This window comes from Novosphingobium sp. TK71, assembly GCF_055361505.1.
Map to the genome: position 1 here is coordinate 2,690,001 of NZ_CM143962.1, position 54,802 is coordinate 2,744,802.

Consider the following 54,802-nt stretch of genomic DNA (forward strand, 5'->3'; position numbering starts at 1 on the left):
ATGCCGGCCTCGTAGTTATGAACCGATTCCGGCTTCACCGTGGCCGAGGCGAGAATCGGGTTGTTCTGAAGGTCGACCGGCACGCCGTTCTGGTTGATACCGCCCGACTTGAAGCTCTTTGCGTAAGTTGCATAGAACAGCACGTCCGGCGTGATCTTGTAGCTTGCGTTGAAATCGTAGCTGAAGTTCCAGTCGCTGAATTCGGGCGAGATTTCCTGCGGGGTGTAGATCGCCAACTGCGCGGTCTGGCGCGGCGTATAGGACGCCTGACCGAGCAGCAGTTCATTGCCCTGCCCATCGAAGACGCGGCGCTGGTAGTAGCCTTCCTTCTTGTCATAGTTCAGGCGCACGCCGGGCTGGAGCGTCAGTTCCGGCGTGAGATGCCAGCTCAACTGGCCAAACAGCGCAGCGCTGGTGTTCTTGAGATACTGCGTGTTGTAGGCAACCAGGCCGTTCAGCACCGAAGGATCGCAGGCGAGCTGGTTCGACGTCGTGGGGCCGCAGCCCGATGAGCCCGGCGGGACGACGGAGTCGTTGCCCGGATTGATGCTCCAGCGGCTGGCGGCGGCGCCTTGCGCTTCGGTGCCCTGCGTATCGATGCGCTGGTAGAAGCCGAAGGCACCGACGACGAAGTCGATCTTGTCACTGCTGTAGTTGTAGCGCAGTTCCTGCGTATACTGGTCCTGCTGCGAGGGGTTCTGCGACAGGGAGACGATCGGCAGGCCGGTGAAGTCACGGTCGTTGGACGGATCCCAGTCCCAGAAACGCCAGGCGGTGACCGAGGTCAGTTCGCCCGCGCCGAGATTCCACTTCACGCGCAGCGAAGCGCCGCCGATCTTGTTCTTCGCCTTCAGCGGCGTGTCGAGATCGGTAAGACGGTCGAAAGGATCGGTGCTGGGCGGTGCATAGCCCTGCGCTGCGGCAAGCGCGGCGAACTGGCGGTTGAGCGCACGCTGGGTCGTACCGGTGCGGACGTAGACCGAACCGCAGCAGTTCGCATCCTGCGTGCTGAAATCCCCTGCAAGCGTGATCGCCAGCGTGTCGGTCGGCTTCCAGAGCAACTGGCCGCGCAGGCCGAGGTTGTCCTGGCTCTGAATCCACTGGTTGGTCGTCACATTGTAGATCGTGCCGCGACGGTCAGTCGAGGAGATGGCAATGCGTGCCGCCAGCTTGTCTGTCAGCGGGCCGGAAACAGCGGCCTTGGCCTGCTTGAAGTTGTAGTTGCCGATCGAGACTTCGGCCTTGCCTTCGAAGTCGAAGGTGGGCTGGTTCGTCGTGATGTTGATCGCGCCGGCCGTGGTGTTCTTGCCGTAGAGCGTGCCTTGCGGTCCGCGCAGCACTTCGATCTGGGCGACGTCGAGGAAATCGAACGTGGCCGAGGCGACGCGCGAGTTGTAGACGTCGTCGATGTAGATACCGACGCCCTGTTCGATACCGTCATTGGTAAGGCCGAACGGCACTCCGAGACCGCGAATGTTGACCGCCGTGTTGCGCGGGTTCGAGGAATAGAACTGCAGTGTAGGCGTGAGCTGCTGGAGGCGGCCGACGTTGAACGAGCCGGTGGAGTCGATATGCTCGCCGCCCACCACGGAGATCGCCAAAGGCACTTCCTGGCTCGATTCCTGACGGCGACGTGCCGTCACGAGGATCTCACCACCGCGATCGTGGGCGCCCGTGCCCACCGAGGTCGGCGGTCCCTCTTCGGTGCCGTCGGCATTGACCGATGTCGTCGTCGCCACCGGTTCCGCGGCTTCCTCGGCCAATGCGGGCGTCGCGGCCAGCATGAGCGTGAACGATAGGCAAGCGAGTGGAAGCGGGGCCGGAAGCGGCCCGCGAATAAACTTTCTCATGAAGTCCCCCTTATGTTTTTCGAAGGGCCTCACATCCGGCGGTCCGGTCTGCGCGGCAGGCTGTCAGGTTCCGGTGAAGCGCACGCCTACGAGGCGAAGCGCCGCCGTTCAGTGATGTCCAGCTGAACGAGCTTTCCATCGTGGACTGTCAGTTGGATGACGCCGTAGCGCATCTGATCCAGGGCATCGGCGACTACCTGAAGAGGTGCCGCCTTGGGATTTGTGCCCTCTGAATCCCTGGAGAGGTGCAGTCCCGATCGCTGGTTGTCCGATGACGGTTGAGACATTGCGAATCTTCCTCCGAGCGCGGCTTTATCCTGCCGCCGTCCGCACTCGTATTCTCAACTTAATAAGTTGACAATACGCCTACCCGAAAGTTTCTCGTTTTCACGCCAAAGCAAAATCTATTTACGCCGAAGCGATGAATGGCTCCCCCCTTTGAACAGGATGGCAAATAGGGATCGCAGCCATCGACCGCCCGGCTATCCGGACGGCATCGCTTCGCGAAAAATATAAATAAAATGGATACTTACTTGCCGCGCGGGGCGGCGCTTCCGCGCTTAGACGTCTTCGTCGATCTGCGCGGGAACGGGGTCGATCCGGTCAGAAAGACGCACGCCGTCAAGCAGTTCAGCGGTGCGATCACGCACTTCCAGCATCAAGGCACGAGTGCGACATTCACCTTCTTCAAGGCAATTCTTGCACTTTTCGTGCGCGAAACGACTGGCGCAGGGCACGAGTGCGAGCGATCCGCGCATCAGGCGAATGAGATCGCCATAAGTGATGTCGATCGGGGAGACCGCAAGCCGGTAGCCGCCATCCTTGCCTCGCTGGGAATCGACAATGCCGAACCGGGTCAGTTCGGACAGGATCGTCGTCAGGAATTTGGCGGGAATGTTCTGTGCTTCGGCGATCTGCGCGAGTTGAATCGGACCTTGCCCGTAGTTGTCGGCAAGATGCTGCATGGCGCGGATGGCGTATCGGGTTTTCTGCGAAAGCACGTTCCCGTCATGCAGCAGCGCAAGAGCCGATGGCAAGGCCGTTAAGCCGTGATTTCACAGATTGTCAGCCTTTTTGGTTGGCAAGGCAAAATGGCGCCTCCGCCGGAGGCCGGTTCAGGCGGAGGCAGGTGTCGAAACAGGGGTCAGGCGGCTGTCCGGCGGGCGACCGAGAAAGTACGGATGCCCAGTGCGATCATGGCGGCGAGCGTCGCGAGTTGTGCCGCGAGAAATGGAGTCTCGGTCCCTTGGGGAGCGAGAGCATGAAGCGACGGCACTTTCAGGAAGGCCTGTGTCACGAAGGCCAGCAGGTTGAGGTAAAGCGCCAGGCTCGCGCTCACAGCATAAATAGCCCTCGCGCGGCCCTTCAGCCCGTAACGGTAGACCGCAATGAAGGCGACTGCGAGAACCGGGGTCGAGACGATTCCGGTAATGAGCGCCGGCGTAATCGCGCGGATCGGAAACAGGAAACCGGTGAGCGTCGTCGCCGCCGTAGTGACGAGAAAGAGCCCTGTGAGGAACCGCACTCTCACGCGGCCCGATGCGAAGGCCAGCATGACCACGATCCCGGTCGCGATCGCTACCAAGCTGATCGCGACATGGAGTGCGGTGAACTGGGCGATATCGAGACCAAGGATCATGACACGCTCCCTCAGTTGGCCGCCACCGCGCCGTAGCGCAGCGCGGGTGTTGAAAGCGAAAGGTTGGGACGCATCGCGAGGCGCGCCGCCAGATAGGCTTCATACTGCGCCATGTCGGGCAGCGCCGGGATGGTCACCGCTTCTCCCATGTCGAGACCGGCGAGCGCGGCATCGACCATGTCTTGCGCTTCCATGACCATGTGCGCGGGAAGCGTCGCCATCTTCTCATCGGTCCAGATCGCGGTGCGAGTGATCCCCGGCAGAACCGCCTGGACGCGAACGCCCTTGGGGCCGAGTTCGGCGGCGAGCGCTTCGCTAAATGCCAGCACATAGGCCTTCGTGGCGGGATAGACCGCCGTGAAGGCATCCGGCATCAGCGCCGTGACGGAAGTGATGTTGACGATGGTCCCCTCTCCCGCAGCAGCCAACCGGGGCGCGATCGCCGCCGAAAGGCGGGTTACGGCGCGGATGTTGAGGTCGATCATGCCCGAAAGATAGTCGGGGTCGGCTTCGACGATCGAGCCTTCGTTGGCGATGCCCGCATTATTGACGAGGCCCACGATCGCATCGTCGGCGCGCAGCCGCTGTTCCACGTGCAACAGATCCTCGGCCACCGCGAGATCGGCAGCGATCACTTCCACCGCGACGCCGGTTTCCGCCTCGAGCCGCGCGGCGAGATCGGCCAGCCTGTCCTTGCGGCGAGCGACGAGGATCAGGTCATGCCCGCGACGGGCCAGACGGTCGGCATAGAGCGCGCCGATGCCATCGGAAGCGCCGGTAACGAGGTAGGTGTTCTTGCTCATCGTACTTCTCCTGGGCTTCTATTGCTTTCGGGGTCGGTGTCTTTGCGCCGGGCACGATTGGAGATAGGCTTTGCCGTCCCGTTCGGGGCGCGGCGCTTGCGACATTGAGCAGGCCAAAACCGACAAAGGATGTTCGCGACGATGAAACCGACTTCGCGGCCTGAACTGGAAGTTGGCCTCTTACTCTACCACGGCTGCCAGATGGCGATGATCCATGGAATTACGGACCTCTTCGCCATAGCTTCCCACTTCTCCACCGGGCGCGGCGGGCCGGCCCTTCGCGTCAGTCACTGGATGCGCAGCGAAGAGGGCCAGTTCGCGCGATGCCACGACACCGCGGCGGACCGGCCGGGAGAACCTTCGGTGCTGATAGTCCCCGGCCGCCTTTCCGGACCTGCCGGCCTGGAAGAAGCCGCCCCTTATGCCCGATGGCTGCGCGAGCACCATGCACGCGGCGCCACGCTGGCCTCCAGCTGCGGCGGCGCCTTCATCCTCGCCGCAACCGGGCTTCTCGACGGCCGTCCGGCAACCACGCACTGGCTTTTCGCGCAGGACTTCCGGGAGCGGTTTCCCAAGGTTCTCGTAGAACCTGACAAGATCGTGATCGAGGACGGTGACATCATCACCGGAGGCGGACTCATGGCCTGGACCGATCTGGGCGTGCGGCTGGTTGACCGCCTGCTTGGCCCGACCGTCATGATCGAAACCGCGAAGTTCCTGCTCGTCGATCCCGCCGGGCGCGAACAGCGGCACTATTCCAGCTTCGCGCCGAAACTCACGCATGGCGACGAGGCGATCCTGAAGGTGCAGCACTGGTTGCAGTCACGCGGCGGCCGACCGGCCAGCGTGGCCGAAATGGCGGATATGGCCGGGCTTGAGGAACGCACGCTCCAGCGCCGGTTCAAGAGCGCGACCGGGATGAAGCCCACCGAATACGTCCAGCACTTGCGCATCGGCAAGGCGCGCGAACTGCTGGAATTCACCCGGCGCTCGATCGACCAGATCGCCTGGTCGGTGGGCTATGAGGACGCCACCGCGTTTCGCCGCGTGTTCAGCCGGATACTTGGCCTGACTCCCGGCGACTATCGGGCTCGCTTCCACAGTGGAGCGGAACTGGCGGTGGCAGCCTGATTCACCCCGGAGAAAGCGCCCCGTCGCCCTTCCGCTCTTCGGCCTTGGCGGCGAGCCTTCGGGCGAGAACGGCGCAGACCATGAGCTGGATCTGGTGGAAGAACATCAGCGGCAGGATGATCGCGCCCACCTGCGCGGCGGGAAACAGCACGCCTGCCAGCGGCACGCCGGTCGCCAGGCTCTTTTTCGAGCCGCAGAACAGGATGACGATGCGGTCTTCGTGATTGAAGCCCAGCAGCCTGCCCAGCACATTTCCCAGCACCATCACGAGCGCCAGAATCCCAAGCGAAAGCGCCGCGATGAGCGCCAGTTCGGAAAGCGTCACCTTCTGCCACAGTCCCTCGAGCACGGCGGCCCCGAACGCGGTATAGACCACCAGCAGGATCGAACCGCGATCCGTATAGCCCAGCAGCTTCTTGTGCCGGTGGACGAAGCCCCCGATCCACGGCCGCAGCAGGTGTCCCGCCACGAACGGCAGCAGCAGCTGGAGCGAAATCGTGACGATCGGATCGGTCGAGAAGCCCTGCGCCTTGCCGGTGATGAGCAGCGCGGTGAGCACCGGGGTCAGGAAAATGCCCGCAAGGTTCGAGAACGAGGCGCTGCACACCGCCGCCGCCACGTTGCCGCCCGCAATCGCGGTGAAGGCGATCGAACTCTGCACCGTTGAGGGCAGCAGGGTCAGGAACAGCACCCCGGTCGCCAGCGAGGGTTCGAGGCCCGGAATGGCACTCACGCCAAGGCCGATCAGCGGGAACAGCACGAAAGTCAGGCAGGCCACCGTCAGGTGCAGCTTCCACGCCCGCGCCCCGTCGAGGATAGCCTCGCGAGAGAGCTTGGCGCCGTGCAGGAAGAACAGCAGCGCGATCCCCGCATCGGCCACCCCGCCCGCCACATCCGCCCAGACCCCGCGCGCCGGAAGCACCGAGGCCAGCCCCACCGTCGAGACCAGCAGGAGAAGATAAGGATCGATGTTCAGGCGCGAAAGCAGGCGATTCATGGAGAGTCCTGATCGAGGGAAAAGAAGGAAATCAGCCGGAAACGGGACCGGAGCCCGCACCGGAATCGCGAATGGCGGCAGCAATTCCGGCCAAGTCCTCATCGCTCAGCACCAGACCGGCCGCGGCCACCCAGCCGTCCACTTGCGCCGGGCTGCGCGCGCCGACGATGGCCCCCGTGACGCCCGGAACAGCCAGCACCCAGGCAACCGCCACCGCAGCCTGCGATACCCCGTGCCGCTCTGCCACCGGCTTCATCGCCGCTGCCACGGCCAAGTTGCGAACGAGATTCTCCCCGGTGAAGTCGGGATGGCGGCTACGCCAGTCATCCGCGGCAAGCGCCGCCGCGCGCTCGGCCGAGAAGGCCCCGGAAAGCAGGCCCGACTGCATCGGGCTATAGACGATCACCCCGGTATCCCGGGCAAGACACCATGGCAGGTCCCGTTCCATCGCACCGCGCTTCAACGCCGAAAGCGGCGGCTGAAGGGTGTCGACATGGCCCATGCCCTCAGCCTCGGCCAGTTGCCCGGCATCGTGATTGGACAGGCCGACCGCCCTCACCTTCCCCGCCGCCTTCAGTTCCAGCAAGGCGCCCCAGTATTCGTCCAGCGCCGAGCCGTCCTCTGCCGGCCAATGCATCTGCAGCAGGTCGATCCGCTCCACGCGCAGGCGCCGCAGTGAATCCTCGGCCTCCTGCACGATCGACGCCTTGCGGCCGACGCGAATCTTGGAATTGCGATCGTTCGGATCCCAGACCTGCCCGCACTTGGTGAAGACATAGGGCCGTTCGTGAACGGGCATCTCCGCAAGGGCGCGCGCGACCACCTCCTCGGAGTGGCCAAGGCCGTAGATCGCCGCCGTGTCGATCCAGTTCACTCCGCGTGACACGGCATGGCGGATGGCACGGATCGAATCTGCATCGTCCTGCGCGCCCCAACCGACCGCCCAGTCCGGCCCGCCGATGGCCCAGGCGCCAAATCCGACGCGGCTGATCTCCATGCCCGTCAAACCGAGCGGACGGGTGGCGAGCCTTTCTGCGATGCCGGTGGTCATGGCCATGCTTCTCCCTGAGGGGCGGCGTGATCAAAGCCTGCGCCGCCGACCTTCGAACTCATCCCGCCATTGCCATGCCTCCGGCGCCCGGTCTTGTCGCCAGACCACCCGGCAGCTTGACGCAAGACGCCATGCCCCGCCGATTTTGCATTGCAAGAAAGCGGGCTGCGGGAAAACTCCTGTTCGTTAACCCGTACAAGCCTTGGAAAACCGGCGATTCGTACTAACTTCGTCCTCCGTCGCAGGTTTCAACGGTCAAGTACTTATTCGCAAATGCACAAGACCGCGTCCGTTCCCCGCGCCAGATTTTCCGACAAGCGGCCACAAGCACAAGCACGAGCCGCAAAACCGGGAATCGGTCTGACTTTGTTCGGGGAGCTACCATGATCAGCAAGTCACGAATCGCCTACGCGCTCGCCTCGAGCGTTTCTCTCCTCGCGTTCGCATCGGGCAGCGCGCACGCCGAGGAAGCCGCCGCAGCAGCAGCCACCGCTGCCGCCGCGCCGTCCGAAGGCCTTACCGATATCGTCGTCACTGCCGAGCGCCGCGACGTCAGCCTGCAACAGGCGCCGCTTTCGGTCAGCGCCATCACCGCCGAAACGCTCAAGGCCTCGAACATCAACGACATTACCGGCCTCAACGGTACGGTTCCCGGTCTCGTGGTCGCCCGCAGCGGCGGCGGCGAGCGCATCATCTCGATCCGCGGCATCGGTTCGGAAACGCCCGAGAACACCAATACCCAGCCGGGTGTCTCCTATCACATCGACGGCGTCTACATCTTCAACTCGATCGCCGCGAGCGCGGCCTTCATCGACGTGGCGCAAGTCGAGGTACTGCGCGGTCCACAGGGCACCCTGTTCGGACAGGGATCGACCGGCGGCACCATCAACGTCGTATCGATCGAGCCGAGCACCGAGAGCCTGAGCGGCAATCTCAACGCCGGGATCGGCAACTACAACTACATGGAGGGCTCGGGCGCGGTGAACGTGCCCCTGTCCAGCACCCTCGCGGTGCGCGGCGCCTTCCAGTACACCAAGCATGACGGCTACGCCTATGCCACCAAGGTGCCCGGTGTAGAAAAGTACGACCTCGACGATCAGGACGAGACCGGCTGGCGTCTCGGCGCCAAGTGGCAGCCTGCCTCGAACTTCTCGGTCGTGCTGAACACGGTGCAGTTCAACAGCGAGACCAACGGCCCCGCCCAGAAGAACATCCTCGATCCCGAAACCGATCCGCGCGTACTGACGCAGGACTATCCGGGGCGCTCCAAGGTCAAGACGCAGCTCTATACCGGCGTGGTGAAGTGGGAGACGCCGTTCGCCACGATCAAGTCGATCACCGGCTACCAGAAGCTCCATTCCGAACAGGCGTGGGATTCGGACGGCCTCGACACCGAAACGTTCTTCCAGAACACCTACAACCCGATCAGCTTCACCGGCGTGGCCTACGACCATGTGCCGCTGTGGGAATCGGACACCAAGAGCTGGAGCCAGGAGCTCAACCTGACCTCCAACGGCAGCGGCCCGTTCAACTGGGTTCTCGGCGGGGTCTACCTGCACTCCAAGAACAGCCAGTACATCAACGAATACCGCGGTTCGACCGGCGACATCCTTTCCCCGGCGCTGCCCACCAGCACGGCCTGGAACGATCCCGCGATCGAAAACCTGACTTATGCCGAACTGTCCTCGATCAAGCGCGATCTTTACGCCTTCTTCGCACAGGGCACCTACGATCTCACCAGCCAGCTCAAGCTGACCGCCGGCGTGCGATACAACCACGACAAGGCCACCGGCATGTTCGACAGCATGTCCGGCGGCACTTCCAGCCAGACCTCGGGCGCCTATCTCCAGCCTTCCTCCACGGGAGGCCGCAAGGGCGATGCATGGACCGGCAAGGTCGCGCTGGATTACCAGATCACGCCAAGCAACATGGTCTATGCAAGCTGGACGCGCGGCTTCAAGCCGGGGGGCATCAACTCTTCCGCTTCCGCGGGCAACAGCTACTCGATCCTGCCGACCTACAAGCAGGAAACCGTCGACTCGTTCGAGATCGGCACCAAGAACCGGTTCCTGGGCGATACGCTCCAGATCAACGGTTCGGCCTTCCTCTACAACTATCGCAACATGCAGTTCCTGGAGGAAGACCCGATCCTTTACGGCGAGGGCATCAGCAACGCCCCCAAGGCGCGTGTCTACGGCCTCGAACTCGAAGGCTCCTACATTCCCACCGAAGGACTGCGCTTCGACGCCTCGATGTCCTATCTGGAGGGCGAATTCACGTCGCACTACCTCGCGCTCGATCCGACCAACGCCGCCAATGCCCAGAACGCGGCGGGCTATCCCGACTACCTGTTCTGGACCAACTTCGCCGCCGCCGTGGCGGCACGCGATGCCGCGCGTGAGGATATCAAGGGTAACCGCATCCCCAAGCTGCCGCGCTGGCAGGGCAATGTGGCCGCGACCTGGAACGGTCAGGTCGGTCCGGGCGAACTGACCGCCCGTGCCCAGTTGATCTACCGGGGCAAGTACCAGTACCGCCTGTTCAACGAAGGCGATGTCGACATCACGCCCTCGTACACGCAGGTCAACCTGATGCTGAAGTACGAACCGCAGGACACCAACACCAACGTCACCCTGCGCGTCGTCAATCTCTTCGACAAGAACGGCGTGAACTCGCGCTTCTCCGACCCCTACGGCAGCGCCCAGGTCATGGAGACCTTCATTCCGCCGCGTCAGGTGATCCTTTCGGTCGGCTACAAGTTCTGATCCGGCCCGAAAGGGTCGCGGGAACGGCAAAGGGCGCGGAGGCTTCGGTCTCCGCGCCCTTTCCTTTTCGGACAAAGTGCCGCCGATCCTTGTTCCGCAGCCTCGATCAACTATCTAGGCGCAGGTCATCAAGAGTGTGCAGCCGCAGCATGAGAGCCTGCACGGCGTGTCAGTCCGGCGATTCCATCCGGACGGAGCCCGCAGGAGTAGCAATGCCGCGCAGTGCCCTCGTCATGTTCGCCGCCTCGCTGGGGTTCTTCTTCGTGACGGCGACGACCTTCACCTCTCTCGGCTATGTGCTCTATACGATGGTGGCGCAGCTCGGCTGGTCGAAGGCGGCCGCGGGGCTCAGCTTCTCGCTGCTCGGGCTCGCCTGTGGTCTCGCCAGCCCGCTGCCGCCGCTGCTAATGAAATCCATCGGCACCCGGCTGACGATGTTTGCGGGCTGCCTCACCCTTGCCGCCGGGTTCTTCATCGCTTCGCAGATCGAACACCTGACGCTGTTCTTCGTGGCCACCACGCTGATGGGCATCGGCTTCTCGCTCGTCGCTCCCTCGCCCGCCGTCTACCTGCTGGCGACATGGTTCCCGCGCACCTCCTCACGGATGATCGGCTTCTACTTCATGACCGGCGCGGCGGGCGGCATCGTCGGCCCCCTGATCGTCGGCGGCATCGTCGGCCTGACCGGCGACTGGCGCCTGCACTGGCTGGTCATGTCCGTAAGCGCCCTCATCCTCGGCCTGATCTGCCTCGCCTGCATCCGCGACGCGGTGAAGGTGGAAAGCGTTGAGCAGGTCAAGGGCGCGGGCCATGAGCAGGCCGCCCCGGCGCAGAATAGCGTGTGGACCGTGAAGCAGGCGCTGATGACCCCGAGCTTCCTGATTCTCGCCCTCATCATGACGGTGGTGCAGACGGCGGTCACTTCGGCGCACTCCATTCTCGTGGCTCACATCGCCAACCTCGGCGAAGGCGCCGCGCCCGGCGCGATCGCCATGAGCCTGCTGGCCTTTGCCGGCACCGGCGCCAAGGGGCTGACCGGCACCCTGTGCGAACGCATCGACCCGCGCCGCATTCTTGTAGCGGGACTCGCCCTGCAGGCCCTGGCCATGGCATTGCTGTGGTCCGCCTCGATGGTGCTTGTCGCCACGGCGGCCGCCACGCTGTTCGGACTGGGCTGGGGCATGGCCTGGCTCTCGGCCCATATCCTCCTCCTGCGCTACTTCGGCGCCGGCATCGCCGGCGATATGACCGCCATGGCCACCACGGCAACGACTCTTGCAGTCCTCGGCCCGATCGGTGCCGGCCGGATCGCCGACGTGACCGGCGGCTATTCGCTGGCCATCCTCGTGTTTGCCCTGCTGCTGGCTGCCGCCACGATCGTTGCGGTGCTGTTCCTGCGTGCGCCGGTCTATCGCCCCGCACCAGCCGCCCCGCAGCCAGCCGCGATCGACGAAGACGGAATGGTCCCGGCCGAATAAGCAGTTCCCGCCGGAAGCAAAAGCCACCCGAAGCGCTGTAGTCGCTTCGGGTGGCTTTTGCATTTTTGAAGCGGACTTCGCAGGGCGGTATCCATTCCTGCCAAAAGTCACTGCGCCCAGTGCAAAGCCCTGCCCTGCGGCACCCGCTAGTCTGGCCCGGTTGCGGGAGGACGCACGGCGTTCTCCCCGGTCTCACCGATACGGGGATCAGGCAGGAATGACTCTACTCAACGATCAGTTCTTCGACAGCCTTGGCAGTTCCATCAAGGACACGCTCGAAGCCGACACGCTGCCTCCGGCCTGCTATACCGACGAGGAATTCCACCACTTCGAGAAAGCTGCCCTGTTCGAGCACGAATGGCTCTGCGTCGGCCGTGCCGAGTGGCTGGAAAAGCCCGGTGACTTCTTCACCGTGACCCGCGCGGACGAGCCGATCATCGTCACCAAAACGCGCGACGGCACCGTCAAGGCGCTTTCGGCGGTCTGCCAGCACCGCGCCATGCTGGTGGCGGAGGGTCACGGCAATGCCCGCGCCTTCGTTTGCCCCTATCATCACTGGACCTACGATCTGGACGGCACGCTCGTCGGCGCACCGGCGATGAACCGCACCTGCAATTTCGACAAGAAGGCCGCCAGCCTGCCGGAAATCCGGCACGAGATCTGGCACGGCTTCGTCTTCATCAACCTCGATCCCGAAGCCGAGCCGCTGACCCCGCGCCTTTCGGGGCTGGAGGATGTCGTCGCCAACTATGACTTCGCGAACCTGCGCGGGCCGCGTCCAGAGGAAGCCACCGTGTTCCCCTGGAACTGGAAAGTCATGCTGGAGAACAACAACGACGGCTACCACGCCAGCCGCCTGCACGCAGGGCCGCTGCACGACTTCATCCCGAGCGGGCTCGCCACTTTCCCCGAAGTGCCGGAAGATTCGGCGGGCTATTACCGGCTCAACGGCACGCTTCACAAGAACGCCGCCTTCAACGCCACGCAGAAGTCGGTCTTCCCGGTGTTCCCCAAGCTTACCGAGGAGGAGCAGAACCGGCTCCTCTTCGTGAACCTGCCGCCCAGCCTCTCGCTGGTCGTGCTGAACGACACCGTGCTCTATCTCATCATGGACCCGCGCTCGGCCCAGTCGCACGCCCTGACCATCGGCACGCTGATGGTGCCCGAGGCCATGGACGATCCGCTGTTCGAGCTGAAGATGAAGATGAACGACACAGCGGTCGAGGAGATCGTCAGCCAGGACTTCCACGTCGACGAGCTGGTCCAGCAGGGCCTGCGCTCGAAGTTCGCGCCGCGCGGTCGCTACTCCTGGCAGGAGGGGGCCCAGCGCCTGCTCAACGTCTGGCTGGTGGAGCGCTATCGCCGCGAATGGGACCGCCGCCGCGGGCCCCAGAAACCTTTGGCTGCCCCGGTCACCCGCCTGCGCGCCTGATTTACAGAGTTTTACCGTCACCCATTCCCGACGGTCTGCGGCGTCCGGTCTCGTACCGGGCGCCGCCTTTTTATCCGCGCTTCCGGGCAGGCGCGAGGAATCAACGATTCGTGCGCGGCATGGCGAGCGTCCGCAAACCTACCGGCTAGGCCTGTCTCCATACCAACGGGAGCACGCCTACATGACCAACACCCTCATCTTCGTCGACTTCGCCACCGACGATCCCGCCAAGGCCGGCGAATTCTATGCGGAAGTCTTCGGCTGGGAAAACGACGCGCGCCCGCACGGTATCTACCACCGCATGGTCCCTGGCGGCTTCTTCCAGAACAAGGACGGGTCGGACAGCCAGATCGGCAACCTCCACCTCGGCGTGTTCGACGCGAACAACGCCCGCCCGCACCCGAATCCCGAAGGCGTGGAGCCGCGCACCTTGTCCACCGATGGCCGCAAGGCGCGCATCTGGGTGCTGATCGGCGACGACGACAGCCCCGAACGCATTCTCGCCACCGCCGAAAAGCTGGGCGGCAAGGTGCTCTGGCGCAACCATTACTGGAAGGAATTCAACGGCTACAACCACGCCTTCGCCGATCCCTGGGGCAACGAGATACTGCTGTGGGGCAAGGCCGGCGAGAATCCGCAGATTCCCGAGGACTACACGCGCGAATAGGCAGGGGCTTCCACGGCGGCGCGACAAGTTCTTGTGCGCGCCGCCGCAAGACCGCCCGCCCCGCTTCTCCATAGCCTGCACGCATCGAAGCTATACCCGGAGCCAGACGCACAATGAGCCGCCTTCCCATCGTTTTCTTCGGACATGGCAGCCCGATGGTGGCGCTGGAAAAGAGCGCCGTCACCCGGACCTGGAACCAGATCGCGGAGGGCATCGGCAAGCCGCGCGCAATCCTGTGCATCTCGGCCCACTGGCAGACGCGCGGCACCGCCGTCACCGCCATGGCCCAGCCGCGCACGATCCACGACTTCGGCGCCTTCCCGCAGGCTCTGTTCGACGTGCAGTACCCCGCCCCCGGCGATCCGGAACTGGCGACACGCGTGCGCGAACTGCTCAGCCCGATGCCGGTGAGCATGGACGCCAACTGGGGGCTGGACCACGGCACCTGGTCTGTGCTGGTCCATGCCTATCCCGAAGCGGACGTTCCGGTGATCCAGCTCGGCATGGATCTTGGCAAGAGCGCGGCCGAGCACTGGCTGGTCGGCCGCATGCTGCGCCCGCTGCGCGACGAGGGCGTGCTGATCATGGGAACCGGCAACATCGTCCACAACCTGCCGGCGATGGACTGGGCCAACCCGGCCGCCGATCCCTATCCCTGGGCCGAGCAGTTCAACTCCACGATGTGCAAGGCGATCGCCTCCGACGATCCGCAGACCGTGATCGACTACGAGGCACTGGGCGATGCCGCCCGGCTCTCGGTGCCGAGCTCCGACCATTTCCTGCCGCTGCTCTACGTCCTGGGCGCCCGCCACGAGGACGAGGCGGCAACCTTCGAACCAGATTTCATCCAGCACAAGTCGCTCAGCATGACGAGCGTGCTGATCGGCGCCGAATAAGCGCCCGCACCCCATTTCCTTCCCAACAGGAGTTCCGATGGCACTGATCAGCCTTAAGCCCGAGCCCGCCAGGGAGGCCGCTCTCCAGCCGTCGGCCCTGCACCATCTTCGGGCCACGCCGGAAACGGTGCACTGGGGCTACTTCTCGCCCGAGATCAAGCCGGCGCTCTATGTGAAGAGCGGCGACCTGATCCAGGCGCAGGCCGTCACGCACCATGCCGGCGACGATCCGGACCTGATGTTCGACGACGACATCCGCCGCATCTTCACCGAAATCGATCCCGCCACCCGTGCGCCGGGCTGCCACATTATGACCGGCCCGATCTTCGTCGAGGGCGCCGAACCCGGCGACATGCTGGAAGTGCGCTACATGGCGATGCGCCCGCGCTTCAACTACGGCTCGAACCTCGCCGCCAACTGGGGCCATCTCTACGAGGAATTCGGCGAGACCGAGCGCGTCACGATCTACAAGATCGATCCCAACGCCAATACCGCCAGCGCGCTCTACGCCTATGACGTGGACGAGAAATATGTCGTGCCCGGCCGCATCACCCATTGCCCGGAATGCGACCGCTCCACCGCGCTGCCCGGCATCACCATCCCGGCCCGTCCGCACCTCGGCACCGCCGGCGTCGCGCCGGCCGTCAACGAGGCGGTGAGCACGATTCCCCCCGGCCTTCACGGCGGCAACATCGACAACTGGCGCATCGGCGCGGGCGCGACGATGTATTACCCGGTGCAGGTCAAGGGCGGCCTGTTCTCGATCGGCGACCCCCACATCAGCCAGGGCGACGGCGAGATCAGCGGCACCGCGATCGAATCCTCGCTCGACGTGCTGTTCCAGATCATCTTGCGCAAGGACTTCTCCTTCCCCTCGCCGCTGCTGGAAACGCCGGATTGCTGGATCGTCCACGGCTTCGGAGAGAATCTGGACAAGGCGATGAAGTCCGCCTCGCTGGACATGCTCCACCTCCTCACAGAGCATCAGGGCCTTTCGCGCAACGACGGCTATTCGCTGATGAGCGTCGCTGCCGACTTCGGCGTGACTCAGGTGGTCGACGGCACACAGGGCATCCACTGCCGCATCGAACGCCGCATCTTCCCCGAGAAGGGCAGCGTTCGCGATCCCGAATGAAACCGAACGCACCGGACGCGAGAGCCCTCACTCCGCGTCCGGTGCGTGCCCAAGAAGACAAGAACCGGAGCCCGACAATGGGTTATGAACTGATCGACGTCCGCCCCCTGACCAAGCGCATCGGCGCGGAAATCTTCGGGGTCGACTTGCGCCAGCCGCTCGGCAACCAGGCCTTCGCCGAGATTCACGACGCGCTGATGAAGCACCAGGTCGTGTTCTTCCGCGATCAGGATATCGATCACGAGGCGCACAAGGCGCTGGGCCGCGCGTTCGGCCGGTTGGCGATTCACTCGGGCGTCGCCGGGCTTCCCGACCATCCCGAAGTCGTCGCGATCCATGCCGACGAGAATTCTAAGTTCGTCGCCGGCGAAAACTGGCATTCGGACCTCTCAGCCGATGCCGAACCGCCGATGGGTTCGATCCTGCACATCCACACCCTGCCCGAAGACGGCGGCGATACGCTCTTTGCCAGCATGTATGCGGCCTATGACGCGCTGTCCCCGGCAATGAAGGCCTTCCTCGATCCGCTGACCGCCGTTCACGACGCCAACCACGTCTACAAGGCGATCTTCCCGGATTCGACCAAGACCTACCCCTGCAATTCGCACCCGGTGATCCGCACCCATCCGGTCACCGGCCGCAAGCTGCTGTTCGTGAACTCGTCCTACACCACGAAGATCAACGAGCTGTCCGGCCCCGAGAGCAAGGCCGTGCTCGATTTCCTGTTCGACCATGTGAAAGACGCCAATTTCCACGTCCGCTTTCGCTGGCAGAAGAATTCGGTGGCCTTCTGGGACAATCGCTGCACCCAGCACTTCGCGGTATGGGACTACTTCCCCGAGGTCCGCTCGGGCTTCCGCGTGACGGTGGCCGGCGACCGGCCTTTCTGAGCCCGTCGATGCAGTTGCACCTGCTGCTTGCGGCGACGGCGCTGTTTTCCGCAGCGCCCTCGCTTGCCGCCGCTCCAGCCGAGACACTGCAACGCGAACTCGACGCGATGGTCGCCTCAGGCGAATTGCCACAGGCGCTGGTGCTGATCGAACAGCACGGCAAGCCGCTGGTGGAGCTTTCGAGCGGCTACGCCGATATCGAAAGCCGGCGTCCGATCGCCCGCGATGCGATTTTCCGGCTCTACTCGATGTCGAAGCCGATCACCTCGGTCGGGATCATGATGCTGGCCGAACGGGGCAAGCTCGCGCTGACCGATCCTGTCGGCAAGTATCTGCCGGAAATGGCGAACTTGCGCGTCTGGGACGGCAGCAAAACGGCTGACACGATTGCCGCTACACGTCCGGTCACTATCGAGGACCTGCTGCTCCACCGCTCCGGCCTCACTTACGAGTTCATGGGCGATACCCCGGTCCAGCGCTGGTATCGCGAAAAAGGCGTCAGCCGCGCCACCGCCGTCGCCAGCGCCCATGCGCAAGTGCCGCCCGCCGCGACGCTGGATGACCTCGTGGCCCGCCTGGGCCAGGCCCCCCTGCTCCACCAGCCGGGCGAGCGCTTCAGTTATGGTTTCTCCACCACAGTACTCGGCGCGGTGATCGAGCGCGTTTCCGGCGAAAGCCTCGATGCTTTCCTCAAAGGCAACATCCTCGACCCGCTGGAGATGAAGGACACGACTTTCGTCGTCAGCGACACGCAAGCACCACGTCTCGTCACCGGCTACCTGGCGACCGAACAGGGCCTCCGTGCGGTGGACCTGCCGGAAACGTCGGAATATCGAAACTCCGCGCGGCTGCGCGATGGCGGCGGTGCATTGGCCGGAACGCTGGAGGACTATCGCCATTTCGCGGAAATGCTGGCCGGTCGCGGAAAGTGGCACGGCAAGCGGCTGCTCAAACCGGAATCGGTCGTTGCCATGTACACCCCTCGCCTGAGGACGGGCGGCGGCGAACATCTCGACAGCCCCTTCGGCTACGGCCTTGCGATAGGCGACCCCGGAACCGAAGCGCGCGGGGGACTGCCGGTGGGCGCCGGCAGCTGGTCAGGCTCCGCCAACACCTATTTCTTCGCCGACCCGGCTCACGATGTCGTCGCGATCCTGATGACCAACGAACTCACGCCCGGCCCATTCGAGGCGCGAACCTGGAAGCTGCGTGAGGCGCTCGACCGTGCGGCACTGGCTGTCACCAAACGCTAGGCGGCGTGGACCCCATCCCGGCGCGATGTTGACGTTTCCCCTCCTCCCCAACCCGGCTACGCTCTCTTCCATGACCCAACTTTACCACCCGCCGATCAAGCGCTCGATCGAGATCGCCGGGCACAAGACTTCGATCAGTCTCGAACCGCTGTTCTGGGACATGCTCAAGGAAATCGCCGTGCGCCAGCGCGTGCCGCTGAACGCGCTGGTCGCGCGGATCGATGCGGACCGCCTGGAAGCAGAAACGCCTCCCGGCCTGGCCAGCGCCATCCGCGTCTGGCTGGTCGATACGCTGCGGACCTGAGCCGGCCTGAAAACGGGAAGGGGCGGAAGCCTTGCGGCCCCGCCCCTCGGGTACACTGCGATGGCTCGCAGGAAACTCAGTAGGTAGAATTCAGTAGCTGGAAGGCGGATCGCTGGCCGGGAAGCTCTCGTCGATCGCCTCGTCCGTCTTCGACCAGCGCGGCGGCTTGGTCGTCATGCTTTCCGGCCCGGCATCGCGGACGTGGCCGAAACCGCCTCCGGCAGCTGCTTCTTCCTTGTCGCGGTTCGCGTACTTGTAAAGTGCGTAGCCGACTGCGCCGGCTGCGGCCAACTTGATCAGGCCCATGGTCGTTGCTCCTCTCGGGTATTCAGTAAGAGCAACGCGCCATGATCGCGAACGGTTGCCTTACTCGCCGCCGACCCGTTCGATCTGTGCGCCGACCAGAGCGAGCTTTTCCTCGAGACGTTCATAACCGCGATCGAGATGGTACAGACGGTGGACCTGCGTTTCGCCCTCGGCCGCCAGACCTGCGATCACGAGGCTCATCGAGGCGCGAAGATCGGTTGCCATGACTTCGGCCCCGGTGAGCCGGGGAACGCCGTGGACGATGGCGGTGCGCCCCTTGGTTTCGATATGCGCGCCCATGCGGTTCAGTTCGGGAACGTGCATGTAGCGGTTCTCGAAGATCGTCTCGGTCAGGACACTCGAACCCTCGGCCCGGCACAGAAGTGCCATGAGCTGGGCCTGCATGTCGGTGGCGAAGCCCGGATAGGGTGCGGTCGAAAGCGTGACGGGCCTGAGCGGACCATCCGCCGCAACGTGAAGCCCCTCGGCCGTCGGTTCGACATGGACGCCCGCATCGCGCAGCGCCTGCACGGTGGCTTCCATATCCTCGATCTTGGCGCCCTTCAGCGTGACTTCGCCGCCGGTGATAGCCGCCGCGCAGGCATAGGAGCCCGCCTCGATACGATCCGGCATGACCATGTAAGTCGCGCCGTGCAGGCGGTTCACCCCGTGAACGGTGATGTCGGACGTGCCGATACCCTCGATCTGCGCGCCCATGGCGACGAGCAGATTGCAAAGGTCAACGATCTCCGGTTCGCGCGCTGCATTGTGCAGGGTGGACTTGCCCTTGCAGAGCACGGCCGCCATCAGCGCGTTCTCGGTCGCGCCGACAGAGACCACCGGGAAGGAATAGCGGCCGCCCGGCAGGCCGCCGTCCGGCGCGATCGCGCGAACGTAGCCCGCCGCCATCTCGATCTGTGCGCCCAGCGCTTCGAGCGCCTTGAGGTGCAGGTCGATCGGGCGATTGCCGATCGCGCAGCCGCCGGGCAGCGAAACGGTCGCCTCGCCCATGCGCGCCAGCATCGGACCGAGCACGAGGATCGAAGCGCGCATCTTGCGCACCAGATCGTAGGGCGCCACCGAACTGGTAATGCGCGGCGCCTGCAAGGTCATCACACGGCCGAAATCTTCAGGACGGCTGCCCGCGATCATCGTCGAGATGCCGAACTGGTTCATCAGATGCTGGAACCCGTCGATGTCCGCCAGACGCGGCAAATTGCGCAACGTCAGCGGCTCTTCGGTGAGCAAGGCGCAAGGCAGCAGCGTCAACGCCGCGTTCTTCGCACCGGAAACGGGAATGGTGCCGGAAAGGCGCTTGCCGCCTTCGATGATGATCTTGTCCATTGCCCGCTCTTTAACGGGATTTGGCCGTGCAGCAAGCACGGCTCGGAGAAACTTGGATAGACTGTTGCGCTGCGTCTGCGAAGCGGCTTTAACTTCATTGTAACCAAACGGAGTCAGACCTTTAACCATGTCTGCACCACAGTACAAAAAGCCCGTCCGTAAAGCGGTGTTCCCGGTCGCCGGCCTTGGAACCCGCTTTCTTCCCGCCACCAAGGCGATTCCGAAGGAGCTTCTACCTGTCGTAGATCGGCCGCTGATTCAGTATGCGGTAGACGAAGCGCGTGAAGCGGGGATCGAGGAATTCGTCTTCGTTACGGGTCGCGGCAAGACGGCAATCGTCGAACACTTCGACACGGCCTACGAACTCGAAGCCACGATGACCGCGCGCGGCAAGTCGCTCGATGCCCTGGAACCGACGCGAATCCAGCCCGGCAATCTCGTTACGGTGCGTCAGCAGGTTCCCCTCGGCCTCGGCCATGCGGTTTGGTGCGCCCGCGCGGTGATCGGCGACGAACCTTTCGCGATCTTCCTTCCCGATGAACTGATGTATGGCTCCCCGGGCTGCATGGCCCAGATGGTGGAGGCTTATAACGAAGTCGGCGGCAACCTCGTCTCGGTGCTGGAAGTGCCGCGTGAGGAAGTTTCCAGCTACGGCGTCATCGCCCCCGGCGCCAGCAATGGCGCACTCACCGAGGTCAAGGGTCTGGTCGAAAAGCCCAAGGTCGATGAGGCGCCTTCCAACAAGATCGTCTCGGGCCGGTACATCCTTCAGCCGGAAATCATGGACCTGCTGGCCAACCAGGGCAAAGGGGCAGGCGGCGAAATCCAGCTCACCGATTCGATGGCCAAGCTGATCGGCCAGCAGCCGTTCCACGCCGTTACTTTCGCCGGCCAGCGGTTCGATTGCGGCTCCAAGGTCGGCTTCGTCGAAGCCACTCTCGCCATCGCGCTCGACCGGGCGGACATGGGTGAGGAAGTGCGCAGCATCGCCCGGAAGCTGCTGGGCTGAACAGGCTGCGGTGCCGGAGACGCTCCGTCTCCGGCCGCTCCTTCGATGGTTTTTTGCGAAAAATTATCGGCGAACGGGATCGGTCAACCGCGCCATGATCGAGGCGACATAGGCCTGGGTTTCGCGAATGCGCGGAATCCCGCCTGCTTTCTGGACCCGGCCCGGCCCGGCGTTATAGGCCGCCAGCGCCTTTTCGATATCGCCGTTGAACGCATCGAGTTGCATGCGCAAATAGCGCGCGCCGCCTTCCAGATTGGCCATCGGATCGCCGGGATTCACGCCCATCTGTGCGGCCGTACCCGGCATGAGCTGCGCCAGACCGCGCGCGCCAACGGGGGACATCGCCAATTCGTTCCAGCGGCTTTCCTGCCAGACCACCGCTTCGAGCAGGGTCGGGCTGATATCATACTTCGCCGCCAGTTCGGCGACACGCGCGCGCCAGCGCATCGGACCGGCAGCGTCGAGAGCTTCCGTGATCGAACGCGGATGCAACAGCGTGGCATCTATCTCGGTCGGCGCGGAGCCCGGCGCGGCGGCAGCAGCATCGTTAGCGAACTCGACCATCGGAGCCTCGCCCGCAGAAGCCGCCAGTGGATCCACCGCAGGTTTGGCGGGGCCGCCCGCCACCCATTGATAGCCGCCGGAACCGATTTCCAGCACGTCCGCCGAAGCGGTACCGGGAATCGCCACGGCCGCCGCAGCCATTGCTGCAGCGGCGGCCGTGCCGTTCATGCGATTCGGAAATCTCACCATCGCGGCCTTGTTACCGCAGCAGCCGCGCAAGTCTCAACACTTACGCGACCAACCGCTCACCCCGTCACTCGATGCCGAGTGCGGTGCGAATCGACTTCCATGAAAGCAACTTGAAGTTCTGTGCTTCCGGCGCATTGTTGCCGTCCTGCGCGACCATGAGGCCTTCGGGGAATGCTGGACCGAAATCGCCCAGCATGACTTCGATGCCATCGGTATCGCTCGTGCCGTCGATCGTGCCGCCATTGATGCGGAACCGGCCCGCGGGCTTGCCGGTGGAAAGGTCGAACAGCGCATAGGCATTGTCGCCCTGGCTCGAGGCGACGAGCCACGCCCGGCCGCCATCCTCGCGCGCGACGGCAAGCCCCTCGACATCGGCGACGAGGCCATCCTGGGCGCCCACGCGGGCGAAGGGCTGGGCCACGAGCGCCTCGCCGGCCAGCGGCACCTTCCAGATGCCGACGTCCTCCTCGGCCACGAACAGCACCTTGCCGGCATCGTCGACCACGCAGCCTTCCGACTGGGTGGCGAATTTCACCAGACGCACATAGTCGGCGGCGATCCGCCCTTCCCGTTCGACCAATCGGCTTTCCGCCACCGACCCGTCCTTGAGCACGACATAGGCCCTCGCCAGTTCGTCGCGCGCCAGGGCATTGCCCATGCAGAAACCGTAAGCCTCGGCCGGAGCATGACCCGCAGGCAGGAACGCCTCCGCCCCCAGCGCCGCGAGCTTGCCGGTCCCGCCGTCAAGCGTGAACAGGGCGATGCGCGGTTCTGCCCGGTCGGTACGATCGCTCGCCCCCACCAGGATACGCTTCGAACCGTCGGCAAAGCGCACTTCGCGAAGGTCGGCATTGTTGAGAGCCCCGGCCGCCGCGAAATCGCGCACCTTGCCATCGAGACCGTAAACGTAGAGCCCGGCCTTCTTGTCCGTTCCCAGAATCAGGCTGGCGGCGGGATCGGCCGCATTGCGCCAGATCGCCGGATCGTCCGCCGCATCGACGTTCGCGGTGCCGACCGGCTGGGTTTCCGCCTGTGCCGGCACGTCGACCGCGGGCAGCATGACCGGAGCCGGGCCGCCCGTGGTCGCGCAACCGGAAAGCAGGCCGGCGGAAAGCACGCCGGAAAGCACCAGGGCCGGGAGCAAAGCTCCCGACCCCTGCTTCACGATACCGGCGATGTTCGTGAAATCGACTTTCATCAGAACGTCACCCGCGCGCCGAACTTCACGGTCGAGCCGTATTCCTCGTACTGGAGCACGCGCTTGGCGCCCGCCAGGTTCTGATAGGCGAAGTACTTGGCGTTGTTCACGTTCACCCAGTCGGCAAAGAGGCGGATGTTGTCAGTCAGCTTGTACTTGGCCGAGAGGTCAAGCTGGAAGTGCTGGTTGACGGTGCGGTCCGTCTCGGCGTCGTCGCCCACTTCGTCGAGGTACTTGTCGCGGAAGGTACCGGCAGCACGCAGGCTGACCGGGCCCTTCTCGTAGCCGAGCACGACGTTGAAGGTGTTCTTCGACGCATTCGGCAGCGAGATGCGGCGCGCCACGTCGTCACCGTCGAACACCGTGCCGCGGGCATAAGTGTAGGTGTAGTTCAACTGGGTGAGCAGGCCGTCGAAGGGCGAAGGCAGCATCGAGAAGACCTGGCTGTAGCTCACTTCGACGCCGGCGATTTCCGCCTTGTCGCCGTTCACCGGCATCAGCACTTCGTCATAGGTCGCGCCGTCGATCGTGTAGTCGTAAAAGCGGCGATCGACCGCGTAGTCCTTGATCGACTTGTAGAACCCGCCAACCGAGAAGGCTCCGTTGTTGGCGAAGTAGTAGTCGAAGCCGGCGTCGAAGTTCCAAGCCTGGTAGGGCTTGAGATTCGGGTTGCCGAATTCGGCCTCGTTGTCCTCATTGACGGTAAAGCGCGGCGCAAGCTGCGAAAGCTTGGGACGCACGATCGTCTTGTAGCCGGCCAGACGGGCCACGAGGTTCTGCTGCGGGCTGTAGCGGATCGTCAGGCTTGGCAGCCAGTTGGTGTAGTTGCGCTTGTAGGTCACCGGATCGATGGTGACGGTGTCGCCGTCGTCGGAGACGAGGCTGCCGTTGAGCTTGTTGTGCGTGCGCTCCATGCGCACGCCGCCGATCACGCGCAGCGTCGAGCTGTCCCAGCGCGCCAGTGCATAGCCGGCCTGGATGTCTTCGCGCACCGAATAGTCGCTCACCGCCGAATTGAGCACGCTGTCGTAGTCGCTGACCACGAAGGCATCGGGGTTGGCCAGCAGGAAGTCGGCCGGGCCGGTCTTGCTGGAGACCGGGCCCATGTCGAGCAGGCGATAGGTCTGCGTGCCCAGCACGTCGGCCAAGGTGTAGTCCGCACCGTCCGCCAGTTCGTAATAGGTCATGTTGAAGTCGTAGGACTTCTTGCGCCACCGCGCCTTGCCGCCGACCTGGACGGTGAAGTCGCCGTTGTCACCCGCGAAAGTCCGGGCGAGATCGGCCTTTACCGCCCATTCCTCGTCCTGGCTGTCCGACAGGGTGGTCAATTCGGTCTTGTTGAATTCATACTCGGACGCGTCGTTGAACGTGTCCGCGCCTTCCGTCACCGAATAGGTCGGATAGTATGTGTTCGAGTAATCCATGTCGACGACGGTGCCGGCACGGAAACGGGCGCGGAAGCGGGTCGGATCGATCGAGAAGGTCTCCTTCTCGGACGACTTGGCATAGCTGGCCTGCCAGTTGAACTTCAGCGTGCCGGTGTCGGTATCGCTGCCGATGGCGACCGAGCGGATGCGCTGGCGTTCGAAACGGTCCTTGAGATCGCGTTCCACGGTGATGCGCTCGTCTGCGCCGTCGAAAGTCGCGCCGGTCGCGGTGATCGCGCTGGGCGTGTCGAAATCGCCGAAGTCCAGCGTGGTGCGGCGGCGATATTCGTGATCGTCGAACTGCGCCCAGTTGCCGCGGATATAGGCCTTGGTGGTTTCCGATGCGCGCCAGTCGGCCGAAAGCGCCGCGTTGATGCGCGTGCGTTCAACGTCATAGTCGCGGTATTCGACCGATTCGGCCCAGGCGTTGCCATCGTCGTCAGCATGCCAGCCGCCGGTCTCGACGTTATCGGTCTCGAACTTGCGCTTGTAGTAGCTGACCGAGCCGGCGATGCCGAAGTTTTCGCCCAGCTTCTGGGTGAAGTCGAAGGCGCCCTTCGGCGTGACCTTGCCCGAATAATCGTTCCAGCTGCCTTCGGCGCTGAGCGAGTAGCGGTTCTTCTTCGAATCGAAGGCGCTGGTGGTCTTGATCTCCACCGACGCGCCGATGAAGTCGCCGTCCATGTCCGGCGTGAAGGACTTCTTCACTTCGACCGATTCGATCGTGTCTGACGAAACCACGTCCAGAGCGACCGAGCGGGCATCCGATTCCGGCGCGGGCATGCGCACGCCGTTGAGCGAAGTGCCGTTGAGATCCGGATCGAGGCCGCGGACCGACACATAGCGACCTTCGCCCTGGTCGTTGAGAATGTTCACGCCCGGCAGGCGGCGCAGCGATTCGGCAACGTTCTGGTCGGGGAACTGGCCCACCGCGTCGCGCGTGAGCACCGAGACAACGCCATCGGCGGCCTTCTGGCGCGACAGGGCGCTGGTGAGGTTCGCGGTCTGGCCGGTGACGAGGATGTCTCCGCCGCCGATCGCCGGGAGATCGAAGTCACCGGAGATACGGCCGGTCGCCGGGACCGAAACGGTCTGCGTGGTGACTTCGGCGCCGACGTAGCGCGCTTCCAGCGTGTAAGTGCCCGCGGGCACGTCACCGAACACGTAGCTGCCCGTACGGTCGGTTTCGGAAGAACGGTTCAGCTCGACGATGCGGACCGAAGCGGACTGCAACGGGCGAGAACCCGAGGCATCATGGACGCTGCCGACAACTTCGCCGGCATGGGCGATGGTTGCGAAGGAAGCCGATGCGAGCAGTCCCGCGATCAGGCGAATGGAAGTCTTCATTCTGGGCAGGCCCCTGTATTACGACGAATATGACGACGAATTCAGGGGCGCCTCTAGGCATCGTTCATGACAGTTATGTGCCGACAGCGTGGCACTTCCATGACATCGCCGCAGTGCAGCATATTGGCCACAGCCACGCGCCGCAGCCGATCGCGTGCGGCCGCAGCAAACTGCGGGCAACCATTTATCGATGTGAGGGAAATGGTGCTGCTGGGGAGGATTGAACTCCCGACCTCGTCATTACCAATGACGCGCTCTACCACTGAGCTACAGCAGCGCCTTATGTCCGTTTCCGGAGGCGTCCGTCCTGGCGACCCAGGACAGGGGCGGGCTAATGTCCGTGACGGGGGGGATTGTCAAGCGGCTCTTGCGTATTCTTTTTCAGAAAGCCATTTCGCCCGCCATCGAAGGCCCTTCGAAAGACGCCCGGACCATGACGAATGCCCAGCAATCCCGCGAGGAACGGCTTGCAGCCAAGCTCCGCGAAAATCTTCGCCGCCGCAAGCAGCAGGCCCGTGCACTGAACGCGGGAGGGGATTCCGCGCCCTTGTCCGAATCGGAAAGCGAAAACGAATCAGGCAGGCTTTCCAAATCGCCCCCGGAAAGCTAGGGGCTGCGCCCAGACATTCAGTCAGTCTGCCAACGGGCGTTTCCCGAGGGGATCGCCGATGAGACCTGGGAGTACGCCTTGCCTCGCCTGATCCTCGTCCGCCACGGCCAGAGCCAATGGAACCTCGAGAACCGCTTCACCGGCTGGTGGGACGTCGACCTCACCGAAAAGGGTGAGGAAGAAGCCCGCGCCGCAGGTGCGCTGCTGAAGGAAAAGGGCATTATGCCCACCGTCGCCTTCACCTCGCTCCAGACCCGCGCGATCCGCACCCTGCACTTCGCGCTCGAAGCCGCCGGCCTGCTGTGGATTCCCGAGACCAAGGACTGGCGCCTGAACGAGCGCCACTACGGCGGCCTCACCGGCCTCAACAAGGCCGAAACCGCCGCAAAGCACGGCGACGATCAGGTCAAGATCTGGCGCCGCAGCTTCGACACGCCGCCGCCGGTCCTCGAAATCGGCAGCGAGTTCGATCTCTCCACCGACCCGCGCTACGCCGGGATCGACGTGCCGCAGACCGAAAGCCTCAAGGACACTATCGCCCGCGTCCTGCCTTACTATGAAGGCTCGATCGTGCCGCACCTCAAGGCCGGTGCCGACGTGCTGATCTCCGCCCACGGCAACAGCCTGCGCGCGCTGGTGAAGCACCTCTCGGGCATTTCGGACGACGAGATCACCGGTCTGGAAATCCCGACCGGTCAACCGATCGTCTACGAACTGGCAGACGATCTCGCGGTGCTCGACCGCTATTACCTTTCGGAGCGTTGAGATGAGCGGGGTGGGGACTCCTGTAGCCATCGTCATGGGCAGCCAGTCCGACTGGCCGACCATGCAGCGCGCAGCCGACATGCTGGACAAGCTGGGTGTCGCCTATGACGCCCGCATCGTCTCGGCACACCGCACGCCGGATCGCCTGGTCGACTTCGCCAAGGGCGCGGACGGCGAAGGCTTCAAGGTCGTGATCGCAGGAGCCGGGGGCGCCGCCCACCTGCCCGGCATGATCGCCTCGATGACGCATCTTCCCGTGCTGGGCGTGCCGGTGCAGTCCAAGGCGCTTTCGGGGCAGGACAGCCTGCTCTCGATCGTCCAGATGCCTGCCGGCATCCCGGTGGGCACGCTGGCGATCGGCGAGGCGGGCGCGGCCAATGCGGGCCTGCTCGCCGCCGCGATCCTCGCCACGTCGGACCCGGCGCTGGCCGAACGCCTCAAGACCTTCCGCGCGGACCAGACGGCGAGCGTGGCGGAAAAGCCGGTCTGATGACGGCCGCTCGGCTGGGCTGGTACGGCAAGCCCAGCACGGGCGGACCTGGGCTTGAGCCCGCAATATATCGCGGGTTTGGGTTTTGAAGCCCATACCTTACCAAGGTCCGCTCGCCCTGCGCTTGTCGAAGGGCACGGACATAACGCAAGTGATACGAGGCATATGATCCCTACCGGCGAAACCATCGGCATTCTCGGCGGCGGCCAGCTCGGCCGGATGATCGCGATGGCAGCGGCCCAGCTCGGCTACCGCAGCCACATCTACGCGCCCGAGGCCGATTCGATCGCCGCCGAAGTCAGCGCTGAATTTACTTGCGCCGAATGGGACGATGCCGAAGCCATGGCCCGCTTCGCGGCGGGCTGCGCCGTCGTCACTTACGAGTTCGAGAACGTGCCTGTCGCCCCGCTCGCGGCGCTTTGCGAGGTGCCGCTGCTGGCCCACGCCCGCGCCCTCGAAACCGCGCAGGACCGGCTCAACGAAAAGCGTTTCGTCACCGGGCTGGGTGGCACCCCTGCCCCCTTCGCTCCGGTGGATTCGGCAGAGGACCTTGCCGAGGCCATAGCCGCGATCGGCGCGCCCGGGATCCTCAAGACCCGGCGCGACGGTTACGACGGCAAGGGCCAGTGGCGCATCATGACCCCCGCGGATGCCGAGGGCCTCGACCTTCCCGCCCAGCCCCTGATCTACGAGGGTTTCGTCACCTTCTTCGCGGAATTCTCGGTGATCCTGTGCCGCGGCGCGGACGGCGACATCCGCTACTTCGATTCGGCCCATAACGTGCACGAGAGCGGCATTCTCGCGCTCAGCACCGTGCCCGCGCCGCAGCGCCTGCTCGAACAGGTTCCCGCCGCGCGCGCGCTCGCCGCCAAGGTGGCCGAGGCGCTGGACTATGTCGGCGTGCTCACGCTGGAATTCTTCGCGACAGAAAACGGACCCGTTTTCAACGAGATGGCGCCGCGCGTGCACAATTCCGGGCACTGGACCATCGAGGGCGCGGTCACCAGCCAGTTCGAAAACCATGTTCGCGCGATCTGCGGCCTGCCGCTCGGCGATACCGGCCTTGCCGCCGACGCCGTGGAAATGCGCAACCTGATCGGCGACGAGGCGGATGACTGGGCGGCAATCCTCGCCGACCCGGCCAACCACCTGCACCTCTACGGCAAGGGCGCAGCCCGCCCCGGCCGCAAGATGGGTCATGTCACCCGCCTCACCTTCCGGCGCGACTGACCGGCACTTGGCGCAGGACCTCTTCCTTATCTATGCCCGCGCCGCGAACGGCGTGATCGGCCGTGACGGCGCGCTTCCGTGGCGCCTTCCCGCCGACCTCAGGCGATTCAAGGCCATGACCATGGGCAAGGCCATGATCATGGGCCGCAAGACCTTCGACAGCTTCCCCTCCCCCCTGCCCGGCCGCCGCCACATCGTGCTGACGCGCGACAGGGCGTGGAGCGCCGAGGGCGCGGAAACCGCGCATTCCCTAGACGAAGCCCTGGCCCTTGCGGGCGAGGGAGAAGTGGCGGTTATCGGCGGCGCGGAAATCTACCGGCTGTTCCTGCCGCTCGCCCGGCGCATCGAATTGACCGAGATTCACGCGGATTACCCTGGCGACACAGAGATGGCACAGAACGACACCGAGTGGCAGGAGAGCGCACGCGAGGAACATCCGGCCGCCGGTGAATTTCCCGCACACGCTTTCGTCACCCTGGTCCGGGACCTATAGGCCTGATCTGACATGATTCGTCTCGACAACCGCGAAGCCATTCCCGAATCGATGCGCGGCGCCGTTCTGGCGCTCGGCAATTTCGACGGGTTCCACCAGGGCCATCAGGCCGTGGTCGGCGAAGCGATTCGCTGGGCGCGCGAACTGGGCCGTCCGGCGATCGTCGCCACGTTCGATCCGCACCCCGTCCGCCTGTTCCAGCCCGACGCCCCCGCCTTCCGGCTGACCACGCTGGACCAGCGGCAGGACCTGTTCGAGGCCGCCGGCGCCGACGCCATGCTGGTGCTCCACTTCGACCGCGCCATGGCCTCCATGGAAGCAGCGGACTGGATCGAGCAGGTGCTCGGCCGCCAGCTCGGCTGCGTCGGCGTCGTCACGGGCGAGGACTTCACTTTCGGCAAGGGACGCGGCGGCAACCCGCAGGTCCTGCGCGAGGTCGGCGCACGCTTCGGGCTGATCGGCCGTACCGTCGGCGCGGTGCATGACGACAAGGGCGTGATCTCCTCCAGCCGCATCCGCGACGCGCTGAAGCTGGGCGAGTGCGAAACCGCCGCCCGCCTGCTCACCCGCCCCTTCGCGGCGCGCGGCGTGGTGCAGCACGGCGGCAAGCTGGGCCGGACCATCGGGTTCCCCACCGCCAACATCAACATGAACAACTACCTGCGCCCGCGCTACGGCATCTACGCCGTGACCGGCCGCATGCCGGACGGGCGCGTGCTGCCCGGCGCGGCCAACATGGGCGTGCGCCCGACCTTCGAACCGCCGATCGAACTGCTCGAACCCTATTTCTTCGACTTTTCGGGCGACCTCTACGGTCAGGAGATCGAGGTGGCCTTCCACCACTTCCTCCGTCCCGAGGCCAAGTTCGATTCGCTTGACGCGCTGGTCGTGCAGATGGGCCGTGACTGCGACCGCGCCCGCGAACTGCTTTCGCACATCGGCTGACGCCGACACGCCATCGACGGACTTCCAAGAGCCGCGCATTTGTTCTAGTGCGCAGCGCATATGACCGAACAGCGCGATTACAGAGCGACCGTCTTCCTGCCGAAGACCGATTTCCCCATGAAGGCCGGGCTCCCCCAGAAGGAGCCGGGTATTCTTGCGCGCTGGCAGGAACAGGACATTTACGCCAGGACCCGCGAAGCCCGCGCGGGCCGCGAAAAGTTCGTGCTGCATGACGGCCCGCCCTACGCGAATGGCGACATGCACATCGGCCACGCGCTGAACCACATCCTCAAGGACATGGTCGTGCGCACCCAGACCCTCTTGGGCAAGAACGCACCCTACGTCCCCGGCTGGGACTGCCACGGCCTGCCCATCGAGTGGAAGGTCGAGGAAGAATACCGCAAGAAGAAGAAGAACAAGGACGAGGTTCCCGCAGAGGAATTCCGCGCCGAATGCCGCGCCTATGCCCAGAACTGGGTGAACGTGCAGCGCGAGCAGCTGAAGCGCCTCGGCGTCAACGGTGACTGGGACAAGCCCTACCTCACCATGGACTTCCAGGCCGAAGCCACCATCGTCACCGAGCTGCTGAAGTTCGCCGAGCACGACATGCTCTATCGCGGCGCCAAGCCGGTGATGTGGAGCCCGGTCGAAAAGACGGCGCTGGCCGAAGCCGAAGTCGAGTACGAGGACATCGTCTCGACCCAGATCGACGTGGCTTTCGAGATCACCGAATCGCCGATCGAGGAACTGGTCGGCGCCTATGCGGTGATCTGGACGACCACGCCGTGGACGATCCCGACCAACCAGGCGCTCGCTTATGGGCCTGAGGTTGAGTATCGACTGTATCAGATCGGGGTGTCGGTCGATGCGCAGCCCGGCGTTGACGTCTTCGCTGATCCGACAGTGCTAGCGCTGCAAGGTCGGAAGGTTCTTATCGCGGACAGTAATGTCCTCCGCTCCGAGTTTAACGAACGTCTGCGCAATTTCTGGCCCGGAGCGAGCCTCGTCGACCTCGACGAGTGGCACGGCAAAGGCTCCGAACTCGCAGGCACCCTCGCCCGTCACCCCATGCACGCGCTGGGCGGCTTCTTCGCCGAGCCGCGTCCGCTGCTCGCGGGCGATTTCGTCACCACCGAGAGCGGCACCGGCCTCGTCCACATGGCGCCCGACCATGGCGAGGACGACTTCCTGCTCTGCAAGGCCAACGGCATCGGCCCCAAGTTCGTGGTCGAGGCCGACGGCAAGTATCGCGAGGACTGGGGCTGGCTCGGCGGCCAGGGCTCGGTCATCAACCCCAAGTTCAACGCCCCCGACGGCCCGATCTGCTCGGACCTGCGCGAGGCGGGCGCACTGCTGGCGGCTTCGGCCGACTACAAGCACTCCTACCCGCATTCGTGGCGCTCGAAGGCCAAGGTGATCTTCCGCTGCACCCCGCAGTGGTTCGTGCCGATGGACAAGGTTCTGGGCCACCTGCCCTCCAAGACCCGCGCCGAGCGCCGCTGGGAAGGGGAAGGCGGCGCCATCGATCCTACGGACGAAACCGCCGAAGCCTCACCGACACTGCGCCAGGCCGCGCTCGAAGCCATCGCCGAAACGCGCTTCGTCCCCGAAAAGGGCCGCAACCGCATCGGCGCCATGGTCGAAGGCCGCCCGGACTGGGTGCTTTCGCGCCAGCGCGCCTGGGGCGTGCCGATCACGCTGTTCGTCGATCGCAAGTCTGGCGAATACCTCGTCGATGCCGAAGTGAACGCCCGCATCATCCACGCCATCCGCGAGATCGGCGTCGATGCCTGGTCGGACGCCCGCGCGCAGGAATACCTCGGCGCCAAGTACGATGCCGATGACTACGAGCGCGTCGTCGACATTCTCGACGTCTGGTTCGATTCCGGTTCGACTCACGCCTTCGTGCTCGAATCCGGTCGCTGGCCCGAACTGGTGCCGGCCGAGGATCACACCGGCCCCACCGCCGACCTCTATCTTGAAGGCAGCGACCAGCATCGCGGCTGGTTCCAGTCCTCGCTGCTCGAGAGCTGCGCCACGCGCGGCCATGCGCCGTACAAGGCGGTCCTGACCCACGGCTTCACGATGGATGCCAAGGGCTTCAAGATGTCGAAGTCGCTCGGCAACACCATCAGCCCGATCAAGGTGATGGAAACCAACGGCGCCGACATCATCCGCCTCTGGGCGCTTTCGGTCGACTATACCGAGGATCACCGCATCGGTGACGAGATCCTGAAGGGCGTGGCAGACCAGTACCGCAAGCTGCGCAACACCCTGCGCTACCTGCTGGGCGCACTGGACGGCTTCTCGGACGAAGAGAAGCTGCCGGTTTCGGACATGCCCGAGCTGGAGCGCTACGTGCTCTCGCTGCTGGCAGGCGTCGACGCCACGCTGCGCAAGGCGGTCGCGGACTTCGACTTCAACACTTACGTTCGCACCCTGCTGGACTTCTGCAACGAAGACCTTTCGGCCTTCTTCTTCGATATCCGCAAGGACTGCCTCTACTGCGACGCGCCTTCGGATCCGAAGCGCCGCGCCTATCGCACCGTGCTGGACATGCTGTTCCACGCGCTGGTGCGCTATGCCGCGCCGGTCACCGTCTTCACCGCCGAGGAAGTCTGGCAGAGCCGCTTCCCCGGCGCTGAGAGCGTGCACCTGCTCGAATGGCCGGTCGTCCCTGCCGTCGAAGCCGACGCCGCCCGCTGGGCCGAACTGCGCGCCCTGCGCGTGAAGGTGACCGAAGCGATCGAGCCGCTGCGCCGCGAGAAGATCGTCGGCTCCAGCCTCGCCGCCACCGTGACGGTTCCGGCTTCCGCGCCGGAAGGCGATCTTGCCGAACTGTTCATCACTGCGACAGTGACGCGTGGGCAGGGAGATGACGTGACTGTCACCCCCTCCACCGACCACAAGTGCGGCCGCTGCTGGCGCCACCTTCCCGACGTTTCGGAAGATGGCGACCTGTGCGACCGCTGTGACGACGTGGTGGGCGCGCTGGAGGAGCAGGCGTGAGCGGCGCCGTGTCCGGCAGCATGTCCATCTGGCGCAAGCGCCTGATCGGCCTGCTGATCGCGGCGGTGGTCTTCGTGATCGACCAGGGCTTCAAGGCCTGGGTCGTGAACGGGCTCAGGCTGCGCGACGTGCACGTGATCGAGCTGCTGCCGATCTTCGACTTGCGCTGGACCAAGAACCTCGGCGTTTCGCTCGGCCTGTTCACGGCGGATTCGCCCGAAGGCCGCTGGGCGCTGGTGGCGATGACCGCCGCCATCGCCCTGTTCGTGTTCATCTGGATGCTGCGCGAACGCAAGCTTGGCGAAATCGCCGCGCTGGCGCTGGTGCTTGGCGGCGCACTCGGCAACATCCGCGACCGTTTCACCATGGGCTACGTGATCGACTATGCCGACCTCCATTTCGGCAACTTCCGTCCGTTCCTCATTTTCAACATCGCCGACGTCGCCATCACGGTGGGCGTCCTGATTATCCTTGCCCGCTCCCTGCTTTCGCGCGACAAGCCGGAAACGAATGGCGGACATGACACGGCGCCTGGCGCCGCCCCGGAGATTTGAATTGATGCCCATGATGAAGACCGGAGCCCTGATTCTCGTCGCCGCGGGCGCGGCGCTGGTGTCCGGCTGCGGAAGCACCGGCCTGCTGAACCACGCCGGTCCCGACGAGTTCGCCGTGCAGCGCCAGACGCCGCTCGTTGTCCCGCCCGATTTCTCGCTGGCCCCGCCGAAGCAGGGTCAGCCTCGCCCCAGCGACGATTCGCTCCAGCAGCAGACGCTTGATGCGCTGTTCGGCGGTCCGCAGGCCCGCAGCGACATCGAGAAATCGACGCTGAACCTGGCCGGCCCGTCGGACCCGGCGATCCGTTCGACCGTTGGCGATCCCGGCACCTTCGCCGTCGCCAAGGGCCAGGTGACCCGCGCGATCCTCGCCGCCCCCGAAGGCGACGGCCGCGACGCGCAGACCGCCGTCGGCACCTGATCGGTTTTCCCGAACAGCCAAACGAAAAGGGCCGGAGCATCGCTGCTCCGGCCCTTTTCGTATCCGGTATGGACGGGGCTAAGGCATGGACGGATCGGGGCCTCAGCCCTCTCCCGCCACGCCGTCGTCGCCGGAATCGTCGTCCAGCCGGGAGACGAGGATCTTGTCGATCTTCAACCCGTCCATGTCGACGACCTCGAAGCGCCAGCCCCGGTCGATGAAGTATTCCCCCTCGCGCGGGACTTTCTTGAGCACGGCGAGGATATAGCCCGCGGCCGTGGCATATTCGCGGTCGTCCGGCAGGGTCATGTCCAGACGGTCGGCCAGCGAATCGGCCGGCATTGCGCCGGAGACCAGCAGCGAACCGTCCTCGCGCTCGACCACCATGGGCTCGTCGCCCTCGTCCTGGTGGCCCACGAAAGTCCCCGCCAGCGCCGCCAGCATGTCCGACGTGGTGACGAGACCTTCGAGATGGCCATATTCGTCATGAACCATCGCCATCGTCACTTCGGCATGCTGAAGCTTGCGCAGCGCATCCATCGCATCGAGCTGGTCGGGAAGGATCTCGGCCTTCTTCATCATGGCGGTGATCTCGACCGGACGTCCGGCCAGCATCGCCGCCAGCACCTCGCGCACCTTGAGGATGCCGATGATGTTGTCGGGCGAGCCTTCCTGCGCCACCGGCAGCATCGAATGCGGCGAAGCCTCGATCTTGGCGCGCAGGATCTCCTCGCTCGCGCCCGCGTCGATCCAGTCGATCTGGTTGCGCGGGGTCATCAGTTCGCGCACCGGGCGATCGGCAAGGCGCAGTACGCCCGTCATGATCGCGCGCTCCTCTTCCTCGATGACGCCCGAACGGGTCGCCTCGGCGAAGATCATCTGGAGTTCTTCCGCCGTAAGCTGCTCCTCGCCGCCCCGGCGCACCGACAGCAGGCGCAGGATCAGGCCCGAAGACTTGTCCAGCAGCCAGACGAACGGCGCCATCGCCTTGGCCAGCCAGGCCATCGGCCGCGCCATGATGAGCGCCACCGGCTCCGCCGCGCGCAGGGCAAGCTGCTTGGGCACCAGTTCGCCGATAACGAGGCTGGCGAAAGTCGTGGCGATGATGACCAGGGTGAAGCCCGCTTCACCTGCAAAACGGATCGGAACGCCCATCGCGGCAAGCCGTTCGCCCACCGGCCCGCCCAGGCTCGCGCCCGAATAGGCACCGGCGATGATGCCGATGAGGGTGATGCCGATCTGGACGGTGCTGAGGAACTTGCCGGGGTCCGCCGCCAGTTCCAGCGCGGTCCTGGCCGCCCCGCTGCCCTTGTCGGCGGAGACCCTGAGCCTCGCCGCGCGCGCCGAGACTATGGCCAGTTCGGACATGGAGAACAGGCCATTGATCAGGATCAGGCCGGCGATGATGAGGAGGTCGGTCCAGGGAAAAGGTGTCACAGTGATCCTGCGCTAGCAGAATTCGCCGCACCTGCGAAGTGGCCGTTGCAGGATCGGCCGTTTTGTCATGCGCCGGCAAGGCTTCGCGAAATGCGAATAGTCCGTTGTAACCACGGGAACACATTGCCGACACACTCGTTTTGCCCGGATCATCCATATGCTATTCATGTTCACTACCACACAGACCCGTCGTGGAAGAATTTCTCAACAGGAAGGGGAACATCATGATGAAGTCACGCCTGCTGACCTCCGCCGTCGCCGCGCTTTCACTGGTCGCGGTATCGGGCTGTGTCACCGACCCCAACACGGGTGAGAGGAAAGTTTCGCGCACCGCCATCGGCGGCGCGGGCGGCGCGGGCCTGGGCTACCTTCTGGGCAGCGTGATCGGCGGCAAGACCGCGCGCATCGTCGGTGCCGGCATCGGCGGCGTCGCGGGCGGCGTGGTCGGGTACCAGATGGACCAGCAGATCCGCGAGCTGAAGGAACAGACCGCCGGTTCGGGCATCGACGTCAGCCAGGAAGGCGACGGCATCCTCGTCAACCTCCCGGACGTGACCTTCGCCGTCAATTCGACCGAGATCAGCCCCTCGTTCCAGGCCTCGCTCGACAATGTCGCGCAGAGCATGGTCAAGTACCCGAACAGCCTGGTCGACGTGTACGGCCATACCGATTCGACCGGATCGGCAGCCTACAACCTCGACCTGTCCAAGCGCCGCGCCGATTCGGTGGCCCGCTACCTCATCAGCCGCGGCGTGTCCTCGGCCCGCATCCAGACCAAGGGCATGGGCAAGGACTACCCGGTGGCGGACAACACCACCGCCGAGGGCCGTTCGAAGAACCGCCGCGTAGAGATCAAGATCACGCCGGTGACGACCGACGAGGCATCGTCGGCGCGCTGATCGCCAGTTTCCGCGAAAGCGGGATCGGGGAAGGGGTCGGCCGCAAGGTCCGGCCCCTTTTCTCTTGCCCTCTTCGCCGATGCCCCCCTCTCCCAATCTCGACATTCCCGCCGGAACGCGCAAAAGACGCGGCCATGAGCACTTTCGCGATCCCCGGTTTCGACCTTTCCGCCTTCGTCGATGCAACCCTGGCCGAAGACCTCGGCGTCGGCCTGCCAGGGGGCGGGCGCGACGTGACGTCGGAAAGCGTGATCGAAGCCGAAGCCCGGTTCTCCGGCGCGATGGATTCGCGCGATGCCATCACCGTCGCCGGCCTGCCGATCGCGGCGGCGTTCTTCCGCAAGCTCGACCCTGCGATGGAAATCGAGATTCTCGTCGAGGAAGGCGCGCGGGTCGAGCCGGGCTCGCAGCTCATGCGCCTCACCGGCAATGCCCGCGCCATGCTGACTGCAGAGCGGTCCGCCCTCAATACCGTCCAGCACCTGTCCGGCATCGCGACCATGACCCGCGAATACGTCGACGCCATGTGCGGCCATGCAACCCTGCTGGACACGCGCAAGACCATCCCGGGCCTGCGCCACCTCGAAAAGTACGCCACCCGCATGGGCGGCGCCCGCAATCACCGCATGGGCCTGTGGGACGCCGCTATGATAAAGGACAACCACGTCCTCGTGGCGGGCGGCGTCGGCCCGGCCGTGGCACGCGCCAAGGCCGCAGGCGTCACGCAGATCATCTGCGAGGTGGACCACCTGGACCAGATCGAACCGGCCATCGCCGCCGGTGCGCATCACCTGCTGCTCGATAACATGGGCCCGGACATCCTGCGCGAAGCCGTGGCGCTCGTCGCCGGACGCGTGCCCACGGAAGCGTCGGGCGGCGTTAACCTGGCCACCATCGGCGCGATTGCCGCCTCCGGCGTGACTTACGTCTCGGTAGGCCGCCTCACCCAGAGCGCTCCTGCTGCCGATATCGGGCTGGACTTCACGCCGCTTTAGAAGATCTTGCGCAATTAGCCGGACCCTCGCATGTTCCCTCGCGTCCGACAGGCAACCGGGGGGAACTTGCCGTGCGTCCATATTCCATGGTGAAATTCGATCGCTTCTATCTCGGATCTCTGGTTCTGGGCGTGGTCAACGCGCTCCTGGCCGCCCGCGATACCCTGTCCGCCGTCAGCGTCGGATTCGTTCTCGGCGTCCAGGCTTTCAGCATGGCCTTGATGATACTGCTCTGGTTCCTGATTTCGCGCCGCGCCAACAACGCGGCGAAGTGGGTGCTGACCGTGTTGACCGCGATCGGCCTCCTCGTCATGATTCCAACACTGCCGATCCTCGCCGCAGGTTCCGCTCTGGACCTGATCTTTATGGCGGCCGTCACTGCGCTTCAGGTCACCGCAGTCGTCAACCTGTTCCGCGCCGATTCTCGCGCCTGGTTCGCGCGCAAGGGCATCGTCCTGGACAACGAAACCATCTTCAGCTGACGATCAGCGCCGCTGCCGAAAGAATTGCCGCAGCATTTCCGCTGCCGCCGATTCGCCGATTCCCGAATAGACTTCCGGTTTGTGCAGGCACTGGTCGTGCTCGAACACGCGGGCGCCGTGTTCCACCGCACCGCCCTTGGGATCGGATGCCCCGTAATAGAGCCGGGAGATTCGCGCATGGGCGATCGCCCCCGCGCACATGGCGCAAGGCTCCAGCGTGACCCACAGCTCGCAGCCTTCCAGCCGCTCGTTGCCCAGAACCAGCGCCGCGGCGCGAATCGCCTCGATCTCGGCGTGACTCGTGGGATCGTGGCGTTCGCGCGGGCCGTTGCGGCCTGCCGCGATCACCTTTCCATCCTTCACCACCACCGCACCGATCGGCACTTCGCCTGAATCGGCGGCTTCACGGGCTTGCGCGAGAGCGAGTTCCATGTATTCGGGCAGGGGCCAGCGGGTCATGGCAATGCGCTAGACCTTCAAAAAGCTGTGCGCAACTTGACCTTCACCCGGGGAATCGCTAAGGGCGCGCCTTCCCGTATTTACGGCCACAGACTTTTTCGAGCGAGAGTAGACATGTCCCGCATCTGCGAACTGACCGGCAAGGGCCGCCAGGTCGGCTGCAACGTCAGCCACGCCAACAACAAGACCAAGCGCGTCTTCCTTCCCAACCTTCAGAACGTCACGCTGCTGTCGGACGGTCTTGAGCGCAGCTTCAAGTTCCGCGTCTCGACCCACGGCCTGCGTTCGGTCGAGCACAACGGTGGTCTCGACAACTGGCTGCTGAAGACCTCGGACACGAAGCTCAGCCCGCGCGCCGTCAAGGTGAAGCGCGAACTGAAGAAGATCCAGGTCGCCGCCTGATCCTTGCGCTCCCTTCCGGGGGCGTGACGATACGGTTCGCGAAAAGGCGTGCAAGCCCGGCTTGCGCGCCTTTTCGCATGTCCGGATTCCTGAAAAGGCCCGTAGCGGGCCACCCCTGAAAAGGCCCTTAGCGGGCCGCCGGCGATCAGGGCAGATCGGCCGGATCGACGCTCAGCTTCCAGAGCAAGGTACGCTGTAGCGGCGAGAAATTGTCGTCCGAGATCAGCCAGACGGTCAGCCTGCCGTCCTTCCGCGGGGCGATCGCGATTCCTTCGAAGTTGTCGATAGGCAGGTCGGACGAAAGCCGCGCCACTTCGCGGACCTTCCAGACACCGCCGGGGCGAATCGTCCGGGGATCGCCGATCGCGATCCGCCCGGCAAAACGCTGCGGCATCGGCCAGATCAACCGGCGCATCAGTATCAGCAGGCGGCCGTCAGGCATCTGCACCATGTCGGTAGGGCTGAATCCGGTCGGCGCGTCGAGCGTGAATGCCTGCCCCTCGCCAGCCGATTCTCCCCTTGGTCCCTTCGCCGTGGGATCGCCGGCGAACAGGGCCGCCTCGTGCAGGTGGTCGCTCCAGTCGACATAACCTTCGCGCAGCAGGACGAAGCGCCCGTCCTGCAGGCGCGTCATCGCTTCGGGGCCTGAATTCACGCCCCAATCGGCCATGACCGGCGGACGCACCCTCGCCTCTATCCCGTAGTCCGCGCCCATGCGGTAGATCGCGTTTCGGCCCTCCAGCCCCAGCCAGATCGTGCCCTTGTCATCCTGGGTGGCCGATTCGACATCGCGATCGGCCTTCTCGGGCTGGGCGGAGAGGGCAAGCTCGCCGATCCGGCTGTCCGCCTGCGATTCGCCGGGCGCCCGGAATTCGAGGTAATCGCCCGAATCGCTGAGCGCCAACATCATGCCCCCGGGCCGCAGCAGCAGCGAGGAGTAGCTCCCGAAGGAATGCGTGCGGCTGCGAGCCAGCCACACCTGCTCCAGCGCGAACGGCCCCAGCCGGGGGCCGGTCCGTTCGGGGGGCGGCAGGTCCAGCGGGACGAAGGCCAGCTCGAACGTCTTGAATTTGGGATGATGCGGCGAACGGCCCCAGGTCAGGGGCAGCAAGGACAGCAGGGCGAGGAGAGCAATGGTGCGGCGCACAAGGGCGGGATAAGCATTCCGGCGAAGGCCGCAAGCCGCTTTCGCGCCGCCTCCCCCGGAATCGCCGTCACGCAGGCGTCAATTCATGGCGCCGGTGAACAGGATCGGATCAAGGCGGGCATCGTTCCACTTGATCGACCAGTGCAGGTGCGGCCCCGTGGCGCGGCCCGACATGCCGATCCTGCCGATCACCTGCCCTTGCCGGACATGATCGCCCTGCTTCACGAGAATCTCGGAGCAATGCAGGAAAGCGCTGTTCAGCCCCATGCCGTGGTCCAGCATCAGCAGGTTGCCTTCCAGCGTGAACGGCTTTTCGGCGGCAAGGATCACCACCCCGTCGGCGGGGGCGACGAACGGCGTTCCGCTGGTGCCGGTGGCGATGTCGAGGCCGGAGTGATAGGCCCCCGGTTCACCCCGATAGACCCGCTGCGAACCGAACCGGCCGGAAATGCGCCCCTTCGCCGGCCAGACGAATTGCTGGCGCCACCCCTGCGCATCGGTATGCAGCGCGCGGGCGGCATTGATGCGATCAAGCTCGGGCTGGCGGATCGCCATGAAGGCCTCGGTCGCACCGCCGGGCTTGCGGGGAATGTTGATGTTCTCGATCTGCCAGGCCCGGGGCGAGACAGGGACCGGCTGCGTTATCCTGCGGCCATTGGCCAGCGTGGCCGTAAGCGTGGCGATCGTGCCGGCATCACGGTCAAAAGCGGCGAACCATGCGCCGTCCGGCGCCACCTGCACCGGCTGTCCATTGAGCGCGAGGGCCGTGGTGCCCGCAGGCGCCTTGCCGCGCATCCAGCCGCCCTGGGTCAATTCGCCGCCGTAGGTCAGCGCGGCAGCAGGGGCAACGGGAGCAATCGGCTGCGCCGCCAGCCCATTCCACGCGAGCAAAGCCCCCCCGGCCACCACGCCGGCGAGAATCAGCGATGCCCCGAGGGCCTTGCGCGCCGTCATGCCTTTCCGGTGAGGCGCTTGGTCGCGATTTCCGCCGAGGCGTAAGGCTCCTGGAACTCAGCGCTCCAGTAGCGCAGTTCCTCAAGCGGGATCTTCTCGCCGGTGACGGCGCAGAGCACGAAGTGTCCGCCGCTCAGCACCCGGAATCCATTGGGTCCGTAGGCGAGCTTGGCGGGGCGGTCGGCAGAAGACATAAGCATGGGCGAAATCCTAGCAGAGCGCGCCGTTCAAAACAAATCGCCCTGCCTCGAAGTGTCCGCCTTCGGTCGCACCGGGCGCTTTGGCGCCGCCGCCTCGGCAGCAGGTTCCGCAGGTTGTGCCGCTGCGGCGCGGGGTGCGGGCGGCGCCTCGGCCCCCACCGCGACCACAAGCTCGCCATCCCGGAATTCCAGCGTCAGCAGCGATTCGCGCGACGCCGCTTCCCGACTGGTCAGCGCGCGGCCGTCCGGGCCCTTGGCAAGGACGTAGCCCCGCTCCAGCGGCCGCTTCGGATCGAGCTGCGGCAGCACGCGGGAAACCGGCGCCAGACCGTCGCGCGCCATGGTCCAGCGGCGCGTGAGCAGGCGCGGGGTGAGGCCGACGCGCAGCAGCCGCTCCTCGCTGCGTTCCATCCGGTGGCGCAGCAGGGGCAGCGAAAGGCGCGAGGCGGTACGGCCAAGCTGTTCACGTTTGCGGCCCGCTTCGTCACGCAGCCCGCGTCGCAGGCGTTCGGACAGTTCGTCAAGCTTCTGCGCCTTGGCGGCCAGGATCGCCTCGGGCCTGGGCAGGCGCTGGACGCGGGCTTCCAGCCGTTCGCGGCCCAAGGTGACCGGGCGCAGCGCGCAGCGGCGCTTGCGATAGGCCAGTTCGTCGAGTGTCGCGGCCAGTTCCATGCGCACCGGAACCGCCATTTCGGCGGCAGCGGTAGGCGTGGGCGCGCGGCGATCGGCGGCATAGTCGCACAGCGTGGTGTCGGTTTCGTGCCCGACCGCCGAAATCACGGGAATCGACGACTCGGCCACGGCACGAACCACGATTTCCTCGTTGAACGACCACAAGTCCTCAATCGAACCGCCGCCGCGCGCCACGATCACCAGATCGGGGCGCGGAACCGGGCCGCCGGGACGGATCGCCGAAAAACCGCGCACGGCATTGGCAACCTGCTGTGCCGAGCCTTCGCCCTGCACCAGTACCGGCCAGACGAGGACGTGGCTGGGGAAGCGATCGGCAAGGCGGTGAAGGATATCGCGAATCACCGCGCCGGTGGGTGACGTCACGACGCCGATCACGCGGGGCAGGAAAGGCAGTTCCCGCTTGCGCTCTGGCGCGAAGAGGCCTTCCGCGGCAAGCCGCGCGCGCAGCTTTTCGAGCAGCGCCAGCAAGGCGCCCTCGCCCGCGATCTCCATCGATTCGATGACGACCTGGTATTTCGAACGCCCGGGATAAGTCGTGAGCTTGCCGGTGGCGATCACCTCGATGCCGTCTTCGGGCCGGAACGCCAGCCGCTGCGCACCGCCGCGCCACATGACGCCGTCGATCACCGCCTTGTCGTCCTTGAGAGCGCAATAGAGGTGGCCCGAAGCCGCGCGCTTGACGCCCGAAAGCTCTCCGCGCAGGCGCACGAAACCGAAACGATCCTCCACCGTGCGCTTCAGCAGATTCGAAATCTCGCTGATCGAGAGCGGCGCAGCGTTGTCCCCGGCCGCTTGCTTCGCTACCAGCCCCCCGGAACGACCATCATCGAATTCGTCGTCATCGAAAGGCACGGCTAATGAACATCCTTCTTCTGGGCTCTGGCGGCCGCGAACATGCGCTGGCCTGGAAGCTGGCGCAATCCCCGCTTTGCGAGACCCTATGGGCTGCGCCGGGTAACCCGGGCGTCGCCGAAGTCGCAAGCTGCATTTCGCTGGATGTCACCGATCACGCGGCGGTCATCGCCTTTTGCGAGACGAACGTGGTCGGCCTCGTCGTCATCGGCCCCGAAGCGCCGCTGGTCGACGGTCTGGCAGATTCCCTGCGCGCCGAGGGCTTTTCGGTGTTCGGTCCGAGCCAGGCGGCGGCCCAGCTCGAAGGTTCGAAGGGCTTCACCAAGGACCTGTGCGAACGCGCGGGCATTCCCACCGCCGGTTACGACCGCGTCTCCAACGAGGCGGACGCCATGGCCGCGCTGGCGAAGTTCGGCGCCCCGGTCGTCATCAAGGCGGACGGTCTTGCCGCCGGCAAGGGCGTGACCGTTGCCATGACCATGGCCGAGGCCGAGGACGCCGTGCGCGAGATCTTCTCGGGCCGCTTCGGCGAAGCCGGCGCCGAGGCCGTGATCGAGGAGTTCATGGAAGGCGAGGAAGCCAGCTTCTTCGCGCTTACCGACGGTTCCACCATCGTCCCCTTCGCCTCGGCGCAGGACCACAAGCGCGTGGGCGACGGCGACACCGGCCCCAATACCGGCGGCATGGGCGCCTATAGCCCTGCCCCGGTGCTGACGCCCAAGCTCGAGGCCGAAGTGCTCGAACGCATCATCGCGCCGACCGTGCGCACGCTGCAGAACGAAGGCACGCCCTATTCCGGCGTGCTGTTCCTGGGCGTGATGCTGACGCGCGAAGGCCCCAAGCTGATCGAGTACAATTGCCGCTTCGGCGATCCCGAGTGCCAGGTGATGATGCTGCGCCTCGAATCCGATCTGGTGGAACTGCTCCACGCCTGCGCCGACAACCGCCTCGCCGCGATCGAACCCCCGCGCTTCAGCCGGGATACCGCGCTCACCGTGGTGATGGCCGCGAACGGCTATCCGGGCACCCCTGAAAAGGGCGGCGCGATTGCCGGTATCGCCGCGGCGGAGGCAAACGGCGCCAAGGTGTTCCACGCCGGTACCGAATTGAAGGACGGCGCACTCGTCGCCAGCGGCGGCCGCGTGCTCAACGTGACGGCGCGGGCCGCTTCGGTCTCCGAGGCGCAGGCCAAGGCCTATGCCGCCGTCGATGCGCTCGATTTCCCCACCGGCTTCTGCCGCCGCGACATCGGCTGGCGCGAAGTGGCGCGCGAGAAGGCTCATGGCAAGTAAGGTCGATACCTTCCTGAAGGGCTCACTGGCGGCAGCGGCGCTGCTCGCCGGTGCCGGCGTCGGCTATTACTACGGCGTGTTCCTGCCGGGACAGGCCGCCCGGCAGGAAGCCCGCGTGCTGGCCGAGCAGGAAGCCCGGCAGAAGCAGCAGGACGCGCAGACCAAGGCGCAGGAACGCGAACAGGCCGAACAGTCGCGCCGGCAGGAAGCCGCGCAGCAGGAATATCAGGACTGCCTGAACTTCGCGGAACTGTCCTACAAGCAGCGCTGGACCGCGAGCTGCCGCGCACAGCACGACGCCGACGTGGCCGCGCTGGCGGATTGTGCCGACAATCTCTTCGCCACCGAGGACGGCTGCCGCGCCAAGGTCCCCGTCCGGCCGGAACGCGATTGCGCCCTGCCCGGCCAGACCGCGCAGAGCTATTCGGATGCGCGCGAACAGCGCAAGGCCGAATGCCTTGCCCGCTTCCAGTCCAACCAGCCGGGAGTCCAGCCGCCCGCCCAGTCGCCCGCTCAGTCGATCCCGCCGTCCGGGGCGAACGGCTACGGCCCGCCGGCCGGTCAGCCGACTACCTTCTGATCTCCCGGCAGACGAGCCGCAGCGGGGCGATCTCGATTACCGGCGTTTCCCACGGGTGAATCGCCATGATGCGGTCCACCGCCTGGCGAAACGTCGGGTCGTCGGCGCGGCAGGGCGCGTGGACCTTGACCACCACGGTTGGTGAAAGGCTGATCTTGCCGGATTCTCCGACCGTGGGCGTCGCATCCTGCCCGGGCACGAAGCTCTCCCAGCCCAGGCCCATCTCGACCACGCCCTTGTAGAAGCCGAAATTTCCGAGCTGGTTGTCCTCGCGAATCGTCGCCAGGATCGATGCGAGAACCGGGTCGCGCTCCGCCGCCTCGCCGTCTCCCGCCAGCATGGCGGCAAGAGTCTCCTGCGTAACGGGAACATGGACGCGCAGCATCGTCGCTTCACGGGTGATCATGCCGGTTCATTCTCCATCAGCAGTTTGACGACCATCGCGAGGCGCTTGGCATCCTCGCGGGCAAGGTGTTCCGCCGGCAGGCGAATCCGGGCCTCTTCCAGCGCCGCGTCGACCTGTTCGCGCGAAACGCCCTGCCCGACCATCCATTCCCCCAGGAACCGGATCGGGAACGGCAGGCTTTCTCCGATTCCCTGGCACAGGATTTCCAGCCAGTACTGGTCGAGATCGGCATCGGAATAGACCTGCCGGTCCCCCACGAAGGCGATGAGTTCGGACAGCACCTGCTCCGGCGGAAGCCCTTCCGATTCGAGAGTGGCAAAGCTGATGCCGTGCAGCGCCTCGGCCTCTTCCGACCAGTCCCACGTCCGCCACACCGGAAGGGGCCTTATCAGCCAAGCACGGCTTTGCCCGTCGACCCGCGCCACCGCCACCTCGATGGGATAGGACGGGCCGTACTCCGGCAGGCAGCTTGCCTCGAAGTCGATGAGGGCCGGTTCGCCCTGTGGATCGTGAGCCGGTATGTGCTGGGCCATGAGTGCTCCTGATCGGGAAAAGGCCAGCCTCGCGCGCAAAAGGCGCCGCGTCAACGCCGTGCCGGACGCAAAGAGGGCTCCGTCCTTGCGAACGGAGCCCTCTTTTCCTGCCGCTGCCGGCCCGGCCGGATCAGCCGACGCGTTCGGCGATCAGTGCCTGGAGGTCCGCCTCGGGGCGGGCACCGTAGTGCGAGATGATCTCGCAGGCGCAGATCGCGCCATACTTGAGGCATTCCTCAAGGCTCTTTCCGCGCACATGGCCGAACAGGAAGCCGGCGGCGAAGAGATCGCCCGCGCCGGTGGTGTCCACCACGCGCCCGATCGGCTCGGCGCCGACCCTGGCGCGCTGGCCGTCCGAGAACGCCTCGGCGCCGTCCGCACCGCGCGTGACGACCAGCACCGGAATCTTCGGCGCCAGTTCGGCAACGGCCTTCTCGAAATCGTCATGGCCGACGAGCGCCGCCATCTCGTGTTCGTTGCAGAACAGCACGTCGATCTTGCCGGTCTCGATCAGGTCGAGGAAATCGGCGCGGTGACGGTCGATCACGAAGCATTCCGAAGGGGTGAAGGCGATCTTCCGGCCTGCCGAACGGGCAGCCTCGATCGCCTTGCGCATGGCCGCGCGCGGTTCTTCCGGGTCCCAGAGGTAGCCTTCGAGGTACAGCACGGCCGCGCTGGCGATGGCGCTTTCGTCCAGCGCTTCTGCGGGAAGGTAGTGGGATGCGCCGAGGAAGGTGTTCATCGTGCGCTGGCCGTCGGGCGTGACGAAGATCAGGCAGCGCGCCGTCGGCGGGTTGCCGGGGCGGGCCGGAACGTCGAAGGCGATGCCGCCGGCGCGGATGTCATGCGTGAACACTTCGCCGAGCTGGTCTTCGGCGACCTGGCCGATGAAAGCGCACCGCGCGCCGAGCGCGGCAAGACCGGCCAGCGTGTTGGCGGCGGAACCGCCCGAAATCTCGCGGGCGGGGCCCATGGCGTCGTAGAGGCTCTTCGCCTGGTCGGCGTCGATCAGCATCATGCCGCCGCGCGAAAGGCCGAGTTCCTCGATCAGCGAGTCCTCGCAGTTGGCGATGACGTCGATGATGGCGTTGCCGATGGCAATCACGTCGAGGCTGGGCGGCACGGGGGATTGGGCCATGCGGAAAAGAGTCCTTGGAATTGTCTGGAAGTCAGGTCGCGAGTAGCGTGCAGCCCGCCGCTTCGCAAGCGTGGCGGCAGTTGACAGCTTCGGAACGCCGCGCGATGCCGGGCGTGACCATGATCGACCAGAGCCAGGCCCGGGCCTCCCTTCCCGCTTTTCGCCGTTCCGTTTCTCGCCCCGCCGCGCTTCGGTGGTTCGTGCTTCAGAGGCCCGCGCCCCGGTGGCCGGCAATGCGCGGCCCTCTTGCCGCCGCTGCGATGGCCGCATTGCTGGCCGCCTGTTCGAGCACTTCGGGCGGAGTTTCCAGCACGCCGACCGCCCCGTCCCAGCGCGGCAGCCGTATCCCCGCGGTTCGCCAGCCCTCGCATACCGCGCGCAATCCCAGCATCCAGACCATCCCCGGCGTCGAAGGCGTGATCGGATCGAACGAGGGCCAGCTCGTGCGCATGTTCGGCCAGCCCCGTCTCAACGTATGGGAAGGCGATGCCCGCAAACTGCAGTTCACCGGGAACGCCTGCCTGCTGGACATCTTCCTTTACCCCTCGACCAGTTCGAAGGAGCCGGTCGCCACTTATATCGATGCCCGCCGTTCTTCCGACGGGCAGGACGTTGACCGCGCCGCCTGCATCGCCGCGCTGCGCAAGCCCTGACCGGCAGGTTGCCCGGGAATCCGGGATACGCGAAAGCGCACCGCGCACCGCGCACATGCGAAAACGCCCGCGAGCAGCAAGCCTGCTCGCGGGCGTTTTCGTGTTCCGGCGGAAGGGAACGGCGGATCGGGGCGATCCGCTATTCCCTGATCCGGGTGCCGGGTTACTCGCCGGTTTCTCCGGCAGCCTCGGCAGCGCGCTTGGCTTCGAGCCAGGCGGCGACTTCGGCTTCCTGAGCGGCTTCGCTGGCCGCGCGCGAGGCGGCTTCGCGTTCAGCGCGCAGTTCCTCGATCAGGGCGTCGCGATCGTCGGTCAGACGTTCGTCGCTCTGGCCATCGTCCTGGATGCCGGCCTTCTTGGCGGCCTTGAAGACGATGAAGTCGAGTTCACGCTGCGAACAGAGGCCCAGCGTGACCGGGTCCTTCGGCGTGATGTTGGCAATGTTCCAGTGCGAACGGTCGCGGATCGCGGCGATCGTGTTGCGGGTGGTGCCGATCAGCTTGCCGATCTGCGCATCCGAAACCTCGGGGTGGTTGCGCAGGATCCATGCGATGCCGTCGGGCTTGTCCTGACGCTTGGACACCGGCGTGTAGCGCGGGCCCTTGGTACGGCTGGAGGTGACCGGAACCTTGTGCATACGGAGCTTGTACTCCGGGTTTGCCTGGCCCTTCTCGATCTCTTCCATGGTCAGTTCGCCCGAACGCACGGGATCGCGTCCGGTATACTTGCTGGATGCCAGGTCATCGGCCATCGCCTGAACTTCGAGCATGTGCAGGCCGCAGAACTCTGCGATCTGCTCGAAGGTCAACGCAGTGGTATCGACCAGCCACGAGGCGGTCGCGTGCGGCATCAGCGGAGTGGGCTGGCTCATGTCTCTATCTCCGGCGGAAACAATAAGGGCCGCCCCTTCGCGGAGCGGCCGTACAGAGCCGATTTAGGGAAACTTTGTCCATTCGGCAAGCAAAAGCCTAGCTTTCGGCAACTCTGTTCTGCTTGCCGCTGCTGCGATTCGTCCCGGACCCGATCAGACTTCGAGCACGATCTTTCCAACGTGGTCGCCCGCCTCCATCCGCGCATGGGCCGCAGCGGCCTCGGCGAGCGGGAATCGGGTGTCCATGACCGGGCGCAGCACCCCATCCTCGACCAGCGGCCAGGCATTGGCGCGAATCTCCTGGGCGAGCAGCGCCTTGAACGAATCCGTGCGCGGACGCAGCGTCGATCCGGTCAGCGTGTACCGGCGGCTCATGACGACGGCCATGTTGATTTCCGCCTTCGCGCCGCCCTGCACGGCAATGGTGACATGCCGGCCATCGGGCGCAAGGCACTTCAGATTGCGCGAGACGTAATCTCCCGCGATCATGTCCAGCACGAGGTCCACGCCCCTGCCCCCGGTGATCCGGGCGACTTCCTCGACGAAATCGGCGTTCTTGTAGTCGATCGCATGGTCGGCGCCGATCTCCAGCGCGCGGGCGCACTTGGCGGGCGAACCGCAGGTCACGATCACGGTAAGGCCGAACTGGCGGCACAGCATGGTTGCCATGGTGCCGATGCCGCTGGTGCCGCCATGGATGAGGATGGTCTCCCCTTCCCGCGCCCAGCCGCGTTCGAACACGTTGTGCCACACGGTAAACAGGGTCTCGGGCAAGGCCGCCGCCTCAGCGAGAGAAAGCGATTCGGGCACCGGGAGGCAGGCGCCCACCTTGGCGATGCAATATTCGGCATAACCGCCGCCCGCCACCAGTGCGCAGACGGCCTGCCCCGGCACGAATTCGCTCACGCCTTCGCCCAGCGCGGCGATCCGGCCCGAGATTTCCAGCCCCGGCAGCGGCGATGCGCCGGGCGGCGGCGGATACTTGCCCTGTCGCTGCACCACGTCCGGACGATTGACGCCGGCAAAGGCAACCTTGACGAGAACCTCGCCGGAACCGGGCGACGGAACGGGCACGGTCACGGGCCGGAGAACCTCGGGACCGCCGGGCGCTTCGAAGCCGATCGCGGTCATCGTACTGGGTAGGTTGGCTAACATGATCATCCTGTTGCCACAGTCCCACTTTGAAGTGGAACATAATTTCTGGCCATTGACAGTGCCGAAGTACAGTCCGATGCTGCATTGCAATGGACGACGACGATCGACCGCGGCGGTGGTCATCCGAGAACAACCCCGGAAGGGCTGAACTTGGTGCCGCCAGCCTTCTCGCCAGCGAAAGCCTAGATCGCTTTTCGCTGGACGAACTCGACGCACGCGTCACGCTTCTCGAAGCAGAAATCGAACGCATCAAGGCTCACCGGCAGAAATCGGCCGCGCACATGCGCGCCGCGGATGCCCTGTTCAGGCCGAAGCAATCATGATCGTCGTCACACTGGGCCCGATCCCGGACCTTACCTTTCACGTCAACCTCGCAACCCTCCTGAGCGACCCTATATATGAGTTGAAACGAAGCCCTATCAAAACTCCCCCGCAAGGAGAGTCTCCCTCCCAAATGAAAGTCTTCTAGATGCCAAGTTTCGCGCAAAGCCTGGAAAAGACACTGCACTCGGCCCTGTCGCACGCTTCCGAGCGCAGCCATGAGTACGCCACGCTAGAGCACCTGCTGCTCGCCCTGATCGACGATCCGGACGCGGCACAGGTCATGCAGGCATGTGGCGTGGACCTTGGCGACCTCGGTGACGTGGTGCGCCAGTACCTCGACCAGGAATACCAGTCGCTCAAGACCGAGGAAAAGGGCGATCCCGCCCCCACGGCAGGCTTCCAGCGCGTGATCCAGCGCGCGATCCTGCACGTCCAGTCCTCTGGCAAGGATACCGTCACCGGCGCCAACGTGCTGGTCGCGCTGTTCTCCGAACGCGATTCCTACGCCGTCTACTTCCTGCAGCAGCAGGACATGAGCCGCCTCGACGCCGTCAGCTACATCAGCCACGGCATCGGCAAGGGCGGCAAGCGCGTGGAAGACCGCAGCTCCAAGGGCAACGAGGAACACGCCCCCACGCCCGAGGAAAAGGCCGAGGCCAAGAACGCCAGCAAGAAGGATTCGGCGCTCGACCAGTTCACCGTCAATCTCAACGAGAAGGCGCTGCTGGGCAAGGTCGACCCGCTGATCGGCCGCGGCCCCGAAGTGGACCGCACGATCCAGATCCTCTGCCGCCGTTCGAAGAACAACCCGCTCTATGTGGGCGATCCCGGCGTCGGCAAGACCGCCATCGCCGAAGGTCTGGCGCGCAAGATCGTCGAAGGCGAAGTGCCCGAAGTCCTGGCCGAAGCGGTGATCTACTCGCTCGACATGGGCAGCCTGCTGGCCGGCACCCGCTATCGCGGCGACTTCGAGGAACGCCTGAAGCAGGTCGTCTCCGAACTGGAGAAGATGCCGCACGCGATCCTGTTCATCGACGAGATCCACACGGTGATCGGCGCCGGCGCCACCAGCGGCGGCGCGATGGATGCCTCGAACCTGCTCAAGCCCGCGCTGTCGGGCGGGACGATCCGCTGCATCGGTTCGACCACCTACAAGGAGTTCCGCAACCACTTCGAGAAGGACCGCGCCCTGCTGCGCCGGTTCCAGAAGATCGACGTGAACGAACCCACCGTGGAAGACACGATCAAGATCCTGCGCGGCCTGCGTACCGCGTTCGAGGAACACCACAAGGTCAAGTACACGCCGGACGCGATCAAGACCGCGGTCGAGCTTTCGGCGCGCTACATCAATGATCGCAAGCTGCCCGACAAGGCGATCGACGTGATCGACGAAGTGGGCGCGATGCAGATGCTGGTGCCCCCCAGCCGCCGCAAGAAGACGATCACCGCCCGCGAGATCGAGCAGGTGATCGCCACGATGGCGCGCATCCCGCCCAAGTCGGTCAGCTCGGACGACAAGAAGGCGCTCGAGAATCTCGAACGCGACCTGAAGCGCGTGGTGTTCGGCCAGGACAAGGCGATCGGGGTGCTTTCCACCGCGATGAAGCTGAGCCGTGCGGGGCTTCGCGATCCGGACAAGCCGATCGGCTCGTTCCTGTTCTCCGGCCCTACCGGCGTCGGCAAGACTGAAGTGGCCAAGCAGCTCGCCGCGGTCATGGGCATTCCGATGCAGCGCTTCGACATGTCCGAATACATGGAGCGTCACTCGGTCAGCCGCCTGATCGGCGCGCCTCCGGGCTATGTCGGGTTCGATCAGGGCGGGTTGCTCACCGATGCCGTCGACCAGCAGCCGCATGCGGTCCTGCTTCTCGACGAAATCGAAAAGGCACACCCCGACCTGTTCAACATCCTGCTGCAGGTGATGGACAACGGCCGCCTGACCGACCACCACGGCAAGACCGTGGACTTCCGCAATATCGTGCTCATCATGACCACGAACGCGGGCGCATCGGACATGGCCAAGTCAGGCATCGGTTTCGGCGACGTTTCCAAGGCGGATGCCGGCGAGGAAGCGGTGAAGCAGCTCTTCACCCCGGAATTCCGCAACCGTCTCGATGCCATCGTGCCCTTCGCCTATCTCGGCAAGGAAACGATCAGCCGGGTCGTGGACAAGTTCATTCTCCAGCTCGAACTCCAGCTGGCCGACCAGAACGTCCACATCCAGTTCGACTCCGATGCGCGCGAATGGCTCGGCCACCGCGGCTATGACAAGCTCTACGGTGCCCGCCCGATGTCGCGCGTCATTCAGGAGAAGGTCAAGCAGCCGCTGGCGGAAGAACTGCTGTTCGGCAAGCTGGCGCAGGGCGGCGAGGTTCACGTCTCCGTCAAGGAAGACGCGCTGAACTTCGAACTGACGCCCGCCGCGCCCAAGGTGGTCAAGGGCAAGAAGGCCCCGGCCGCAAAGAAGTCGGCCAAGAAGCCCGGTCCCCAGTCGGAAGCCAACGCGGACGACTGATCGCACGGCCCCCGCGGGCCAGCAGGATCGACGATCAGGAAATGGGGCGGGAACCACAGGGTTCCTGCCCCATTTTGCTCACATGCCTCGCGATTTCTCCTGGATCCGACCTGAGCCCTGGGGAATCCACGTCGTCCCCGCCGATTGCTGGATCGATCCCGCCCGCCCGGTGGCGCGGGCACTGGTGACTCACGGCCACTCTGACCATGCGCGCGGCGGGCACGGCGAAACGGTCGCCACGCCGGAAACGCTCGCCATCATGAAGTTGCGCTACGCAACTTCCGAGGGCGCCGTGCCGGTCGCCTATCATGAGACGCTGAAGCTCGCCGGCGGCGTATCCGCCACTTACATCCCTGCCGGGCACGTCCTGGGCTCCGCACAGATTCTCCTCGAACATGCCGGCGAGCGCATCATCGTGACCGGCGATTTCAAGCGCCGCGCCGATCCCACCTGCCCGCCCTTCGAAGTGACGCCCTGCGATGTCCTCATCACCGAAGCCACCTTCGGCCTTCCCGTATTCCGCCACCCCCCCGTCGAGCACGAGATCGCCAGACTGCTCTCCGCCCTCGCCGTCAATCCGCAGCGCTGCGTGCTGGTCGGTGCCTATGCCCTCGGCAAGGCGCAGCGCCTGATCGCCGAACTGCGCCGCGCAGGACATCATGACGCCATCTACCTGCATGGCGCGATGGAGCGGATGTGCCGGCTTTACGAGGAACTCGGCGTCGATCTCGGCGAACTGCGGATGGTGAGTGACGTCACGAAGTCGGACCTCGCCGGAAGTGTGGTCATCGCGCCGCCTTCCGCCCTCAACGACCGCTGGAGCCGCCGCCTCCCCGATCCGATCACCGCCATGGCCTCGGGCTGGATGCGGGTGCGCCAGCGCGCCCGGCAGCGGATGGTCGAACTGCCGCTGGTGATTTCCGATCATGCGGATTGGGACGAACTGACTCAAACCGTGATCGACGTGAATCCTGCCGAGACCTGGATCACGCATGGGCGCGAGGAAGCGATGCTGCGCTGGTGCCAGTTGAATCAGCGAACCGCGCGGGCGCTGGCGCTGGTGGGATACGAGGATGAAGATGATTGAGAGGATTCGCGCAAAGACGCACAAACCCGCGGCAACCGGAAAGCGCGCCGTCAGCGTGCAGCCGCGCCCCTGCCGGTCCGGCTTTGCCTGTCCCTGATGGAACGCTTCGCCGCCCTTCTGGACGCTCTGGTCTATACCCGCAGCCGGAACGCCAAGCTCAAGCTCCTGGCCGACTACCTGCATGATACGCCTGACCCCGATCGCGGATGGGCGCTGGCCGCGCTGACGGACGGGCTCGATTTTCCCGCCGTGAAGAGCTCGACGATCCGCAACCTCATGGGCGAGCGGATCGACCCGATCCTCTGGACGCTGAGCCGGGATTACGTCGGCGATTCCGCCGAGACTGCCAGCCTGCTCTGGCCCGGGCCCGAGAGCCCGCCCGATCCGCCGACCGTTACCCAGGCCGTGGACGCCCTCTCCCGCATGACCCGCGCCAATGTCATGGCCGAACTGCCGCGCCTGCTGGACCGGCTCGATGCGGAAGGACGCTATGCACTGCTCAAGCTCGCCACGGGCGCGATGCGGATCGGCATCTCGGCCCGACTGGCCAAGACCGCGTTCGCGCAGGCTTTCGATGTTCCCGTAGACGATGTGGAGGAGCACTGGCACGGCCAGCAGCCTCCTTATGCCGCCCTGTTCGACTGGGCCGCCCACGGCGCCGAGCCCCCCTCATCCGAAGACCTGCCCCTGTTCCGCCCCTTCATGCTGGCGCATCCGCTGGAGGATACCGAGCTCGATCTTGCCGACTATGCGGCCGAGTGGAAGTGGGATGGCATTCGCGTGCAGGTCGTTCGCGTTGCCGGGGAAACGCGGGTCTACTCCCGCTCGGGCGACGATATTTCCGGCACCTTCCCCGAGATTGCCGCAGCACTCCATATCGACGCGGCGCTTGATGGCGAACTGCTGGTGCGCGGCATGCACCAGGGCGGCGAGGAAGGCGGCGCCGCCAGCTTCAACGCGCTTCAGCAGCGGCTCGGCCGCAAGCTGGTGTCCAGGAAGATGCTGGCGGAATATCCGGCATTCGTGAGGCTCTATGATGCTCTCATCATCGAAGGCGAAGACCTGCGCGCGCTTCCCTGGCGAGTGCGGCGGGAGCGCCTGGAGGCGCTCGTTCCCGGGCTCGATCCCGCGCACTTCGATCTCAGCACCGTGATCCCCGCGAGCGACTTCGCCGAACTCGCCGCCATTCGCGAACGTGCACGGGACGACGCGATCGAGGGGCTGATGCTCAAGCGCCGCGACAGTCCCTATGTCGCCGGCCGCAAGACCGGCCTCTGGTACAAGTGGAAGCGCGATCCCCTGCTGATCGACTGCGTGCTGATGTACGCCCAGCGCGGCAGCGGAAAGCGTTCGTCCTTCTATTCCGACTACACCTTCGGCTGCTGGGACGGCGACCCGGACGATATCGCGAATGGCGGCGCGGAACTGCTCCCGGTCGGCAAGGCCTACTTCGGCTTCACGGACGAGGAATTGAAATGGCTGGACCGCCACGTCCGCAACCACACCGTCAATCGCTTCGGCCCGGTGCGCGAGACG

The 54,802-nt window shown here is 65.2% G+C and carries 54 protein-coding genes and 1 tRNA gene (2 of these 55 only partly in view); 31 read left to right on the forward strand and 24 right to left on the reverse strand.

Features of this window, described 5'->3' with window-relative positions; genetic code table 11:
- The 5 genes from ACXJ16_RS12560 to ACXJ16_RS12580 form a co-directional block, all read right to left on the reverse strand.
- Positions 1 to 1,850 carry the 5' portion of a TonB-dependent receptor gene (locus ACXJ16_RS12560; RefSeq protein WP_185998290.1) on the reverse strand. Its footprint begins 709 nt before the window's first position, so only the first 1,850 of its 2,559 coding nucleotides appear in the window; the start codon lies at positions 1,848 to 1,850; its stop codon lies off the left edge, out of view.
- An 86-nt stretch (positions 1,851 to 1,936) separates the two neighbouring features.
- Complete coding sequence (locus ACXJ16_RS12565; RefSeq protein WP_054442000.1) at positions 1,937 to 2,137, reverse strand: YezD family protein; 201 nt, start codon at positions 2,135 to 2,137, stop codon at positions 1,937 to 1,939.
- A gap of 273 nt (positions 2,138 to 2,410) precedes the next feature.
- Positions 2,411 to 2,851 carry an RrF2 family transcriptional regulator gene (locus ACXJ16_RS12570; protein ID WP_054442256.1) on the reverse strand — a complete coding sequence of 147 codons (441 nt, stop codon included), beginning with the start codon at positions 2,849 to 2,851 and terminating at the stop codon, positions 2,411 to 2,413.
- A 143-nt stretch (positions 2,852 to 2,994) separates the two neighbouring features.
- Positions 2,995 to 3,489: a hypothetical protein gene (locus ACXJ16_RS12575; RefSeq protein WP_185998291.1), complete on the reverse strand. Its 495-nt coding sequence runs from the start codon at positions 3,487 to 3,489 to the stop codon at positions 2,995 to 2,997.
- An 11-nt stretch (positions 3,490 to 3,500) separates the two neighbouring features.
- Positions 3,501 to 4,292: an SDR family NAD(P)-dependent oxidoreductase gene (locus ACXJ16_RS12580; RefSeq protein WP_324697584.1), complete on the reverse strand. Its 792-nt coding sequence runs from the start codon at positions 4,290 to 4,292 to the stop codon at positions 3,501 to 3,503.
- 141 nt (positions 4,293 to 4,433) lie between these two features.
- On the opposite strand from ACXJ16_RS12580, the gene ACXJ16_RS12585 reads away from it, so the two are divergent.
- On the forward strand, positions 4,434 to 5,423 hold the full coding sequence (locus tag ACXJ16_RS12585) for a GlxA family transcriptional regulator (RefSeq protein WP_324697582.1): 990 nt from the start codon (positions 4,434 to 4,436) through the stop codon (positions 5,421 to 5,423).
- A gap of 1 nt (position 5,424) precedes the next feature.
- Here the strand turns inward: ACXJ16_RS12585 and ACXJ16_RS12590 are convergent, their stop codons facing one another.
- Both ACXJ16_RS12590 and ACXJ16_RS12595 read right to left on the reverse strand, forming a co-directional pair.
- The gene (locus tag ACXJ16_RS12590) at positions 5,425 to 6,420 is read right to left on the reverse strand and encodes a bile acid:sodium symporter family protein (protein ID WP_463920775.1); all 996 of its coding nucleotides are present in this window, start codon (positions 6,418 to 6,420) and stop codon (positions 5,425 to 5,427) included.
- A 31-nt stretch (positions 6,421 to 6,451) separates the two neighbouring features.
- Positions 6,452 to 7,471: an aldo/keto reductase gene (locus ACXJ16_RS12595; RefSeq protein WP_454796452.1), complete on the reverse strand. Its 1,020-nt coding sequence runs from the start codon at positions 7,469 to 7,471 to the stop codon at positions 6,452 to 6,454.
- 383 nt (positions 7,472 to 7,854) lie between these two features.
- Between ACXJ16_RS12595 and ACXJ16_RS12600 the strand changes: the two genes are divergently transcribed.
- The 9 genes from ACXJ16_RS12600 to ACXJ16_RS12640 all read left to right on the forward strand — a co-directional run bounded on the left by ACXJ16_RS12600 (position 7,855) and on the right by ACXJ16_RS12640 (position 18,291).
- Positions 7,855 to 10,236 (forward strand): TonB-dependent receptor, encoded by a 2,382-nt coding sequence (locus ACXJ16_RS12600; RefSeq protein WP_454796451.1) that lies wholly within the window; start codon positions 7,855 to 7,857, stop codon positions 10,234 to 10,236.
- Positions 10,237 to 10,448: 212 nt separating this feature from the next.
- Positions 10,449 to 11,714, forward strand: a complete 1,266-nt coding sequence (locus ACXJ16_RS12605) for an MFS transporter (RefSeq protein ID WP_292635196.1) — start codon at positions 10,449 to 10,451, stop codon at positions 11,712 to 11,714.
- Positions 11,715 to 11,931: 217 nt separating this feature from the next.
- Positions 11,932 to 13,146: an aromatic ring-hydroxylating oxygenase subunit alpha gene (locus ACXJ16_RS12610; protein ID WP_054442004.1), complete on the forward strand. Its 1,215-nt coding sequence runs from the start codon at positions 11,932 to 11,934 to the stop codon at positions 13,144 to 13,146.
- A gap of 181 nt (positions 13,147 to 13,327) precedes the next feature.
- Positions 13,328 to 13,813 carry a VOC family protein gene (locus ACXJ16_RS12615; protein ID WP_324697572.1) on the forward strand — a complete coding sequence of 162 codons (486 nt, stop codon included), beginning with the start codon at positions 13,328 to 13,330 and terminating at the stop codon, positions 13,811 to 13,813.
- Between the two features lie 113 nt (positions 13,814 to 13,926).
- Complete coding sequence (gene ygiD, locus ACXJ16_RS12620; RefSeq protein ID WP_132468611.1) at positions 13,927 to 14,709, forward strand: 4,5-DOPA-extradiol-dioxygenase; 783 nt, start codon at positions 13,927 to 13,929, stop codon at positions 14,707 to 14,709.
- Between the two features lie 37 nt (positions 14,710 to 14,746).
- The gene (locus ACXJ16_RS12625; protein ID WP_324697569.1) at positions 14,747 to 15,844 is read left to right on the forward strand and encodes an acetamidase/formamidase family protein; all 1,098 of its coding nucleotides are present in this window, start codon (positions 14,747 to 14,749) and stop codon (positions 15,842 to 15,844) included.
- A 77-nt stretch (positions 15,845 to 15,921) separates the two neighbouring features.
- Positions 15,922 to 16,734 (forward strand): TauD/TfdA dioxygenase family protein, encoded by an 813-nt coding sequence (locus ACXJ16_RS12630; RefSeq protein ID WP_054442007.1) that lies wholly within the window; start codon positions 15,922 to 15,924, stop codon positions 16,732 to 16,734.
- An 8-nt stretch (positions 16,735 to 16,742) separates the two neighbouring features.
- Complete coding sequence (locus ACXJ16_RS12635) at positions 16,743 to 17,987, forward strand: serine hydrolase domain-containing protein (protein ID WP_463920776.1); 1,245 nt, start codon at positions 16,743 to 16,745, stop codon at positions 17,985 to 17,987.
- Between the two features lie 70 nt (positions 17,988 to 18,057).
- The gene (locus tag ACXJ16_RS12640; RefSeq protein ID WP_324697565.1) at positions 18,058 to 18,291 is read left to right on the forward strand and encodes a ribbon-helix-helix domain-containing protein; all 234 of its coding nucleotides are present in this window, start codon (positions 18,058 to 18,060) and stop codon (positions 18,289 to 18,291) included.
- Positions 18,292 to 18,381: 90 nt separating this feature from the next.
- Here ACXJ16_RS12640 and ACXJ16_RS12645 read toward each other — a convergent pair whose 3' ends face one another.
- A complete protein-coding gene (locus tag ACXJ16_RS12645) occupies positions 18,382 to 18,597 on the reverse strand; it encodes a hypothetical protein (protein WP_054442009.1) in 216 nt (71 codons plus the stop codon).
- Positions 18,598 to 18,657: 60 nt separating this feature from the next.
- Positions 18,658 to 19,941 carry a UDP-N-acetylglucosamine 1-carboxyvinyltransferase gene (gene murA, locus ACXJ16_RS12650; RefSeq protein ID WP_185998301.1) on the reverse strand — a complete coding sequence of 428 codons (1,284 nt, stop codon included), beginning with the start codon at positions 19,939 to 19,941 and terminating at the stop codon, positions 18,658 to 18,660.
- Positions 19,942 to 20,068: 127 nt separating this feature from the next.
- Between murA and galU the strand changes: the two genes are divergently transcribed.
- Positions 20,069 to 20,950: a UTP--glucose-1-phosphate uridylyltransferase GalU gene (galU, locus tag ACXJ16_RS12655; RefSeq protein WP_054442011.1), complete on the forward strand. Its 882-nt coding sequence runs from the start codon at positions 20,069 to 20,071 to the stop codon at positions 20,948 to 20,950.
- Positions 20,951 to 21,013: 63 nt separating this feature from the next.
- Here galU and ACXJ16_RS12660 read toward each other — a convergent pair whose 3' ends face one another.
- From ACXJ16_RS12660 to ACXJ16_RS12675, 4 genes are all read right to left on the reverse strand, one after another.
- A complete protein-coding gene (locus tag ACXJ16_RS12660; RefSeq protein WP_324697561.1) occupies positions 21,014 to 21,682 on the reverse strand; it encodes a lytic transglycosylase domain-containing protein in 669 nt (222 codons plus the stop codon).
- A gap of 85 nt (positions 21,683 to 21,767) precedes the next feature.
- Positions 21,768 to 22,901 carry a phytase gene (locus tag ACXJ16_RS12665; protein ID WP_324697559.1) on the reverse strand — a complete coding sequence of 378 codons (1,134 nt, stop codon included), beginning with the start codon at positions 22,899 to 22,901 and terminating at the stop codon, positions 21,768 to 21,770.
- A complete protein-coding gene (locus ACXJ16_RS12670; RefSeq protein WP_054442014.1) occupies positions 22,901 to 25,675 on the reverse strand; it encodes a TonB-dependent receptor in 2,775 nt (924 codons plus the stop codon). Before ACXJ16_RS12670 ends, ACXJ16_RS12665 begins: the two co-directional genes overlap by 1 nt.
- A 202-nt stretch (positions 25,676 to 25,877) precedes the next feature.
- A tRNA-Thr gene (locus ACXJ16_RS12675) sits at positions 25,878 to 25,952 on the reverse strand.
- Positions 25,953 to 26,009: 57 nt separating this feature from the next.
- On the opposite strand from ACXJ16_RS12675, the gene ACXJ16_RS12680 reads away from it, so the two are divergent.
- From ACXJ16_RS12680 to ACXJ16_RS12720, 9 genes are all read left to right on the forward strand, one after another.
- Positions 26,010 to 26,285, forward strand: a complete 276-nt coding sequence (locus ACXJ16_RS12680) for a hypothetical protein (RefSeq protein ID WP_185998949.1) — start codon at positions 26,010 to 26,012, stop codon at positions 26,283 to 26,285.
- Between the two features lie 78 nt (positions 26,286 to 26,363).
- The gene (gene gpmA, locus ACXJ16_RS12685) at positions 26,364 to 27,050 is read left to right on the forward strand and encodes a 2,3-diphosphoglycerate-dependent phosphoglycerate mutase (RefSeq protein ID WP_324697555.1); all 687 of its coding nucleotides are present in this window, start codon (positions 26,364 to 26,366) and stop codon (positions 27,048 to 27,050) included.
- Between the two features lies 1 nt (position 27,051).
- The gene (gene purE / locus ACXJ16_RS12690; RefSeq protein WP_324697552.1) at positions 27,052 to 27,540 is read left to right on the forward strand and encodes a 5-(carboxyamino)imidazole ribonucleotide mutase; all 489 of its coding nucleotides are present in this window, start codon (positions 27,052 to 27,054) and stop codon (positions 27,538 to 27,540) included.
- A gap of 165 nt (positions 27,541 to 27,705) precedes the next feature.
- A complete protein-coding gene (locus ACXJ16_RS12695; protein WP_463920777.1) occupies positions 27,706 to 28,770 on the forward strand; it encodes a 5-(carboxyamino)imidazole ribonucleotide synthase in 1,065 nt (354 codons plus the stop codon).
- Positions 28,739 to 29,263 carry a dihydrofolate reductase gene (locus ACXJ16_RS12700; protein ID WP_185998308.1) on the forward strand — a complete coding sequence of 175 codons (525 nt, stop codon included), beginning with the start codon at positions 28,739 to 28,741 and terminating at the stop codon, positions 29,261 to 29,263. The genes ACXJ16_RS12695 and ACXJ16_RS12700 overlap by 32 nt, the downstream gene beginning before the upstream one ends.
- Positions 29,264 to 29,275: 12 nt before the next feature.
- Positions 29,276 to 30,208, forward strand: coding sequence for a bifunctional riboflavin kinase/FAD synthetase (locus ACXJ16_RS12705; RefSeq protein ID WP_185998309.1), 933 nt, complete (start codon positions 29,276 to 29,278; stop codon positions 30,206 to 30,208).
- 60 nt (positions 30,209 to 30,268) lie between these two features.
- Complete coding sequence (gene ileS / locus ACXJ16_RS12710) at positions 30,269 to 33,217, forward strand: isoleucine--tRNA ligase (protein WP_463920778.1); 2,949 nt, start codon at positions 30,269 to 30,271, stop codon at positions 33,215 to 33,217.
- Between the two features lie 20 nt (positions 33,218 to 33,237).
- The gene (lspA, locus tag ACXJ16_RS12715; protein WP_054442019.1) at positions 33,238 to 33,771 is read left to right on the forward strand and encodes a signal peptidase II; all 534 of its coding nucleotides are present in this window, start codon (positions 33,238 to 33,240) and stop codon (positions 33,769 to 33,771) included.
- A 4-nt stretch (positions 33,772 to 33,775) separates the two neighbouring features.
- A complete protein-coding gene (locus ACXJ16_RS12720; protein ID WP_054442259.1) occupies positions 33,776 to 34,192 on the forward strand; it encodes a DUF3035 domain-containing protein in 417 nt (138 codons plus the stop codon).
- Positions 34,193 to 34,294: 102 nt separating this feature from the next.
- Here the strand turns inward: ACXJ16_RS12720 and ACXJ16_RS12725 are convergent, their stop codons facing one another.
- The gene (locus tag ACXJ16_RS12725) at positions 34,295 to 35,629 is read right to left on the reverse strand and encodes a hemolysin family protein (RefSeq protein ID WP_324697544.1); all 1,335 of its coding nucleotides are present in this window, start codon (positions 35,627 to 35,629) and stop codon (positions 34,295 to 34,297) included.
- 224 nt (positions 35,630 to 35,853) lie between these two features.
- Between ACXJ16_RS12725 and ACXJ16_RS12730 the strand changes: the two genes are divergently transcribed.
- The 3 genes from ACXJ16_RS12730 to ACXJ16_RS12740 all read left to right on the forward strand — a co-directional run bounded on the left by ACXJ16_RS12730 (position 35,854) and on the right by ACXJ16_RS12740 (position 38,005).
- Positions 35,854 to 36,528, forward strand: a complete 675-nt coding sequence (locus ACXJ16_RS12730; protein WP_054442260.1) for a YiaD family glycine zipper/OmpA-like lipoprotein — start codon at positions 35,854 to 35,856, stop codon at positions 36,526 to 36,528.
- A gap of 134 nt (positions 36,529 to 36,662) precedes the next feature.
- Positions 36,663 to 37,523 carry a carboxylating nicotinate-nucleotide diphosphorylase gene (gene nadC, locus ACXJ16_RS12735; RefSeq protein WP_054442020.1) on the forward strand — a complete coding sequence of 287 codons (861 nt, stop codon included), beginning with the start codon at positions 36,663 to 36,665 and terminating at the stop codon, positions 37,521 to 37,523.
- 86 nt (positions 37,524 to 37,609) lie between these two features.
- Positions 37,610 to 38,005, forward strand: coding sequence for a hypothetical protein (locus ACXJ16_RS12740; RefSeq protein WP_324697541.1), 396 nt, complete (start codon positions 37,610 to 37,612; stop codon positions 38,003 to 38,005).
- Positions 38,006 to 38,008: 3 nt separating this feature from the next.
- On the opposite strand, the gene ACXJ16_RS12745 is transcribed toward ACXJ16_RS12740, so the two are convergent.
- Positions 38,009 to 38,464: a nucleoside deaminase gene (locus ACXJ16_RS12745; RefSeq protein ID WP_324697539.1), complete on the reverse strand. Its 456-nt coding sequence runs from the start codon at positions 38,462 to 38,464 to the stop codon at positions 38,009 to 38,011.
- A gap of 114 nt (positions 38,465 to 38,578) precedes the next feature.
- Between ACXJ16_RS12745 and rpmB the strand changes: the two genes are divergently transcribed.
- Complete coding sequence (rpmB, locus tag ACXJ16_RS12750) at positions 38,579 to 38,866, forward strand: 50S ribosomal protein L28 (protein WP_054442023.1); 288 nt, start codon at positions 38,579 to 38,581, stop codon at positions 38,864 to 38,866.
- Positions 38,867 to 39,011: 145 nt separating this feature from the next.
- On the opposite strand, the gene ACXJ16_RS12755 is transcribed toward rpmB, so the two are convergent.
- The 4 genes from ACXJ16_RS12755 to xseA all read right to left on the reverse strand — a co-directional run bounded on the left by ACXJ16_RS12755 (position 39,012) and on the right by xseA (position 42,712).
- On the reverse strand, positions 39,012 to 40,013 hold the full coding sequence (locus ACXJ16_RS12755) for an esterase-like activity of phytase family protein (protein ID WP_324697536.1): 1,002 nt from the start codon (positions 40,011 to 40,013) through the stop codon (positions 39,012 to 39,014).
- 78 nt (positions 40,014 to 40,091) lie between these two features.
- Complete coding sequence (locus ACXJ16_RS12760; protein WP_324697534.1) at positions 40,092 to 40,967, reverse strand: M23 family metallopeptidase; 876 nt, start codon at positions 40,965 to 40,967, stop codon at positions 40,092 to 40,094.
- Positions 40,964 to 41,167, reverse strand: coding sequence for a DUF2093 domain-containing protein (locus tag ACXJ16_RS12765; RefSeq protein ID WP_185998315.1), 204 nt, complete (start codon positions 41,165 to 41,167; stop codon positions 40,964 to 40,966). The genes ACXJ16_RS12760 and ACXJ16_RS12765 overlap by 4 nt, the downstream gene beginning before the upstream one ends.
- Positions 41,168 to 41,194: 27 nt before the next feature.
- Positions 41,195 to 42,712 (reverse strand): exodeoxyribonuclease VII large subunit, encoded by a 1,518-nt coding sequence (gene xseA / locus ACXJ16_RS12770; protein WP_324697531.1) that lies wholly within the window; start codon positions 42,710 to 42,712, stop codon positions 41,195 to 41,197.
- A gap of 5 nt (positions 42,713 to 42,717) precedes the next feature.
- Between xseA and purD the strand changes: the two genes are divergently transcribed.
- Both purD and ACXJ16_RS12780 read left to right on the forward strand, forming a co-directional pair.
- Complete coding sequence (gene purD, locus ACXJ16_RS12775; RefSeq protein WP_324697529.1) at positions 42,718 to 44,004, forward strand: phosphoribosylamine--glycine ligase; 1,287 nt, start codon at positions 42,718 to 42,720, stop codon at positions 44,002 to 44,004.
- Positions 43,994 to 44,584: a hypothetical protein gene (locus ACXJ16_RS12780; protein WP_185998318.1), complete on the forward strand. Its 591-nt coding sequence runs from the start codon at positions 43,994 to 43,996 to the stop codon at positions 44,582 to 44,584. The genes purD and ACXJ16_RS12780 overlap by 11 nt, the downstream gene beginning before the upstream one ends.
- On the opposite strand, the gene ACXJ16_RS12785 is transcribed toward ACXJ16_RS12780, so the two are convergent.
- From ACXJ16_RS12785 to ACXJ16_RS12795, 3 genes are all read right to left on the reverse strand, one after another.
- Positions 44,574 to 44,990 carry a hypothetical protein gene (locus ACXJ16_RS12785; protein WP_243692582.1) on the reverse strand — a complete coding sequence of 139 codons (417 nt, stop codon included), beginning with the start codon at positions 44,988 to 44,990 and terminating at the stop codon, positions 44,574 to 44,576. The two genes, ACXJ16_RS12780 and ACXJ16_RS12785, sit on opposite strands and share 11 nt — an antisense overlap.
- Complete coding sequence (locus ACXJ16_RS12790; RefSeq protein ID WP_054442030.1) at positions 44,987 to 45,523, reverse strand: 3'-5' exonuclease; 537 nt, start codon at positions 45,521 to 45,523, stop codon at positions 44,987 to 44,989. Before ACXJ16_RS12790 ends, ACXJ16_RS12785 begins: the two co-directional genes overlap by 4 nt.
- A gap of 130 nt (positions 45,524 to 45,653) precedes the next feature.
- Positions 45,654 to 46,661 (reverse strand): adenosine kinase, encoded by a 1,008-nt coding sequence (locus tag ACXJ16_RS12795; protein WP_185998319.1) that lies wholly within the window; start codon positions 46,659 to 46,661, stop codon positions 45,654 to 45,656.
- A 233-nt stretch (positions 46,662 to 46,894) separates the two neighbouring features.
- On the opposite strand from ACXJ16_RS12795, the gene ACXJ16_RS12800 reads away from it, so the two are divergent.
- Positions 46,895 to 47,314 carry a hypothetical protein gene (locus ACXJ16_RS12800; protein ID WP_463920779.1) on the forward strand — a complete coding sequence of 140 codons (420 nt, stop codon included), beginning with the start codon at positions 46,895 to 46,897 and terminating at the stop codon, positions 47,312 to 47,314.
- Positions 47,315 to 47,477: 163 nt separating this feature from the next.
- Here the strand turns inward: ACXJ16_RS12800 and ACXJ16_RS12805 are convergent, their stop codons facing one another.
- Entirely contained in the window at positions 47,478 to 48,185 is a 708-nt protein-coding gene (locus ACXJ16_RS12805; RefSeq protein WP_054442031.1) for a DUF1013 domain-containing protein, read from the reverse strand.
- Positions 48,186 to 48,338: 153 nt separating this feature from the next.
- Positions 48,339 to 49,340, reverse strand: a complete 1,002-nt coding sequence (locus ACXJ16_RS12810) for an NAD(P)H-quinone oxidoreductase (RefSeq protein WP_463920780.1) — start codon at positions 49,338 to 49,340, stop codon at positions 48,339 to 48,341.
- Positions 49,341 to 49,429: 89 nt separating this feature from the next.
- On the opposite strand from ACXJ16_RS12810, the gene ACXJ16_RS12815 reads away from it, so the two are divergent.
- The 4 genes from ACXJ16_RS12815 to ACXJ16_RS12830 form a co-directional block, all read left to right on the forward strand.
- Entirely contained in the window at positions 49,430 to 49,663 is a 234-nt protein-coding gene (locus ACXJ16_RS12815) for a DUF1192 domain-containing protein (protein WP_054442032.1), read from the forward strand.
- Positions 49,664 to 49,809: 146 nt separating this feature from the next.
- Positions 49,810 to 52,179: an ATP-dependent Clp protease ATP-binding subunit ClpA gene (gene clpA / locus ACXJ16_RS12820; RefSeq protein ID WP_132468621.1), complete on the forward strand. Its 2,370-nt coding sequence runs from the start codon at positions 49,810 to 49,812 to the stop codon at positions 52,177 to 52,179.
- 82 nt (positions 52,180 to 52,261) lie between these two features.
- Complete coding sequence (locus ACXJ16_RS12825) at positions 52,262 to 53,266, forward strand: ligase-associated DNA damage response exonuclease (RefSeq protein ID WP_324697519.1); 1,005 nt, start codon at positions 52,262 to 52,264, stop codon at positions 53,264 to 53,266.
- A gap of 96 nt (positions 53,267 to 53,362) precedes the next feature.
- Positions 53,363 to 54,802, forward strand: partial view of a cisplatin damage response ATP-dependent DNA ligase gene (locus tag ACXJ16_RS12830; protein ID WP_324697517.1) — the 5' portion only. It continues 165 nt past the right edge of the window; 1,440 of the gene's 1,605 nt are visible here — the first part of the coding sequence; it begins with the start codon at positions 53,363 to 53,365; its stop codon lies off the right edge, out of view.

What these genes read in the sequence shown, in the direction of transcription:
- ACXJ16_RS12565 (WP_054442000.1), bottom strand. Translation starts at nt 2,137, where the DNA reads ATGTCTCAACCGTCATCGGACAACCAGCGATCGGGACTGCACCTCTCC.
- ACXJ16_RS12575 (WP_185998291.1), bottom strand. Translation starts at nt 3,489, where the DNA reads ATGATCCTTGGTCTCGATATCGCCCAGTTCACCGCACTCCATGTCGCG.
- ACXJ16_RS12580 (WP_324697584.1), bottom strand. Translation starts at nt 4,292, where the DNA reads ATGAGCAAGAACACCTACCTCGTTACCGGCGCTTCCGATGGCATCGGC.
- ACXJ16_RS12585 (WP_324697582.1), top strand. Translation starts at nt 4,434, where the DNA reads ATGAAACCGACTTCGCGGCCTGAACTGGAAGTTGGCCTCTTACTCTAC.
- ACXJ16_RS12590 (WP_463920775.1), bottom strand. Translation starts at nt 6,420, where the DNA reads ATGAATCGCCTGCTTTCGCGCCTGAACATCGATCCTTATCTTCTCCTG.
- ACXJ16_RS12595 (WP_454796452.1), bottom strand. Translation starts at nt 7,471, where the DNA reads ATGACCACCGGCATCGCAGAAAGGCTCGCCACCCGTCCGCTCGGTTTG.
- ACXJ16_RS12600 (WP_454796451.1), top strand. Translation starts at nt 7,855, where the DNA reads ATGATCAGCAAGTCACGAATCGCCTACGCGCTCGCCTCGAGCGTTTCT.
- ACXJ16_RS12605 (WP_292635196.1), top strand. Translation starts at nt 10,449, where the DNA reads ATGCCGCGCAGTGCCCTCGTCATGTTCGCCGCCTCGCTGGGGTTCTTC.
- ACXJ16_RS12610 (WP_054442004.1), top strand. Translation starts at nt 11,932, where the DNA reads ATGACTCTACTCAACGATCAGTTCTTCGACAGCCTTGGCAGTTCCATC.
- ACXJ16_RS12615 (WP_324697572.1), top strand. Translation starts at nt 13,328, where the DNA reads ATGACCAACACCCTCATCTTCGTCGACTTCGCCACCGACGATCCCGCC.
- ygiD (WP_132468611.1), top strand. Translation starts at nt 13,927, where the DNA reads ATGAGCCGCCTTCCCATCGTTTTCTTCGGACATGGCAGCCCGATGGTG.
- ACXJ16_RS12625 (WP_324697569.1), top strand. Translation starts at nt 14,747, where the DNA reads ATGGCACTGATCAGCCTTAAGCCCGAGCCCGCCAGGGAGGCCGCTCTC.
- ACXJ16_RS12630 (WP_054442007.1), top strand. Translation starts at nt 15,922, where the DNA reads ATGGGTTATGAACTGATCGACGTCCGCCCCCTGACCAAGCGCATCGGC.
- ACXJ16_RS12635 (WP_463920776.1), top strand. Translation starts at nt 16,743, where the DNA reads ATGCAGTTGCACCTGCTGCTTGCGGCGACGGCGCTGTTTTCCGCAGCG.
- ACXJ16_RS12640 (WP_324697565.1), top strand. Translation starts at nt 18,058, where the DNA reads ATGACCCAACTTTACCACCCGCCGATCAAGCGCTCGATCGAGATCGCC.
- ACXJ16_RS12645 (WP_054442009.1), bottom strand. Translation starts at nt 18,597, where the DNA reads ATGGGCCTGATCAAGTTGGCCGCAGCCGGCGCAGTCGGCTACGCACTT.
- murA (WP_185998301.1), bottom strand. Translation starts at nt 19,941, where the DNA reads ATGGACAAGATCATCATCGAAGGCGGCAAGCGCCTTTCCGGCACCATT.
- galU (WP_054442011.1), top strand. Translation starts at nt 20,069, where the DNA reads ATGTCTGCACCACAGTACAAAAAGCCCGTCCGTAAAGCGGTGTTCCCG.
- ACXJ16_RS12660 (WP_324697561.1), bottom strand. Translation starts at nt 21,682, where the DNA reads ATGAACGGCACGGCCGCCGCTGCAGCAATGGCTGCGGCGGCCGTGGCG.
- ACXJ16_RS12665 (WP_324697559.1), bottom strand. Translation starts at nt 22,901, where the DNA reads ATGAAAGTCGATTTCACGAACATCGCCGGTATCGTGAAGCAGGGGTCG.
- ACXJ16_RS12670 (WP_054442014.1), bottom strand. Translation starts at nt 25,675, where the DNA reads ATGAAGACTTCCATTCGCCTGATCGCGGGACTGCTCGCATCGGCTTCC.
- ACXJ16_RS12680 (WP_185998949.1), top strand. Translation starts at nt 26,010, where the DNA reads ATGTCCGTGACGGGGGGGATTGTCAAGCGGCTCTTGCGTATTCTTTTT.
- purE (WP_324697552.1), top strand. Translation starts at nt 27,052, where the DNA reads ATGAGCGGGGTGGGGACTCCTGTAGCCATCGTCATGGGCAGCCAGTCC.
- ACXJ16_RS12695 (WP_463920777.1), top strand. Translation starts at nt 27,706, where the DNA reads ATGATCCCTACCGGCGAAACCATCGGCATTCTCGGCGGCGGCCAGCTC.
- ACXJ16_RS12700 (WP_185998308.1), top strand. Translation starts at nt 28,739, where the DNA reads ATGTCACCCGCCTCACCTTCCGGCGCGACTGACCGGCACTTGGCGCAG.
- ACXJ16_RS12705 (WP_185998309.1), top strand. Translation starts at nt 29,276, where the DNA reads ATGATTCGTCTCGACAACCGCGAAGCCATTCCCGAATCGATGCGCGGC.
- ileS (WP_463920778.1), top strand. Translation starts at nt 30,269, where the DNA reads ATGACCGAACAGCGCGATTACAGAGCGACCGTCTTCCTGCCGAAGACC.
- lspA (WP_054442019.1), top strand. Translation starts at nt 33,238, where the DNA reads ATGTCCATCTGGCGCAAGCGCCTGATCGGCCTGCTGATCGCGGCGGTG.
- ACXJ16_RS12720 (WP_054442259.1), top strand. Translation starts at nt 33,776, where the DNA reads ATGCCCATGATGAAGACCGGAGCCCTGATTCTCGTCGCCGCGGGCGCG.
- ACXJ16_RS12730 (WP_054442260.1), top strand. Translation starts at nt 35,854, where the DNA reads ATGATGAAGTCACGCCTGCTGACCTCCGCCGTCGCCGCGCTTTCACTG.
- nadC (WP_054442020.1), top strand. Translation starts at nt 36,663, where the DNA reads ATGAGCACTTTCGCGATCCCCGGTTTCGACCTTTCCGCCTTCGTCGAT.
- ACXJ16_RS12740 (WP_324697541.1), top strand. Translation starts at nt 37,610, where the DNA reads ATGGTGAAATTCGATCGCTTCTATCTCGGATCTCTGGTTCTGGGCGTG.
- ACXJ16_RS12745 (WP_324697539.1), bottom strand. Translation starts at nt 38,464, where the DNA reads ATGACCCGCTGGCCCCTGCCCGAATACATGGAACTCGCTCTCGCGCAA.
- rpmB (WP_054442023.1), top strand. Translation starts at nt 38,579, where the DNA reads ATGTCCCGCATCTGCGAACTGACCGGCAAGGGCCGCCAGGTCGGCTGC.
- ACXJ16_RS12760 (WP_324697534.1), bottom strand. Translation starts at nt 40,967, where the DNA reads ATGACGGCGCGCAAGGCCCTCGGGGCATCGCTGATTCTCGCCGGCGTG.
- ACXJ16_RS12765 (WP_185998315.1), bottom strand. Translation starts at nt 41,167, where the DNA reads ATGCTTATGTCTTCTGCCGACCGCCCCGCCAAGCTCGCCTACGGACCC.
- purD (WP_324697529.1), top strand. Translation starts at nt 42,718, where the DNA reads ATGAACATCCTTCTTCTGGGCTCTGGCGGCCGCGAACATGCGCTGGCC.
- ACXJ16_RS12780 (WP_185998318.1), top strand. Translation starts at nt 43,994, where the DNA reads ATGGCAAGTAAGGTCGATACCTTCCTGAAGGGCTCACTGGCGGCAGCG.
- ACXJ16_RS12785 (WP_243692582.1), bottom strand. Translation starts at nt 44,990, where the DNA reads ATGATCACCCGTGAAGCGACGATGCTGCGCGTCCATGTTCCCGTTACG.
- ACXJ16_RS12790 (WP_054442030.1), bottom strand. Translation starts at nt 45,523, where the DNA reads ATGGCCCAGCACATACCGGCTCACGATCCACAGGGCGAACCGGCCCTC.
- ACXJ16_RS12795 (WP_185998319.1), bottom strand. Translation starts at nt 46,661, where the DNA reads ATGGCCCAATCCCCCGTGCCGCCCAGCCTCGACGTGATTGCCATCGGC.
- ACXJ16_RS12800 (WP_463920779.1), top strand. Translation starts at nt 46,895, where the DNA reads ATGCGCGGCCCTCTTGCCGCCGCTGCGATGGCCGCATTGCTGGCCGCC.
- ACXJ16_RS12805 (WP_054442031.1), bottom strand. Translation starts at nt 48,185, where the DNA reads ATGAGCCAGCCCACTCCGCTGATGCCGCACGCGACCGCCTCGTGGCTG.
- ACXJ16_RS12810 (WP_463920780.1), bottom strand. Translation starts at nt 49,340, where the DNA reads ATGTTAGCCAACCTACCCAGTACGATGACCGCGATCGGCTTCGAAGCG.
- ACXJ16_RS12815 (WP_054442032.1), top strand. Translation starts at nt 49,430, where the DNA reads ATGGACGACGACGATCGACCGCGGCGGTGGTCATCCGAGAACAACCCC.
- clpA (WP_132468621.1), top strand. Translation starts at nt 49,810, where the DNA reads ATGCCAAGTTTCGCGCAAAGCCTGGAAAAGACACTGCACTCGGCCCTG.
- ACXJ16_RS12825 (WP_324697519.1), top strand. Translation starts at nt 52,262, where the DNA reads ATGCCTCGCGATTTCTCCTGGATCCGACCTGAGCCCTGGGGAATCCAC.